The sequence below is a fragment of the Micromonospora sp. NPDC049529 genome (assembly GCF_055586685.1).
The window spans coordinates 1-57671 of record NZ_JBVJHT010000008.1 but is presented as its reverse complement, the minus strand read 5'-3'; the positions used below and the strand labels follow the sequence as shown (position 1 = coordinate 57671).

Below are 57671 nucleotides of genomic sequence, written 5' to 3'. Positions count from 1 at the left end.
CGGGGCGTGGCGGGAGGTGACCGACGCGCTGCGGCTGGCCGGTCACCCGGTCGCCGCCCACCTGGACGCGACCGAGGTGGCGGCGTACGCGGCCGAGATCGCCGGGGCCCCGGCGTCGGTGCCGGCCGCGACCGGCTCCGGGGCGTCACCGAGGAGACGACCGTCGCCGGGACCACGGACCAGCCCGCCGCCGGCACCGGAGCCGTCCGGGACCGCACCGCCGGTGGTGCCGCCGATCGACGAACTGGCGACGCTGGTCAACGTGGCGACGTTCGCGCCCGGCACGGCCAGCGACGAGCAGGCCCGACACGCGGGCAGCCTCGCGGTCGGTTACACCACGGCGCTGCGGGCGGTACGGCCCTGGTGGCGCCGGGTGCTCTGGTCGGTGCACCCCGGCCCGCTGCGCTGGCGCCGCTGACCGGCACGGTCACCCCGCCACCAGAACGAGCCGGCTCATCAGTTCGTCGGCATCCGGCCCGTCGGCTCGTGAGCTCGCAGGCTGGTCAGCATCCGTCGACGGCCGCCGTGACCTGCGCCGCGGTGTACCGCTCGGCCGGGGTCGCGGCCGTGGGCCGCTCCGGAGACGGCGCCGGGTCGACGTGGGCGGCGGACGACGCCGGACCGAGTTGGGCGATCAGGGTGGTGAGCGGGGCGATCCCGCCGGTGGAAAGCTCGGGCGTGGGCAGCAGGGCGATGACCGGTACGTCCACCCCGGCGTCGGCGTACGCGCCGACCTGCGCCCGGCACTCCTCCGGTGACCCGTGCACCACCAGCGCGTCGACGAGTTCGTCCGGCACCGCCGTACCGGCGCCCCGCCGGTCGCCGGCGTCCCACGCCCGCCAGACCGGGCCGAGAACCGAGGACCGGCCGAGCCAGCGGTGGAACTCCGCGTACGCCGGCACGGTCAGATAGCTCGTGATCATCCGCCGGCCCAGGTTGCGGGCGTATTCGGCGTCCTCGGTCGGGCAGACGAAGATCCGGGCGGCGACCTCGAAGCCGGGCCGCCGCTCGCCGAGTTCGGCCAGCACCCTCGGCACGTCCGTGGCGGCCAGCCAGTTGAGGATCACCCCGTCCGCCTCGGCGCTGGCCAGCCGCAGCATCCGGGGGCGCAGGGCGGCGAGCAGGATCGGCGGCGGTACGGCCGGCGGCCGCTCCAGTCGGAACCGGCGTACGGCGAAGGTGTCGTAGTGCTCGTCGACCGCCTCACCGCGCAGCGCCGCCCGCAGGAACCGCAGCATGTCCCGGGTACGCCGGTACGGCTCGACGTAGTCGACCGCGTTCCAGTCCCCCACCACGACCGGCGACGAGGCGCCGATGCCGAGCGCGAAGCGCCCCGGTGCCGCCTCGGCCAGTGCCGCCGCACTCATCGCCAGCAGCCCCGGGCCACGGGTGTAGACCGACGCGATCGCCGTACCGAGGCGCAAATCGGGGCGCCAGGCGGCGGCCAGGGCGAGCGGGGTGAAGGCGTCCGACCCGTTCACCTCCGCCGACCACAGGTCGGTGAAGCCGGCCTCGGCGAGCGCGGTGTAGGTCGCGGCGTGGTCGGCCAGCGGCAGCCCACTGAACGGCACCGTCATACCCCAACGTTTCGTCACCGGTCGATCGTGCACGGTAACCGGGGGTACGAGCAATATCTCCCCGGTGTCCATCCTGGTCAGGGCCGGGTGCGCGGGCTGTGGGCGGGCGGGGGCGGCCGGGCGGGGCGGGCGGGTGCCGGACGGGTTGTAGCCTCACCGGGTGACCTTCTCGATCGTGGCGCGTTCGGACGACGGCCGGTTGCACGGCGTCGCCGTGGCCAGCAAGTTCCTCGCCGCCGGTGCGGTGGTGCCGGCCGCCGAGGCCGAGGTCGGCGCGCTGGCCACCCAGGCGCACGCCAACCTCGCGTACGGGCCGCAGGGGCTGGCCCTGCTGCGTACCGGGCTCGGTGCGGCGGACGTGATCGCCGGTCTGGTGGCCGCCGACTCCGGTCGCGCCGCCCGGCAGCTCGGGGTGGTCGACGCCGACGGTGGTGCCGCCACGTACACCGGCGAGGACTGTCACGACTGGGCCGGTGGGCAGGCCGGCGACGGCTGGGCCGCGCAGGGCAACATCCTGGTCGGCCCGGAGGTGGTCGACGCGATCCGGGACGCCTGGTTGGGCGGCGATCCCGGTCGGCGGTTCGCCGAGCGGCTGGTCGACGCGTTGCGTGCCGGTGACCGGGCCGGTGGTGACCGGCGGGGTCGGCAGAGCGCCGGGCTGCTGGTGGTCGCCCGACGCGGCGGGTACGGCGGCGGCAGCGACGTCGTGGTGGACCTGCGGGTGGACGACCATCCGGATCCGGTGACGGAGTTGGCGCGGCTGTTGGACGTACACGTCATGCTCTTCGAACGGCCGGATCCGGCGACGCTGCTCGATCTCACCGGCGAGCTGGCCGCGGAGGTCGCGGCCCTGCTCACGGCCGCCGGGCACGCCCCGGCGGACGGCGGCGACGCGGCGGTCGACGCGGCGCTGGTCGACTGGGCCGGGGTGGAGAACCTGGAGGAGCGGATGGTGTCGGGCCGGATCGACCCGGTGGTCCTGGCCCACCTGCGCGGGCGTCCCTGACCGCTGCCGGACGGCGCCCGTCGCCGTCAGGCGTTCCGGTGGAGTTCGGACCGCAGCAGGCTGTAGACGACTCCGTCGTGCCACTGCCCGTCCCGGAAGCCGGCACCGCGCAGGACACCCTCGCGGGTGAAACCGGCCTTCTCCACCGACCGCTGCTCCGCCACGTTGCCGATCTCGGTGGTGACCTCGACCCGGTTCACGGTCGTGTGGGCGAAGAGGTATTCGGCGAGGAGTCGTTGCGCCCGGCGGCCGTGCCCTCTCCCCCTGGCTTCGGGGGCGAGCAGGACACCGATGTTCCAGTAGAAGACCTGCCTGCTGGTCGGCACCTTGCGCCAGGAGACCAGGCCGAGCCGGTCCGCTGCGGTGATGACGACCAGCACGCCGCCGTCGTCGCCCAGCATTCCGTTCTCGTCCCAGCGTCGGCGCCAGATGTGCGGGTCGTGCCAGCCGCGCCACTGGTACTCGCCGGCGGCCACGGGATCGTTGACCAGGTGGGCCAGAAAGGACAGGTCGTCCTCGCGTACGGGTCGCAGCGCCGTCTCGTCCTCCACCGGCCCGACGCTACCGGCGAGGCTCGGCGCGGACCAGCGGTGCACGGACCGTCACGTTTAACAAAGTTAACGAATTCCTTGACATCGGACCCGATTTATCGAAAGACTCCGATATAGAGAGCGCTCTCCCTCCCCTTCGACACCCCAGCCAGCACGACCGGGCCGCCCTGGAGTCCACACCGGAGGCGGACCGCAGGCGTGCCCGGAAGGACCCCGATGATCCGTACCGTCAAGGGGCTCGGGATCGCCGCGGTGGCACTCACCGCGACCACCCTGCTGCCTCCCGCCAGCTTCGCCGCGACCACCCCCACCGCCGGCACACCCGCCGCCACGGACCGATTCGACACGGCCCGGTTCGACATGGCCCCCGGCATGGTCGCGGCGATGCGCCGCGACCTGAAACTCACCGACGAGCAGATCGCCGCCCGGCTCGCCACCGAGGCGGCGGCCCCGTCCGTCGAGAAGCGACTGCGGGACCGGCTCGGCCCGGTGTTCGGCGGCGCCTGGATCCCCGCCGGCGCCGACCGGCTCACGGTCGCCGTCACCGACCCGGCCGCGGCCGCCGTCGTCCACGCCGCCGGCGCGACCGCGACGGTCGTCCAGCACAGCGCGACCCGGCTCGACGCCGCGCACCGGTCCCTCGACCGGAACGCGGCGCAGGCCGTGGGCGGCCCGATCCGCGGCTGGTACGTCGACGTCGAGCGCAACAGCGTCGTCGTCACGGCCGCACCCGGCGGCACACCGGCGGCCCGCGCGTTCGCGCGCGACAGCGGCGCGGGCACGGTCACCGTGGTCGAGACCGCCGAAGCCCCGAAACCGCTGTACGACATCCGCGGCGGCGACCAGTACGTCATCAACGGCAACACCCTCTGCTCGGTCGGCTTCGCCGTCGCCGGTGGCTTCGTCAGCGCCGGCCACTGCGGCGGCACGGGCAGCCCGACACTCGGCTACAACAACGTCTCGCAGGGCACCTTCGCCGGCTCGTCGTTCCCCGGCAACGACTACGCGTGGATTCGGACCAACGCGTCGTGGACCCCGCAGCCGTGGGTCAACAACTACTCCGGCGGCAACGCCGTCGTCGCCGGCTCGCAGGACGCGGCGATCGGCAGTTCGGTCTGCCGCTCCGGGCGTACGACGGGTTGGCGCTGCGGCACGATCCTGGGCCGCAACGAGACCATCGTCTACGCCCAGGGCGCCGTGTCGGGCATGTCCCGCAGCAACGCGTGCGCCGAGCCGGGCGACTCCGGCGGCGCGTGGATCTCGGGCAACCAGGCGCAGGGGGTCACCTCCGGCGGTACGGGCAACTGCTCCACCGGCGGCACGATGTGGTTCCAGCCGGTCAACGAGATCCTCGGCGCGTACGGGCTCTCGCTGACCACCTCGGGCGGCGGCGGCAGCACCAGTTCCCTGGTGAGCAACTGGAACAACCGGTGCATCGACGTACCGAACTCGAACTTCTCCGACGGGGTCCTGCTCCAGATGTGGGGCTGCAACTCCACCAACGCCCAGCGGTGGACCTTCGTCAACGGCACGTTGCAGACCTCGAACAACAAGTGCATGGACGTCGCCTGGGGCTCCGTCGCGAACGGTGCCGCGATCCAGATCGTCACCTGCAGCGGCAACCCGGCCCAGCAGTTCGTGCTCTCCGCCGCCGGGGACCTGGTCAACCCGCAGGCCAACAAGTGCGTCGACATCAAGGACTGGAACTCCGGCGACGGGGCGCAACTGGTCATCTGGGACTGTGCCGGCACGGCCAACCAGAAGTGGCGGCGCGGCTGACGACGTACCGCCCGATCCTTCGCACGGCGTCGCCCGCCGATCGGATCTCGACCGGTCTGGCCGGTGGGCGGCGCCGGCCCGGTCAGCCCTTGTGCCGGGGCACCACCCGGTGCACGCTGACCAGCAGCAACGCCATCATCAGGGTGGCCGAGCCGGCGATCGCCGCGGCACCGCCCAGGTAGGCGTCGAACAGTCGCGGTCGGTTCAGTTCGTCGACCGGGATGGAGAGCACCTCGTCGGTCGAGTACAGCGCGTACCCGGCGACGGCCAGCAGCACCAGCCCGGCCACCCCGAACAGGGCGACCGCCCGCCAGTGCGCGTCCTCCGGCTCCACCTGGGCATCCTCCCGCTGGAAGAGCAGCAGCAGGATGCCGGCGACCGCGGCCCACCCGCCGACGATCAGCAGCGAGGCGACCGCGTCGCTGGGCCGGTGCCAGCCCGCCGACAGGGTGGCGACCCCGGCCAGCGCCGTGTACGCCACCGCGAGCAGTGCCCCCCAGGCGCGGATCCGGGGCGGCAGCACCAGGACCAGCGCGACCGCGACCGCGGCGGCGATCGTGGTGTGTCCACTGGGCAGGCTGTTGCCGGCACCGGCCCGTTCCGGGTCGACGCCGAAGTCCGGCCGGTGGATGAGGTACTTCGCCACCTGGGTGGTGACGTTGGCCCCCACGACGAGCAGGGTCGCCACGACGGCGAGGACGACCCGGCCCCGGATCAGCGCGATGAAGCCGATGACCGCGGTGGCGGCGATCAGCGAGACCACCGACATCGCGTTGAGGACGGTGCCGACGAGCCCGTCGATGTGATCCTGGCCGATCTGGTTACCGGTCAACGCGATGGTGTCGAGTAGTTGACCATGTTCGGTGCGTACGGCGAACCGCCAGAGCAGGACGAACGCAGCCCCCTGGACGGCGGTCAGCAGAACCAGCCACGCCACCGTCAACGCCGTTCTCCGCCCATGCATCCGGCCACCGTAACGAACTTCCGAAACACGGCAAGTCGGTGGGCGGGCGCGACGTACCGGGTCCCGCGTACGCGTGGGAGGGGCCCCCGAGGGGCTATCAGTTAGGCTCCCCTAAGACAAGGGGAGGTGGTCGATGGCGCTCGACCGGGACCGGCCGGAATCCCTCGCCGACCTGCTCGGCGGGCGGCGGGGTGGCTGGGACGCCACCGTACCGCCGGTCGCGTTCGGCGCCGGCTGGCTGCTCGCCGACGGCTCGGTCTGGTACGGCACCCTCGCCGCCCTGGTCGTCGGAGTCGCGGTCGCCGGCTGGCGGCTGCGCCGGGGCGACAAACCCGCCTCCGTGCTGGTCGGCCTGCTCGCCGTCTGCGTCGCCGCCCTCGTCGTCCTGCGCACCGGCCGGGCCAGCGACTTCTTCCTGCTCCAACTCGTCTCGAACGCGGCCAGCGCGTTGGCCTGGCTGGTCAGCATCCTGCTGCGCTGGCCGCTGCTCGGCGTGGTGGTCGGCACCCTGCTCGGGCAACGCGGACGCTGGCGGCGCGACCCGGACCTGCTGCGCGCCTACCGGCGGGGCAGTTGGGTGTGGGTCTGCCAGTACCTGGTCCGGCTGGCGGTCTTCGTCCCGCTCTACGCCGCCGACCAGGTGGTGGCGCTGGTCGGGGCCAGGGTGGTGCTGACCTGGCCACTGGTTGCCGCGTGCGTGGCGGTGAGCTGGTGGGTGATCCGGCGTACGCTGCCGCCCGGTCATCCGGGGCTGCGGCACCCGGCGACACGGCAGCCGAGTGCACCGGAAACCGCCCTCTGACCCTCGGCTCCAGCCGCAGCGGCCGACCCGGGACGGGTGTTAAAGGGAGAGGCCGCCACGGGGGGAGCGGCCTCTCCGTAGCAAGACGGTACTCCGGACCGCGTTCCGACGCGAGCCGGGAAAGCCTGTCAGATAAGGATTCATCCGTACGGAAACTGGAACCGAGCGGGCGACACCGTGGTGCCACCCGCCCGGGGGTCGTACGTCGGCGCTTCCGCCGGGGTGGTGAGCCGGCCGGCCCGCTGCGTTGGCCAAGCCGGCCGACTCACCACTGATTGGCCTGACCGTGGGAATCAGGCCGCTCGGGGAGGGTCAGCCGTTCGGGAAGAGGTTGCCGAAGTCGGCGAACGCCATCGCGATGTCGGACTGGGCCCAGAATCGGTGGTAGTTGAACGTCGGTGCCGGACCCCCGTCGAGGTAGGCCTGGACCTTCGGCCAGTCAGGGTCGCTGCGGTAGAACGACCGGATGTCGACGAAGCTCTTGCCCGCGGCGATCGCGTCACCGTTGGGCATGTCGCCGGTCCAGTTCGGCGGCAGGTAGAGGCCCTGCCCGGTGGAGGCGTTGTATACGTCGTCGAACCGCTGGTAGTCGGCCCGGGTCTCGGTGGTCGAGATGCCCTTCGACTCGGCGTGCGCGTACATCGCGTCGAGCAGGCCCTTGGCGGTGGTCTTCGCCGCCTCGTTGCCGGACTTGGCCGCGTACCACATCAGGGTCCGGGCGTACGCCGCGCCGACGCCCACGTCGGTGCCCTTGGCGGTCACCGTGACGTGCAGGTTGGTGTTGGCCGCCGGGGTGGTGGGGTTCCAGGTTGCCGGGGCGCCGGTCCACGACATGTCGGACGGGATCTGGAAGTTCCCGCCGGTGCCGATGGTGGTGTTGGCGATCGCCCACGGCACCCACTTGTCCAGGATGGCCTTGGCCTTGGCGTTGCCGGTCACGTAGTACAGCTCGGCGACCCGGTGCAGCGACCAGACCTGCATGCCGAACCAACCGTTGCTGCCCGGGTCCTCGTAGACCGGGTGGTCGTCGTAGAACATGCCGTAGAAGGTCGGCTTGCCGGCCGGCGGCTGGGCGTAGGAGCCGTCCCAGCTGTTCGTCGCACCACCGGCGATGGCCCCCTCGGCGGACTGGAGCCACTGGTAGAACTCCAGCTGCCGGTTCATGCTGTTGGTCCAGTCCGTCACCGCGGTCGCCGAACGCGGCCGCAGCTCCGGGACGTTGGTCAACGCCCAGGCGGTGAACGGGTTCTGGTAGCCGAAGTGGTTGTGGCTGGAGCCGATCCGCCACGACCAGCCGGCGGCCGGGTCGGTCGCGCCACCCCAGGCGTAGTACCAGGACATCAGGTAGTGCGCGGAGTCCTTGCCGGTACCGGCCGGGCAGGCGGTCGCCCCGACGCAGTTGCCGATCCGCTTGAAGTACTTGTCGAACATGGCGTACCGCAGGTAGTCGCCCATCTTGGCCGCCTTGGCCACGGTGGCCGCCACGTCGGCCTGCTTGTTCTGCTCCTTCGCCCAGGTCAGCGCCCAGTACGCGGCCTGGATGGCGCGCGCGTCGGCGTCCGGGGCGTTGGTGTACTTCCACTGCTTGGCCGGAGTGCCCGGGTCGGCGATGGAGATGTCCAGGAAGCCACGGGGGCCGCCGTGGGCGAAGGTGTCGCAGGACGGCTGCGGCACGGTCTCCCACACCGACTCCTGCGGGCCCCGCTGGAAGGTGTTGATGTACGCCGGCCGGGTGGTGCCGTCACCGCAGCGGCCGAAGCCGTACGTGTTGTCGACGTCGAGCAGCCAGTGCATGCCGTAGATGTCGCCGGTGCCGTACGTCGACTGCAACTCGTTGCGCAGCGGGTCGACGCCGACCGGGACCGAGGGCTGCAACTGGGACGGGTACTGGCTGGGCAGGTTGTACTCGGCCGCGTACTGCGGGGTGCCGGCGACTCCGGCGGTCGCCTGGTCGTCGTGCGACGGGATGATGTAGCGCTCCATCACCGTCCAGGCGTTGTTGAACGGGGCCCAGTTCTGGGTGACCCGGCCGTACTGGGCCTCCAGCCAGATCCAGAAGCTGAACGCCTCGGAGGTGGTCTCGTGCCCGTGGTCGGGAGCCTCGACGATCAGCGTCTCGATGGAGTGGTACGGCACGCCCTCCGGGCTGAAGTAGCCGGAGTTCTTGATTTTGCCGTACTGCTCCAGGAAGCGCGCGGTGTAGACGTTGTCGCCGCCGCCGGGGGTGTCGTTGTCGATCTCGGTGGCGACGATCGCCAGCGGCGCGTAGCCGGTGGCCGACGCGGTGATGGTGGCGGTGCCGCCGGCGGTGTCGGCGTCCTCGGCCGCCGCGACGGTGAGGTTGACCCCGGTGTTCCAGTTCGCCGTGGTCAGCGTCGCCGTCGCGGGTGTCACGGTGACGTCGGTGTCACCGGTACGGGCGAGGCTGACCGGTACGTTGCCGGTCGGCGCGGCGCTGAGCTTCAGGTTGACCGAGGAACTGCTTCCCTCGGTGACGTTCACCGAGGTCGGGGTGGCGACCAGGACCGGTCCCGAGCCCGGGGTGACGGTGAAGGCGCGTTCGGCGGTGGCGGTCAGGTTCGCGTTGTCGTACGCGCGGGCCTGCACGGTGTAGCTGCCGGCCGGCTGGTCCTCCAGCAGGTAGCTGTACGGCGCCGTGGTGTCGGTGTTGACCAGCAGCCCGTTGCGGTAGAACTCGACCCTGGCGATGGTGCCGTCGGGGTCGCTCGCGGTGGCGGTCAGCGGCACGTCGGCCGGGGCCACGAACGGGCCGGCCGGAACGCTGAGGGTCACCGTGGGTGGTTGCGGTGTGGTGGTGCCGCCGCAGGTCACCCCGTTGACCGAGAACGAGGTGGGCTTGGCGTTGGTGCCGGAGTAGGAACCGTTGAAGCCGATCCCGGTGGAGGCGCCGGTGGCCAGGTTGCCGTTCCAGGACATGCTGGTGGCGGTGACCTGGTTGCCCGACTGGGTCCAGTTGGCCGACCAGCCCTGCGTGACCCGCTGGTTGCCGGGGAAGGTGAAGCGCAGCGTCCAGCCGTTGATCGGGTCGCCGGTGTTGCGGACGGTGACGTTGGCGCTGAACCCGTTGCTCCAGTCGTTGGTCGCGTAGACCACGTCGCAGGCCGGCGCCGCCTGGGCGACGCCGGGGACGACGACCACGCCTAGCGCCGCCAGCACACCGGTGGCGAAAATCGCCACTCGGCGTCTTCTTGCGATGAGCTTCATGTGTCTGACTTCTCCTCGCGGACCTGGCCGGGGCGTTGCCGCCTCGGCTGGGCGCCTCCGTGCGCGGGTGCGGTGGTGAGTGGCTCGCGCATGGGGTGGGAGGCGCCGGGAAAGGTGGTCGACCCGTCCCGGACCGGGGTCGGCGATCGACGGCAGAGCGCCGGACGTGACGGCTCTGGTCGGTGCTGGGCGCCGTACCGAAAAAGTGTCGGATGCCCTCGGCGGCCCGCGGTCGGCGTGGCTCCCGCTCCGCGATAATTCGACAGTCTTGCATGGGAGCGCTCCCGCAGCAAGGCGCGAGTCGCGCCACCGCACCGGAGACGACACGGTCGCGGCGAGCCGAAGGGTATCGACCTGCACTGATGGCCGATCAAGGCCAGCACATCGGCGTTACATCGACGTTGGTCGGATGTTTCGATCTTATTTTGGGTCTTTCACAAACCCGTGACGCGGGATACAGTCCAATCACGTCGATGGGAGCGCTTCCATCGATAGACATGCAAGTGCTTCGAACCTACAGCACGTACGGGAACCGTGGGGCGAACCGGAGACGGGCCGCCCCGGGGAACCAATCAAGGTGCTGTCCGGTGCCCCCGGACAGCGTCGACCGCTCAGCCGTGGGGCTGACGACGGGCCAGCCCGGACTCCGCCGTCAGCCGACTCACCACCGTCGAGAGGAGGTGGAACCAGAGCCACTCGCGTGGCCCGGCTCCCGCGCGACACGCACGACCTGGACGCCAATTCCGTTCGTGCGTGTGTGTAACTGATGGTGGGGACGGGGGTTGCCCTCCCCGTCCCCACGCTATACCCCCTTCGGCAAGGGGGAAATAGGTCGACAGGACAGGCGCACCGCGCCCACCCGGTCGACCTGTTGCGTGCCCGGCGCCGAACGAGTCAGTCCGCCCCGACCGCGAGGGGCCCCGACGGCGTGGTCACCGGTACGTGGGCGCGGGCGAGGACGAGGCCCAGCCCGAAGTCTTCGCCAGCCGAACAACCCATACGCAAACCACCTGGGCGGCCGCTACCTTGTGATGGGAGCGCTCCCGAAACGCGCGATTCGCGGATGGGCCCCACACACGAGGAGACAAGCCACATGTCCGTACTGACCCGGCGCCACCTGCTGCGCCGCGCCGCGCTCTCCGCCAGCGCCGCCACTGCGGCCCGCGTGAGCGCGGGCGCGGCGACGACGGCCGCCGTCGCCGCGAGCGCCGCCGCAACCGCCGCCTGCGACGCCGACACCGACTCCGGTCCGGACCGCAGCCCGGACCCGGAGACCCGGCTCGGCCTCCGCTTCCCGGACGGCTTCGGCTGGGGCGCGGCCAGCTCGGCGTACCAGGTCGAGGGGGCGGCCAAGGAAGACGGCCGGGGCGAATCCGTCTGGGACACGTTCAGCCACACCCCCGGCAAGGTCCGCAACGGGGACACCGGAGACGTCGCGACGGACCACTACCACCGGTACGAGACCGATCTCGACCTGATGCGGGACCTGGGCCTCAAGACGTACCGGTTCTCCATCTCCTGGTCCCGGATCCAGGCCGACGGCACCGGTGCGCCCAACCAGCGCGGACTCGACTTCTACCGGCGGCTGGTCGACGGCCTGCTGGCCCGCGACATCGCACCGATGGCCACCCTCTTCCACTGGGACCTCCCCCAGTCGCTCCAGGACGCCGGCGGCTGGGAGAACCGCGACGTCGCCTACCGCTTCGCCGACTACGCCGACCACGTGTTCCGGGCCCTCGGCGACCGGGTGCCGGTCTGGCTCACCATCAACGAGCCGAAGACGGTGGTGCAGAACGGCTACCTGACCGGCCACCACGCCCCCGGCCACCGCGACCCCGACGCCGCCTACCTGGTCGCCCACCACCTGCAACTCGCACACGGACTCGCCGTCGCCGCGCTGCGCGACACCGGCAGCAAGAGCCGGATCGGTCCAGCGCTGAACCTGCACCCCTGCTACCCCGCGGTGGAGGGGGCCGAGGCGGAGGCGGCCACCCGCCTGCACGACGGCTACGAGAACCGGCTCTACCTGGACCCGATCTTCAAGGGCAGCTACCCCACCGACGTCCTCGACGACCTCGGCCCGGACAGCCGCATGGTCAGGGCGATCCGCGACGGCGACCTGAAAATCATCTCCGCGCCGGTGGACCTGCTGGCGGTGCAGTACTACACCCCGATCTACGTCACCCCGACCCGTGGCACCGTACGGAAGTGGCCCACCTCGGAGGCCGGCTGGCAGCAGATCTACCCCGACGGGATGTACGACATCCTGACCCGGGTGCGGCGCGACTACGGCGACGTGCCGGTCACCATCACCGAGAACGGGTTGCCCACCCCGGACACGCTCGACGGCGACCGGGTCGACGACCCCGGCCGGGTCAGTTTCCTGCGCGACCACTTCGCCGCCGCCCACCGGGCGATCGCCGACGGGGTACGACTGGAGAGCTACCACGTCTGGACCCTGATGGACAACTTCGAATGGAACGAGGGGTACGAGCAGCGCTGGGGCCTGGTCTACGTCGACTACCCCACCCAGCGGCGCGTCCTCAAGCGCAGCGCCCACTGGTACCGACGGGTGATCAAGGACAACGAGGTCTGAGCGTCGCCGGTCGGAAGGGCGTGTCCCGGCGACGGGACACGCCCTTCACCGCCCGCGCCGCTTGGGATACTGACCCCTCGTTCCACGGCGTCGCGCCACGGTGACGCCCGATCCCGGGGGAGAGTTGTGGATTCGGACTTCGAGGCGGGCCGTCGCCTCACCGCCTTCGGCAACCAGTTGATCGAAGTGCACATCTGGCTCCGCGAACAACTCGAAGACCTCCGGGACAACGTCGACGCGTACTTCGCGGGCGAGGGCCTGCCGCCGCTGGACCTGCGGGCGCACTGCCTGAGCTTCTGCTCGGCGCTCACCCGCCACCACACCGGCGAGGACGGCGGCGCGTTCCCGGTGATCGCGCGGGAGTTTCCCGAGTTGGGCAAGGTGATCTCCGACCTGAGGACCGACCACGACCGGATCGACTGGATCCTGGGCCGTCTGAGCAAACTGCTGGACAACCTGCCGGTGGACCCGGATCCGGCCACCACGACCCGGGTACGGGAGGAGTTGGAGGGCCTGACGGCCATCATGGAGACCCACTTCATCTACGAGGAGAAGAAGCTGATCTCCGTACTGAACTCGATGGACGTACCGGGCTGGCGGGCGCACCGCCCGGACTTCCTGCTCACCAGGGACGACGACACGGACTGACGGCGTCACTCCTCGTCGTCGCCGTCCTCGTCACCTTCCTCGTCCTCGTCGTCGTCCTCCCCGCCCGGCCTCGGCGGCTTCCTCGGCTCGGGATGCTTCGGGTTCTCCCTGTCCTTCACCTCGGGGCCCTTCGGTTGTGGGACCGCCCGGGGCTCACCCCCGCCGCCGGCCGGCACGGCGGCGGGCGGTACGACGGCGGGTGATCCGACGGCACTGCCACCGGCCGGTGCGCTGCTACCGGCGACCCCGGACACCTGCACGTCGCAGACCGACCCGCCCAGTTGGAAGCGGACCGGAAGCGGGTTGGCACCCTCGTACGTGCCGCTGATCCGGACCGCCACCGACTCGCCCGCCGGCAGGTCGGCCGTTCCCGGTGCCGGGCTGAGCACCACCTCCCGGCCCTGCTGCTGCCACTGGGCCGGCTCCGAGGCGGTGATCGTCTGGTCGGCAGGGAAGGCGAAGGCGAGCTGCCAGCCACGGATCGGCTGGTCACCGGTGTTCTTCACGGTCAGCTCGGCGTCGAACGCCCGCCCCGAGTCCGTACGCAACGCGTAGCCGGCCTGGCAGGTGGCCGGCTTCGGCTGCGCCACGACGGCCCGTACGGTGCTGCGGCCACTGTCACCGGCCGAGGTGGACGCGCTCGCGGCCCAGGCGACCCCGGTCACGGCGAGCAGACCCACCCCGACCGCCGCCGCCCTCAGCCGGCGACGTCCGGCCGGGCCCCGGTCGGCGACCCGGCCGGGGAGGCTCCAGCGGCCGGACCGCCGGCCAGCGCCCGGCGCCCCGGACCAGAGCGCGCCGGTCGTGGTCGACCAGGGCAGGATCGTGGTGCCGGCGGCGGCGAGTTCGGCCGGGTCGTCGTCGTCCGGTCCGGCCGCCCCGAACGGCTGGGCGAGAAACGGCAGCGCCACCGCCCGCCCGGACGCGGCGGCCAGTGTACGGGCCACCTCGGCGCTGGTCGGCCGCTGCGCCGGCACCTTCGCCAGGCAGCGCGAGCAGAGCTGCGCCACCTCGTCGGGCAGGCCCTCGACCGGCGGCATCGGTGCCGGATCCATGTAGAGGTGGGCGCGCAGCATCTGCGTCGTGGTGCTCGCCTGCCAGGGCAACCGGCCGGTCAGCGTCCGGTAGAGCAGCAGACCGACCGCGTAGACGTCGGTCGCCGCGGTGACCTGTCCCCCGTCGAGGCGCTCCGGGGCCAGGTAGGCGGGCGTACCGAAGATCTGGCCGTCGGGGCCGGCCTCGCTCTCCCCGACCAGCGCCGAGATGCCGAAGTCCACCACCTTCACCCCGGCGCCGGTGAGCATGACGTTGCCCGGGGTCACGTCCCGGTGGACCACCCCGCGCGCGTGCGCGGCGGCGAGCGCCGCCGCGACCTCGGCGACCATCCCGGACGCCTCCGGCCAGGGCAGCCGCCGGTCCCGGCCCAGCCGGGCGGCGAGCGAGCCGCCGTCGAGGAGTTCCATCACCACGTACGGGACCGTCACCGCGCCCTCGACGGACTCTCCGTAGTCGTAGACGTTGGTGATGTTCGGGTGCACCAGCCGCGCGGCGGCCTGGGCCTCCATCCGAAGCCGGTGCCGGAAGGCACGGTCGCCGGCCAGCCGCGAGGCGAGCACCTTCACCGCGACCTGCCGGCCGAGCACCTCGTCGAAGCCCCGCCAGACCACCGACATGCCACCGGCGCCGAGGCGCTCGACCAGCCGGTAGCGGCCGCCGAGCAACTCCGTGCCGTCGTTCCCCACGCCGCCCATGACCCGATCTATTGCCCAGTGCGGCGACGGCTACACCTCGTGGCCGTACGCCGTTCGTCGGATCAGCCGGGGGCGCAGGGCCGGAGCATGCTCTCGGTGGCCGAGGCGAGGACCGCGTCGAGCCGGTCCCGGGTATCGACCAGGTCGTTGATCTGTCCCTCGATGCGTTTCCGCTCGGCCGCCAGCCGGTCGAGCAGTTCGGGGCTCGCGACACCGGTCACGACGCACGGCAGCAGTTCCACGATCGACCTGCTCGGCAGCCCGGCGGAGTAGAGCTGCTGGATCAGCCGGACCCGGTCGACCGCGCTCTCCGAATAGGTGCGCTGCCCGCTCGGGCTGCGCTCGGAGGCCAGCAGACCCTGTTCCTCGTAGTAGCGCAGGGCACGCGTACTGACGCCGGCCCTGGTGGCCAGCTCGCCGATCCGCATCGACCACTCCCCCATGCCTATGCCGTGGGTCACATCATTTGCCTTTGACGTCAACGTCAGGTTTTAGCGTAGTCCGCGAACCGCTGCGCAGCACAATCGTCGATGTGTCCAGCCAAGGAGACACCCATGAAGATCTCTGGTTCCACCGCGCTCGTCACCGGAGCCAACCGCGGAATCGGTCGGCAGTTCGCCCTGCAACTCCTGGAGCGGGGCGCGAAGAAGGTCTACGCGACCGCACGCCGCCCCGAACTGGTCGACCTGCCCGGCGTCGAGGTACTGCGCCTGGACATCACCGACCCGGCGTCGGTACGCGCCGCGGCCGAGGCGGCCCCGGACGTCACGCTCCTGGTCAACAACGCCGGCATCCTCACCGGAAGCAACCTGCTCACCGGTGACCTCGACGCGATCCGCCGGGAGATGGACACACACTTCTACGGCACCCTCCACATGGTCCGCGCGTTCGCTCCCGTACTGGCCGGCCACGGCGGGGCGATCCTCACCGTCCTGTCGGCGATGTCCTGGTTCGCGTACGACGGGAACAACGCGTACGGCGCGGCGAAGGCGGCGCAGTGGAACCTGACCAACGGCATCCGCCTCGAACTCGCCGACCGGGGAGTACTGGTCACCGGCCTGCACCTCGGGGCCGCCGACACCGACATGTCGGCCGACTACGAGGGCGAGAAGATCGACCCTGCGGATGTCGCGCGGGCCGGACTCGACGGCATCGAGGCGGGCCGGTTCGAGGTGCTCGTCGACGAGTGGAGTGCCCTGGTCAAGGCATCGCTCGCGGCCGACCCGAGCCTGTTCTACACCCAGGTGCCGTCAGCCGCCTGACCCTCCCCCGGGTGGCCGCTGCCGCGCCCCGCGTCGGCGGCCACCCGAACCGGGCAGGTGATCCGCCGTGGCGGGCGAGCCGCATCGCCGGTCCACCGTCGAGCCGGCCGCGATCCGTGCGGGCAGCACCGGTATCCTCCGTGCGGCGCGAACGGGAGAGCGCTCCACCTGGGTCGCACGGGTCGGGGGACGACATGGAGAGTCTGACGAAGCTGCGGGTCACCGAGGACCAACTCGGGGCGCTGGTGCGGCGCGGGTTCGGCGCGTCCGCCCGGATCGAGCGGTGGCGGGAGCTGACCGACGGGCACTACAACGTCGCCTACGCGATCGGGCTCGCCGACGGTGCCGACCTGGTCCTGAAGGTCGCCCCGCCACCCGGGTTGACGCTGCTCAGCCACGAGGTCGACCTGATGCGTACCGAGGTGGAGTTCTTCCGCCGGGCCGCGGCCGCCGGTGTCGCCGTACCCGAGGTGGTCTTCGCGGACGTCGAGCGGGACCTGGTCGGCAGCGACTTCGCCTTCCTGCGCCGGATCGACGGGGTGGCCCTGAACACCGTGCGCGACGAGCTGAGCCCGGCGGGTCTGGCCGCCGTGCGCGCGCGGATCGCCGCCGAGACGGCCCGCCTGCACACGGTCACCGGCCCGGCGTACGGATATCCGCTGCGCGGCAGCCGGAGCTGGCAACCGACCTGGCGGGCGGCGTTCGGGGCGATGGTGTGGGACATCCTGGGCGACGCCCGGCGGCTGGGTACCCGGTTGCCGGTCCCGGTGGACGAGATCGGTGCGCTGCTCGGGCGGCACGCCGACGCGCTGGACGAGGTCGACCGGCCGGCGCTGGTCCACTTCGACCTCTGGGACGGCAACGTCTTCGTGCTGCCGGACGGCACCGGCGGGGCCGCCCTGACCGGGCTGATCGACGGTGAACGGGCCTTCTACGGCGACCCGGTGGCCGAGTTCGTGGCGCTGACCCTGTTCCGGGACCCGGCCGAACTGCCGGACCTGCTGGCCGCCTACACCGCCGCCGGTCACGGGTCGATCGACCCGACCCCGGGCGTACGGCGCCGGCTGACCCTCTACACCTGCTACCTCTACCTGATCATGCTGGTCGAGGGCGCCACCCGGGGATGGCAGGGGCCGGAGCGGGAGAAGTTCGAAGGCTGGCTGGCCGAGCTGCTGGTCACCCAGCTCGGCCAGCTCCGCTGATCGGACCAGTCACCGGAACCTCGCCGGGTCAGCGGGGCAGGGCCTGCTGCAACTCGGCGCGCAGTGCCGGGGTCAGCATCTCGCCGGCCTGCTTGGCCAGCCGGGCCATCTCGTAGCCGACCACGCCGATGTCGGCGTCGGTGGCGGCGAGGGTGGCCAGGATCGAACCGTCGCGTACCTGCATGACGAGGAAGTAGCCGCGGCCCATCTCGACCACGGTCTGCTTGACGATGTCCCCGTCGAACATCTGGGCCGCACCGGCGGTGATGCTCATCAGACCGGAGGTGACCGCGGCCAGCTTGTCGGCGTGGTCGCGCGGCAGGTGGTCGGAGACCGCGACGAGCAGCCCGTCGGCCGAGACCACGATCGCGTGCGCCACTCCGGGCACACGATCGGCAAATCCACTGACCAGCCAGTTCAGATCTCGTGCCGCTTGACTGAGCGTCGTCACTGTTGCTCCTCTTCCTTGCCCGCGCCGGCCGGCGCCATGGTTATCTCGGTGGTCTCCTCGGCTTCGGCCCGCCGTACGCCGCCGTAGAACCTGGACAGCATCCCACCCACCGCGTCGGGGTCCGGCTCGTACCGCTGGGCCGGCACCACCTGCGGGGTCGGCTCGTTCGCCGAGGGCAGCTGCGCCATCGGCACCCGTACCGGCAGGCCGTTGGCGTTCACCGCCACGGTGACCTGGGTGACGGGTTCGGCCCGCGCCGGCGCGGCGGCGGGGGTCGCCGGGCCCGCCGGCTGCCCACCGGCCCGGCCCTGCCGGGACCACCAGGTGCTGTTCTCCGACGTTCCGCCGGCCGCCGGGGCCAGGACGTCCTCGGCGCGGGTCGGCACGCTACGGGCGGGTCGCCGGGACGTGTTGCGGCCCGGCGGGCGGCCGGCGACCGGCATCTCGTCGGCCGCCGGGACCACCGGGGCCGGTCCGAAGCCGTTGCGCGCCCGGTTGGTCGGCGGCCCGGCCAGGATCCGCCGGTTCGGGGTCTGGTCCAGTTCCGCCTGGCTCGGCGGCGCGGCCAGCAGCGCGGCCGGCAGCAGCACCGAGGCCGTCACCCCGTGCTCCATGCCCCGCAGCCGCACCTCGACGTGCTGCCGGGCGGCGAGGTGGCTGACCACGAACAGACCCATCCGTTCCGACGCGGCGACGTCCGCCGCCGGTGGTACGGCGAGCAGCGCGTTCGCCTCGTCGATGGCGCTCGGGCTCATGCCCAGCCCCTCGTCGACGATCTCGATCAGTGCCGCACCCGGTGACTCCGCCCGCGCGGAGATCCGCACCACGGTCTCCGGTGGGGAGAAGGTCGCCGCGTTCTCCAGCAGCTCGGCGAGGAGGTGGACCAGGTCCGCGACCGCGTGCCCGACCAGGTGGAGCTGGTCGGCGCTCTCGTGCCGGACCCGTTGGTACTGCTCCACCTCGGCGACCGCGGCGAGCAGCACGGCGGAGAGCGGCACCGGACGGTTCCACCGGCGGGTGGACTCGGTGCCGGCGAGGACCAGCAGGCTGTCGTCGTTGCGGCGCATCCTGGCGGCGAGGTGGTCCAGTTTGAACAGGTTGTCCAGCTGGTCGGGGTCGCTCTCCTCGCGTTCCAGGTCGTCGAGGAGTTCGAGCTGGCGTTCGACGAGCAGTTGGCTGCGGCGGGCCAGGTTGACGAACATGGCGTTGACGTTGCGGCGCATCACCGCCTGCTCGACGGCGACGGTGACGGCGCTGCGGTGTACCGCCACGAACGCCTCGGCCACCTCACCGATCTCGTCCATGGACCGGACGATCGCCGGTGGTACCTCGATGTGCGGAACACCCGACTCGACCGTACGCAGCCGCTCCAGCGCCTCGGGAAGATCGATCTGGGCCACCTGCAGGGCCTGACCCCGCAGCATCCGCAGCGAGCGGTTCAGCGACCGGCCGATCACGACCGAGGTGGCCAGACCGATCAGGAGTACGGCCAGCACCCCACCGGCGACGAACAGGGTCTGGCGCAACTGTTCGGCGCTGCGGTCCTCGGCGACGCGTACGGCGTCTCCGAGCACCGCCGCCTCGACCTGGCGGAGCAGTTCCTGCCGCTGCTGGCTGACCCGCCACCAGCCGTCGGCGGAGAGGACCCGCGCGCCACCGGCGCCGACCGCGATGGTCTCCTCCTCCATCTCGATCGCCGCCTTGAAGCCCGGGTCGGCCGCGGCCTGCTGGTAGAGCTGGATCTGTGGGGTGGTCGCCGCGACCCGGAAGTCACCGAGCGCGGTGAGCTGCTGGGCCCGCAGGTCGGTCAGCTCCACCGAGTCGTCGAGGTCGTACCGGCCGGCTCGGGCGGCACTGTAGAGGGTGCTCCGGATCCGGGAGCCGATCTCCTTCACCCGGGCGATCTGCACGTAGCGCAGCACCCGGTCGGTCAGGTCCTGCTCGTCGTCGCCGGGTGACGGCTCGGCGAGCAGGGTGAGCAGCGCCTCGATGGTCCGGTTGTAGGTGCCCAACACCGTGTTGATGTTGAGTACGCCGGCCGGGACCGCCGACCGTACGTCGGGCAGCTGGCGCAGCGCGTCCAGCACCCGCGAGTAGGAGACCCGCCAGGAGGCGTCGACGTCGGCCAGCGGTGCCGCCGCCTCCTGTAACCGGGTGGTCGCCTGGTTGGCCGCGTCGTAGGTCGCCCGCAGCGCGGCCTGGATCTGCGCCGGGTCGGCGCGCCCGCTGGGCGAGGCCACCACCCCGGCCAGTTCACCGGCGGTCCGGTCCCGTTCCTGCTGCAACTCGTGTACCAGGGCGGTGATCTGCCGACCGATGGCGACCTCCTGGGCGAACTCGCCCAGGACGTTGGCCTGCCCGAGCAGGGTTCCGGTCTGTACGGTCGCCAGGACCAGGAACGCCACCGACGGGATGATCAGTACGGCGCCGAGTTTGACCCGCAGCCGCCAGTCGCGCAGCCGTAGCGGGGACCGTCGTCGATGCGGCACGATGCGCACGTCGAGTCGGCGGCGCCGGTGGTTGGGCACCCCGCTGCCCGAGGGGTCAAGAGCAGCAGCCACCACGCCTCCTACTTTCCTCGATGCCGGGCACGTCGAGGAGCGGGGTTCATCTCAACCAGGTAGGAGAGCCCTGTCAACCATCCGAACAGCAGCGCGGCACAGGAAGGATACTGCGGCCCAGCCGGGGATGCCGGACTCGCCTAGTGACCCTCATCCGTCCGGCTGATGCGTTCGACGACGACCCCGTCGTGGAACCGACCGATGGCGATCAATGCGGCCCCGGTCGCGCCGATCTCCGGGTTGCGCACGTGACTGACCCGGCGCGGCGCCAGCGCCGCGACGAAGGCGTCCCGCCACCACGGCGACGCGGCCACCGCGCCACCGCCGAGGACCACCTCGACCGGGTAGTCCACCGTGGATTCGATCTCGCCGAGGTCGGTCGCCACCTGCCGGCACAGGGCCTCCATCAGGCCGGCGAAGATGTCCACCGCGCGGGTCCCGAAGCTCAGGCCGTACACCTTGCCGGAGCCGGCCGGGGCCAGACCCGGCGGCCGGTCGCCGCCCAGCCGGGGGTCGGCGACCACACCGGCACCGGGTCGGATCGCGGCCAGGGCCTGCTCCAGTTCCGCTCCCGACGGCAGCCGCAGCACCTTGTTCGCCCAGGCGAACAGGTTGCCACCGGCGGAGTAGGCGGTCCCGGTGACGATGTGCCGGTGGTCCACCCGGTACCGCCAGAGCCCGTCCGGCAACGGCGGCAGGATCGCTCCGGCGGGCGCCGCCTGGACCAGCCGGACGGCCGCCGACGTACCGACGGTGACCGCCGCCCGGTACGGGTCGACGCAGCCGGAGCCCACGTTGGACGCGGCGCCGTCGCCGGTCGGGCAGGTCCACGGTACGTCGCGCAGCGCCGGCCAGCGGCGGGCGAGGTCGGGGCGCAGCCGCCCGGTCCAGTCCACCGCCGCCAGTTCAGGCAACTCGGTCGGTCCCGCCCCGGCCAGCGCGCACGCCTCGGGGTCCCAGTCCAGGGTGCGCAGGTCGAGCAGGCCGGTGCCGGACGCCTGGGAGACCGACATCGGGGCGTGTTCGAGCAGGGCGCCGAAGGCGTACTCGACCAGTCCGACGAAGCGCGTCGGGCGTACGCCCAGCGTCTCCCGCAGCCAGGGCAGCCGTACGCTCCAGTAGAACCGGTGCCACCAGGTGCCCGTACGGTGGTGGAAGTCGTCCGGGTCCGCCGGACCGGGCATGGTCGACGGTGGCGACGAGCGACTGTCGAGCCAGGTCAGCACCGGTCCGAGCGGCTTTCCGTGCTGGTCGAGCGGGAGCACCGAGTGCCACTGGGCGGCGGTGGCGACCAGGCCGATGTCGTCGAGGTGTCCGGCCTCGCTCAGCTCGTCGAGGCAGGCTTCGAGCGCGGCCAGGTAGTCGGCCGCGTCGAGGGTCGCCGCCCCGTCCTCGCCGAGCGTGACGGTCATCTTCCGGCGGGCCAGGGCACCGGGCAGCGGCACGGCGTCGCCGTCGAGGACCAGCCCCCGTACCGACGAGGTGCCCAGGTCGAGCGCGAGAATGTTCATCGCCGGCCACCGTACCCGGCTGGCCCGGCCGGCATGCCCAGGGCGGCGTCAGCCGGCACCGGGCCGGTCCCCCGGACACCCGATCCCCATGGACATCCGTCGATCGAGGCGCGAATTTCGGTCCACCTGGTGGACGACCGGTGGGGCGGTCGTCGGCGCTGGTCGAAGCCGCTCGTAGCCTCCGGAACATGATCGCGCGATGCCAGTTCTGGTGGCCCGCCAGCCCGGCGGCCGACCTCCGCGCGTAGTTCTTCCACGCGGCCGCCCGACCCGGCGGCCGCCAGCGTTCTCCCCGCTCCCCGGCCGCCGAGGCGGACGGCCCCCGGACCGAGGAGACCCCGATGGACCTGCTCCCGCACCTGCTCGACACGATCGCCGCCGGCACCACACCCGGCCCGTTCGCGATCCTCCGCCGCGCCGACGCCCCGGAGCTGGAGGTGTTCACCGGGCAGCTGCGCACGGTCGAACGGCTCGCCGACATCCCGCTGCCGGGCGGCCCGGCGGGTGCCCGCACCCTGGCCCTGGTGCCGTACCGGCAGATCGCCGAGCGGGGCTTCGCCTGTGTCGACGACGGCGCCCCACTGGAGTGCCTGACCATCGGCGCCCAGCAGCGGGTGCCGCTGGACCGGGCCCTGGCACTCCTGCCCGACCAGCCCGTACGCACCGAGGGCGGCGCCTTCGACCTGCCCGACGAGGAGTACGCGGAGATCACCCGCCAGGTCCTGCGGGAGGAGATCGGCCGGGGCGAGGGCGCCAACTTCGTCATCCACCGCAGTTATCGGGCGAACCTGGTCGGGGCGCCGCTGACGGCCGCACTGGCGGCGCTGCGCCGGCTGCTGACCGCCGAACGCGGCGCGTACTGGACGTTCGTGGTGCACACCGGCACCCGGATCCTGGTCGGGGCGAGCCCGGAGCGGCACGTCAGCGTCGAGGACGGGTTGGCGATGATGAACCCGATCAGCGGCACCTTCCGGCACCCGGACGGGCCGGCGGACCGGGACGCCCTGCTGCGGTTCCTCGCCGACCCGAAGGAGACCGACGAGCTGTACATGGTGCTCGACGAGGAACTGAAGATGATGGCGACGGTGGCCGAGCAGGGCGGGCAGGTGGTGGGCCCGTACCTGAAGGAGATGTCGCATCTGGTGCACACGGAGTACCTGCTCGCCGGCCGGGGCTCGCTGGACGTACGCGACGTGCTGCGCGAGACGATGTTCGCCCCGACGGTGACCGGCTCCCCGATGGAGAACGCGTGTCGGGTGATCGCCCGACGGGAGCGGGGTCGGGGTCGGGGCTACTACGCCGGCGTGCTGGCGTTGCTCGGTCTCGACGACCGGGGGCGGCAGACCCTCGACGCGCCGATCCTGATCCGTACGGCGGAGATCTCGCCGGCCGGGGCGTTGCGGGTGCCGGTCGGCGCGACCCTGGTCCGCCACTCGACCCCGGAGGGGGAGGTGGCCGAGACCCACGCGAAGGCGGCCGGGGTGCTCGCCGCGCTCGGGCTGCGCCCGGCCGCCCCGGTCCGGGCGGCCGGTCTGCCGGACCGGTTGGCCGACGACCCGGCGGTCCGCGCGGCGCTGGCCGCCCGCAACGACCGGCTGGCCCGGTTCTGGCTGGAGCAGCGGGCGCCGGGCGCGACCCTGGTGCCGGCGCTCGCCGGCCGGCGGGTGCTGATCGTCGACGGGGAGGACACCTTCACCGGGATGCTGGCCCACCAGTTGCGGGCGCTGGGCCTCACCGTCGAGTTGCGCACCTGGCAGGACGCCGCCTGCGCGCTCGGTGCCGGCGGCGGACTCGACACGACGGACGCGGGTGGGGCCGACCTGGTGGTGGTGGGGCCCGGTCCGGGTGATCCGAACCAGGTCGACGACCCGAAGATGGACAGCCTGCGCCGGCTGCTCACCGGCCTGCTCGACCAGGGTCGGCCCACCCTCGCCATCTGCCTCGGTCACCAACTGCTGTCCGGGCTGCTCGGGTTGCGGCTGCACCGGCGGGACGCGCCGTACCAGGGGCTGCAACGCGAGATCGAGCTGTTCGGCAGCGTCCGGCGGGTCGGCTTCTACTCCACCTTCACCGCGCTGGCCGACGCCGACGACCTGGTCACCGCGTACGGTCCGGTCCGGGTGGCCCGGGACGCCGCGGACGGCGCGGTGCACGCCCTGCGCGGGCCGACCTTCGCCGGGGTGCAGTTCCACCCCGAGTCCGTGCTCAGCCAGGACGGCCTGGCGGTCCTGGGTGAACTGCTCGGCGAGTTGCTGCCGACCCCGGCGACGCCGTCGCGGTGACCGGTCCGGTCCGGCGGATCCCGTCGACCGGTCCGGTCCGGCGGATCTTTCCGGGGATTGGCGGGCATATCCTCGCGGAGGTTGGGTAGGGCTCTCGTACGCCGGTGGTTCGAGCGGGTCGAGAGCCCTCGCTCGGACCACCGGTTCGTGCTCGGTGGTCAGGCGCCGTTCGCCGGCCCGCGCCACGACACCCCAGCCTCCGCCACCCTCGTCGGGCCGGTACCGGGTCGACGCCGGCCGGCGCGCCGGCTCGTCGCGGCGGTGGTCCGGCTTGCCATGCGGTTCATCTTCCCCCGCCCGCTCTGCCCCAACTATCCTCGTCCGTTTTGTCCCTACTATCACCTACCCGCTTATTTCCCGAGAAAACATCGACTCCTCGCGAGGAGGGGTCGGCCCACCCGTCCGGGGGTCCGATCGCCGCGCTGGCGCGGCCGACGGCGGCGGGGACGAGGCACCTCTCACCGACCGGATCCGGCGCCGGTCGGCCCGCCGGACCGGCTCCGGCCAGGCATATCGATCTTCCGACCGATCCACAGTGGTGTTCCGGACGGGCCGACCGGTCGGATACGGTGGACGATAACTTCCGATCGCAGCAGGTCGTCGTCGATGCCGGCCGGCTCACCCGGATCCAGGCGCGACCGGGTCCACTACCCACCGGGTCCACTACCCACCGGGCCCAACCCCCGCCACCGGCACGCTCTCCGGACCAACCGTCCCCGGCTCGCGTGCCCGATCGGCGAAACGCGCCCCGTCCCGGCGGTCCATTCGGCAGGATCGTCATCAACGAGGAGGTGCCGTTGTGCAGGACACTCGGATCCGCACGCTGTCTTTCCAGGTCAGCGGGCTGCCCCCGGTCAGGAACGAGGCACTGTCGATCTTCTCGGCCGGGCACCGCCAGGCCAACCGGGTGCGGGCACTGCTGGAGGCCGCCTGCGCCGCCGCCCAGGACAGCGGCTGGACAGCACTGACCGACCCGATCGAACTGGATCTGATCCTGCACTGCCCGCCCGGCCACCACGGCACCGACGCGGCGACCCTGCTCGGTGGCGTCGGCGCCGTACTCCAGGACAAGCGGCACGCGGTCAACATCGGTCTGGCCCACCTGGGCGCGCTGGTCGACGTCACGCTGTACGTCGACAACCGGCAGATCCGCCGGATGTCGTACCGGGAGGAGCCGGCGGAGACGACGTCGTACGAGGTTCGAGTCGCCGCGATACCAGCGGCAGGTTGAGCGGCGCCCACGACCGGGTACCGCGGACCCGACGAAGGGAGCACCTATGTCGGAGCCACACGTCACGCTGGACCCGAGCGGGCTGGACCCGACCCTGGAGAGCCTGCGCGAGCCGCTGGAGCAGCAACTGAGTTCGGCCCTGCGGGTGGCGAGCGAACGCGTCCGCGCCGGGTACGACGGAGAGCCGGTCGAGGAGGTCTGCCGGCGGCTGCTCGACGAGACCCGGGCCGGTCTGCACCCGGACATCGCGGCCGGCTTCACCCCCGACATGGACGAGTTCTGCCGGGTGGCGATCGCGATCGTGCGACGCGAGGTGCATCACTGACCCGCGCCGGCACGACAGGGCAGTCGGTCGGCGCGGAGCGGCACGACCGCCCGCGTTCGCGGGGTTGACCGGACGGCGCCCCGGTCAGCTCCGGCGTACGTCGACGGCGACGACCCGGGTGCCGTCGGGGCGGGTGAGTTCCAGGGCCCGGATCGGCAGTGCCTGGTCGCTGCCGGGCGCCACCTGGAGGCCCAGGCCGTGGGTGACGTGCCCCTCGAAGTCGCTGGCGAGGGCGTAGCCGCGCAGCGTGGGGTAGCCCAGCCGGGGCTCGGGCGTGCTGGTCAGCGAACTGCGCCCGTGCTCGTCGTGGGCCTGGGCCGGGTCGAACTGGATGCGCAGGAAGGCGTTGCCCGGCAGTGGCACCGCGTCGCCGACACCGTCGGCCAGCACCCGGGGCACGTAGGCCAGGGTGTAGGAGGGCAGGCCGCCGCGGAACGCGAAGGTGATCCGGGTGTGTCCCTCCTCCGGATGGTCACCCACCCGCACCTCGACCAGCAGCGGTAGCGGCGGGCCGGGCGGCGGCACGACCGGCGGTCGGACGTCGTGGCTGATCCGTACCTCCCGGCTCGGCACCGCCCAGCCGTAGGTGACCCGGTCGTCGGTGGCCGCCGGGGCGGAGGTGCTCGGACCGGGCGGTGTGGTGGCGGGGCCGGCGACCGGGGTGGACGGTCCGCCCGGCGCGGTGGCGGCCGTCGGCTGCGGGGTGGCCGGGCCGCCCCGGTCGGCCGTCGTGCAGCCGGCGGCGAGCACGACGATCATGAATGCGAAAAGTGGTACGCGGTGGCGTGTCATACACCTCTGACGCACGGCCCCGGCCCGGGGTTTACCGGTGGCAGCGGATCACCATAGATCAACAAAGACGCGCACTCATACCAGATCATCGGACATAACGGGATATTGAAATAGATGAAAATAAATGTTTAAGATCCTGGCACCCCCCTCGGCAGCATTGGAGAGTGAGCGATGACCTCACGAAGAGTCAGCCGACTCCTGGTCGCACTCGTGACGACGGCAGGTGCCATGCTCGGCACCACGATCGCCAGCCCGCCGGCCTCCGCCGACGTCTCGATCAACGCCACGGTCTGCTACAACACCAGCCAGGCCGGCAGTTACGCCGGCATCGCCAACCAGGCCGCCACGATCTGGAACAACGCGACCGTCAACCTCACCCTCTCCGCCGGCTGCGGGTCCAACCTGCGGATCTACCAGATCACCGGCGGCGGCTCCTACGCCGTCCGGACCAGCCTGGGCAACGGCCGGGTCTACATCGACACCCAGCAGGCCGCGCAGTACAGCCCGCTGCGGATCATGACGCACGAGATCGGCCACATCCTCGGCCTGCCGGACAACTACAACGGCAACTGCGCCCTGCTGATGTCCGGCGGCAGCGCCGGTACGAGCTGCACCAACCCGTACCCGAGCACCGCCGAGGCCAACCGGGTGAGCAGCCTCTTCGCCGGCACCCGGATCGGCGCCGACACCGGCGGCCAGGTGTTCCAGGACAGCTGGCCGGCGTCGCCGGTCAAGGTCGGCTGACCCTCCGAATCCACATCTGGTCCCCCGCCCTCCCTCCCCGCGGCGGGAACCACGACCGGGGGCCGGCGGATGCCGCCGGCCCCCGGTCGCCCGTGGGTCACCCCGGTCAGGGATCGATCTGCACCGGGATCTCGTACCGCAGGCCGTCGCCGTCACCGAACCGGACCACACCGGAGTAGTGCCGACCCGGCACCAGCCCGCTCCAGCGCAGCACCGGGTACACCTCGACCCCGGCCCGGACCGTACGTTGGACCGGAGTCACGATGGCCGTGCCGTCGACCGGGGCGTTCGGCCCGACCGAGTGCACGTTGAGGATCGCGGTCAGCGGCCGCTGCTCGGCACCGGGCGCGGCGACCCGTCGGACCACGTAGACGTAGTTCCGGCCGGAGTCGTGCAGCCAGGCGTCACCGCCGCCGTAGATGCCGCGCAGCGCCCCCTCACCGTTGAAGACCAGCAGGTCGATCTTTTCCGCCGGGTCGAGACCGCCCGGTGGCACGGTGAGCCTGGTCGACTCGGTCTCCGCCGGAATGTCGACGCTGATCTCGGTGATCCCGACCAGGTCCTCCGGGTCGGTCAGCGGATTGAAGGCGAACGGGTCGTACTCGGCGAGGGTGCCGGAGACCTCGAACGGCACGTCCGTACCGGAACCGAAGCCGAGGATCTCGGTGGTGAGGATGCCCTGGTACCCCGGTGTCACCGGCAGCACCTGGGAGCCCTTGGCCGTGGTCGCGTAGACCTCCTCGGGCGTCTTCAGCGCCAGCGCCCGCGCCATCAGCGGCGTACGCACCTGGTGGCCGTACTGGTCCTTCCAGGTCAACGCCCCGAACGCCGGCTCACCGTAGGCGGCCGTGGTGCGGATGAACTCGACCTGGTACGTGGCCGACCGGCCAGGGGCGATCTCGAAGGACTTCGGCGTCACCCTGACCCGCCAACCGTCCGGCGCCTTCACCGTGGCGATGTACGTGCTGCTCCTGTCACCGACGTTGGTGACCGTCCGGCTGACCGTACGGTTGCCGTAGACGTCGGCGACCGAGATCGACGGGTAGTTCAGGTCGCTGGCGTGCATCGGCCGGACGTAGTCGCAGTCGTCGTACTCCTCCCCCGACGGCGGCGCCAGCGGGTCGTACGGCACCGACATGCCCAGCCCGCAGGCGAACCGCCGCCAGTCGGCGACGCCCGCGTCGAAGACCAGGCCGGGGTCGGTCGCCCTGACCGCGTTGACGTGACCGGACCCGTAGTAGAACGGGTTCGCGTCGCCGGTCGAGATCGACGCGTTGCCGTCGGGCACCTGGTCGCCGACGATCGCGCCCTGTAGCGGCCGGTCCAGGTTGTCCCGCTGCTGCCCGGTGGTCATCAGCGCCGACTTGACCGCCATCGGCGACCAGTCCGGGTGCTTGTCGATGACCAGCGCGGCGAGCCCGGCGACGTGCGGCGCGGCCATCGAGGTGCCGGAGTAGTAGGCGTAGTCCTCGTCGTGCTGGGTGACCGGGGAGACCCCGGCGAGGATCTCCTGCCCGGGAGCGGCGAGGTCCGGCTTGAGCAGGTTCCCGCCGCCGGTCGTCCAGGGGCCGGTGGAGGAGAAGTGCGCCACCTCAGGTGCCGGCTGCCCGCGATCGAAGCCGGGGCTGATCGTCGCGGTCGGGTCCGCCGCCCCGGCGACGTACGCCTTGACCGCCGTACCGGCCGCCTGGTCGAGGTAGACCGTCGGGATCGGGTAGCTCGCCGGGTTGGTGGTGTAGAGGAACGTGTTGTAGATGATCATCCCGGTGCCGCCGGCCTCCTGCACCGCCCGGCCCCGGTCGTACTGACTCGCGCCGCCGCCGAAGGCGCAGAGCACGATCCGGCCGGTCACCTTCGCCGGATCGAGGGTGCCCGGTTCGCACCCGCCACCGCCGGAGTCCGGAAGACCGGCGTCGGCCGCGTCGACCAGCGGGGTCGAGGGGGTGCCGGCGGTGCCGAGACCAGCTCCGGTGAGGCTCTGGCCGTTGCCGAGCAGCAGCTGGCGGGAGACGGTGTTCTGCTGGGTGCTGGCGGCGACCGTGGTCACCCACGGCCAGGCGTTGTCGACCGTGCCCGCGTACGGCCCGGAGTTCCCGGCCGACGCGGCGACGAAGACCCCTGCCGCGGCGGCGTGGTAGAAGGCGATGTCGGTGGCGCCGAGCTCGTCCCACGGGTAACCCGCCGAGAAGTTGATCACGTCCACACCGTCGGTCACCGCGTCCTCGATCGCGTGCACGATGTCGACGGTCGATCCGCTCCCGCCACCCGAGGTGGTCTGCCAGAGTGCCTTGTAGACCGCCAACCGGGCGGCCGGGGCGATCCCGGAGACCGGGCCGAGGTCCTGCCCGTCGAGGCGTACCGGCACCCCGCTGGCGCCGGCCGCGGTGCTCGCGGTGTGCGTACCGTGGCCGACCACGTCACGTGGGGAGCGGAACTCGGCCGGGTTCGCCTCGGCGAAGCCGGTCTCGTCGTACCAGCGGGCGCCGATCACCCTGTTGTTGCAGGCGACCTGGCCGGTCTGGCCGGTGTCGCAGGTGCCGTGCCACTTGGCGTCGATCACCGCCTGGTCGGCGCGGGGTTCGGGCAGCGCCGCGAACGAGGGGTTCTCCGGCCAGTAACCGGTGTCGATCACCCCGATGATCACACCCTCGCCGGCCCGCGAGTCACCGCCGAACTGCTGCTGCCAGACCCCCTTCGGGCCGGTGAGCTTCAGGAAGTCGGCGGAGTTGGCGGACTGGGTGTGTACCCGCCGGTCCGGGAGGACCTGCCGGACGCCGGGAGTGGCGCGCAGCTTCGCGACCTCGGCCGAGGTGAGCCGGGCGGCGAACCCGTTGAAGACGGTGTCGAAGGTGGTCCGGGCCCGGCCGGCGGCGATGCCGGCGCCGTCGAGCACTTTGGTCCGCTGGTCGCGCAGATGGTCGCGGTAACCACGGGCGCCGGGCGCGGCCCGGTCGAGCCGGTCGCCGGGCGCCGGCCTGGTCGCCGGGATGCCGGCGACACCCCCGGCGTACGAGGCGACCGGGTCGCCGCTCAACTCGACGAGATAGCTGCTGGTGCCCGCGTCGGTGGGGGTCGCCGCGTCGGGTCGTGCCTGTGCGGGTAGGGGTGTCGCGAGGACGAGTGCGGTGAGCACCGTCGCGGCGAGCAGGGACCGGACCGATCGTGGGTTCCGGGCCGGAAGCGTGTCCGACAAGTGGCCTTCCTTCGTTCATGTCGCACGTGTGCGACGGTGACACGAGGTCGGGCTCCATAATGGAAGCGCTCCCACGGACGACGGAAGCGTTGTTACGCGAAAAACATCCGGGGAAATGAATATTTAACCGCGTCTCGGTCGATCCGCGACCCGGTCGTAGGCCAGCCGTGGGCATGCCGTGGAACCAGCCGTGGGCCGGTTCAGTGCACCAGCGGCACCAGGTTCCGGGTGATCTTCCCGTCCGGGTTGTAGACCACGCACATGATGTCGCGGTCGCCGTCCGCCCAGGTCTCGGCGGTCGGCAGGACCGGATAGAAGTCCAGACCGGACTTATCCTGGCTGCCCCAGCGGCGGGCGAAGTCCCGGCCGCACTCCTGCCACCCGTACGCGGCCACCGCCGGCCGGTCCCACTCCCCGTCGGCGGCGTGCACGAACCCGTACGACTCGTTGTCCGCCCGCTCCTCGCACGGCTTGTAGAGCACCACCACGTCGTTCGCCCGCTCCAGATAGGCCGGATCCGAAAAGCACTCGCCGCCCTCGATGTCGAGGATGCCGGTCGTCTCCGCCGTGATGAAGGTGTCGTCCTTGACCGCGATCGGCTGCGGAGGTTCGGCTCTCGGGAACACCCCGATCAGCGCCACGGCCGCCACCGCCGCCCAGCGGCGACGGCTCCTGAGCACGGGATTCGGCGGGGAATTCGGCGGGGCGAAGGTCATCGATGCGGCCTGTTCTGCACGGCGGTACGGGCTACCGGTCGGGCCCCGCCGCATGGTAGGCGGGCACCGGTGAACCACCGGCCGACGTCACCTGTCCGGACGACGACCGGAAGGTGACGCCCGCCCTCGGCTTCGCCGTGGTGATCATTAGTTCACCTGGTAGCAAGGCCCGCGTCGGGTGGTGGTCGGCCTATTCCGACTCAATGCTGAGGTCCGCCGCGCTCCCGCTGGCGGACAATCCACTTCTCTTGAGGGGTGACCCCTACCTTGAACGACAACAAGCGACCGTGGATCACGGGCTCGCGGCGGGCGAAGCTCGCCGCCGTGGGCACCGCCGCGCTCATCATCGGCGGCTTCGCGTTCGGCCCGTCGGCGTTCGGTGAGGCCGCGCCGACCAAGTACCCGGCGGCCGAGATCTACAAGCCCTCCCCGATGCCCGACCGCGTGATCCTCACGCCGACCACCACCCCGGCCACCTCGCAGAAGGTGACCTGGCGGGCCGAGGCTTCGGCCGAATGGGCCCAGGCCCAGATCCTCGAGGCGCCCAAGGCGCTCGGCGACGTCGCGCCGGCCGCCGGCGCGGTGACCACCGTCAAGGCGAGCGTCAACTCGTCGGTGAACACCTCGCTCGGTTACGCCTCGACCTACCACACCGTCGAGTTCAGCGGTCTGAAGCCGAACACCCGGTACACCTACCGGGTCGGCGACGGCACGAACTGGAACGAGTGGTCCGACTTCACCACCGCGGCCGAGGGCTTCTCCCCCTTCTCGTTCATCTACTACGGCGACGCGCAGAACTACATCGACTCCGCGGTGCCGCGGGTGTTCCGGCAGGCGTTCGCCGACCGGCCCGAGGCCAAGATGATCGTCAACGCCGGCGACCTCATCGACAGCGCCAACAGCGACGAGCAGTGGGGCCAGTGGTTCAACGCCGACGGCTTCATCAACCAGCAGGTCAACAACATCTCGATCCCGGGTAACCACGAGTACAGCGGTGGCCTGTCCGGGTTCTGGCGGCCGCAGTTCCCGTACCCGGACAACGGTCCGGGCAACGCGGAGCTGAAGCAGACCACCTACTACGTGGACTACCAGGGCGTCCGTTTCATCGGCCTGGACTCCAACGTGCAGAGCGTCCCGGCCCTGATGGCCTCGCAGACCGCGTGGCTCGACGGCGTGCTCAAGGACAACCCGAACAAGTGGACCGTGGTCACCTTCCACCACCCGGTCTACTCGAACACCGGCACCCGCAACAACCCGAACGTCCGGGCGCAGTGGGGTCCGCTGCTGGAGAAGTACGGCGTGGACCTGGTTCTGCAGGGCCACGACCACTCGTACGCCCGGGGCAACGTCGACACCGCCCGCAAGTCGAGCACCGTGCACAACGGCGTCGTGTACGTGGTCTCCGTCTCCGGCGGCAAGATGTACGACCTCAACGCTGGCGAGAACTGGACCGGTAACGGTGCGGAGATCTCCAAGCGGGACGAGAACGTCCAGCTCTACCAGATGATCGACGTCGAGCAGGACTCGATCCGGTTCGAGGCGCGTACCGCCAACGGCCTGCACGAGGACGGCTTCCTCATCCGCAAGAACGACGCGGGCGTGCGTACCGTCAACGAGTTCCGCACCCCGGAGAACACCACCGGCGAGCGGGCCCTGACCGCCCAGAAGACCGTCGCCGTGGGCGAGAAGATCGGGGTCAAGGCCTACAACTACGACCCGAACGAGACGGTGAGCGTGTACCTGCGCAGCACCACCGCCGCCGCGAGCAACAACGGTGTCCTGATCGCGTCCAAGAAGGCCGACGAGCTGGGCCAGTTCAACTACACCTTCACCGTGCCGGAGGGCACCAAGAAGGGCAGCACCCAGGTTGTCTACCTGGTCAGCGAGAACCAGAAGATCACCACCCCGGTGATCACCGTCAGCAAGTAATCCGCCCCGGGTGCGGATCGGCCACGTCGGTCGGTCCGCACCCGGTCCGGCCCCGGACAGGAGCATTCGTGACCATCCGTACGCGCGCGCTGGCGGGTCCGCTGCTGGGCGCTCTGGCCGCGCTGGTCGCGGTCACCGGCCCGGCCACCCCGGCCGCCGCCCACCCGTTCGGCCCCCCGGCCACGGCCCGGATCAGCGCCGACGGTACGCGGGTGAGCATCGCCTGGCTCGCCGCCGAGGACGACTGGGTGGCGCTCGGCCAGTCCCTCGGCGCGTTCGAGGACCCGGCGTCGGGCAGCGTGAACGGCGCCCTCACCGGGGAACAGAAGCTGCAACGCTCCCCCGCCGTCCGCGACTACCTGCTGAAACACATCACCGTCAGCCAGTCCGGCCAGCCGTGCACCGGCCGCCTCGACACCCTCGAACAGTTGGTGAAAAAGGGTGCCCGGCTCGACTTCGAGTGCCCGCGGCAGGTCAGCGATCTGGACGTCACGGTCAGCGCGCTGACCGACCTGAACACCGCGTACCGCACCGCCCTCACCTCGGACGTGGCGATGACCCCGCCGGAGGCGCTCTTCACCCACAACGAGGGCAGCCAGCGGATCCGGTTGAGCGCTGGCGAGGGCGGCTCCGGTCGCCCGGCCGCCGTCGGCACCGTCGCCGCCGGTACGGGCATCGCCGCGGTGGCCATCCTCGCCGGGGTGCTGGTCAACCGGCGACGTCGGACGAGGAGGAAGCCGGCATGACCTGGATCAACGGGTTGGACAACCGCCTGATCGCGCTCTTCGACAGCGGGGCGGTGTTCTGGCTGGCCCTGCTGGTGGCGCTCGGCGTCGGCGCCGCGCACGCGGTCGCCCCCGGACACGGCAAGAGCGTGACGGCCGCGTACCTGGTCGGCACGAGGGGACGTTACCGGGACGCGGTACGGCTCGGCGCCATCGTCGCGCTGATGCACACCTTCTCCGTACTCGTCCTGGCCCTGGTCTGGGTGGGTCTGACCGGGGCGGCCGGTCTCGGCACCAAGTCGATCACCGCCTGGCTCCAGGCGCTCGCCGGGCTGGTGGTGATCGGCGTCGGCGTCCACCTGACCTACCGCCAGCTGCGCGGCGGCCACTCGCACTCGCACGGCCACTCGCACTCGCACGGCCATGGTCACTCGCATGCTCCGGCGGCGGCCGTCGGAGGCGCGCATGAGCACGCGGCCGATCACCACCACGACCACCCGGTCGGACACTCCCATGACCACGGCCAGCCGGCCGGCGAGGTACGGGGCGCCACGGCGACCGCGACGATCACCGCCAACCCGCTCGTCGCGACCGAGCCGGAACATCACCACCACCATGACCCGGCCGAGCTGACCGACCCGTGGTCGCGGCGGGGGCTGCTCGCCCTCGGCCTCTCCGGCGGGCTGCTCCCGTCGCCGTCGGCGTTCCTGGTGCTGGTCAGCGGCCTGCTCACCGGGCGGGCACTGGACGCGGTGATCCTGGTGACCGTGTTCGGCATCGGCATGGCCGTCACCCTGACCGGCGTCGGCGTACTGACCATCCGGGGATACGCGCTGCTCGCCGGCCGCGCCCGCTCCTGGTCACCGCTGGCGAAGGTGATCGACTGGGTTCCGGCCGCCGCCGGAGTCGTGGTCGCCATCGGCGGCTGCCTCTACCTGACCGCCGCCCTCACCGTGCTCACCTGAAACCCGCGTGATCCCGGAGAGTTCGGCCGGCTGTGGCGAGCCGAACTCTCCACGGTCATGAAAACCGTGGTGCGGTAAGGACGGCGCGTCGGGGAGCATGTCGTCCGTGAACGTTCCCACCCGCCAGATCCGGGCCAGCTACTCCACCGACACCATCACCGTGTATCAGGCGTACCCGCCGGAGATCGCCGAGGCGGCACTGGACGCCGGACGCTTCGTCGGCCCGTTCAAGCGGGAGCGGATGACCTGGATCAAGCCGTCCTTCCTGTGGATGATGTACCGCTGCGGGTGGGCGGAGAAGCCCGGCCAGGAGCGGGTGCTGGCCATCGAGATCAGCCGCGCCGGCTTCGAATGGGCGCTCGCACACGCCTGCCTGAGCCACTTCGACCGGTCGCGGCACGACGAGCGGTCGCAGTGGTCCCGACAGCTGAAGACCAGCCCGGTACGGGTGCAGTGGGATCCCGAACGGTCGTTGCGGCTGGGCGCGTTGCCGTACCGGTCGTTGCAGGTCGGGCTCTCCGGGGAGGCCGTCCACCGCTACGTCGACGAGTGGACGGTCGCGATCACGGACCTGACCCCGGCCGTACGTGAGATCCGCTCGCTGCTGCGCGAGGGTGCCGAACGGGCCGCCGCCGATCTGCTGCCCGCCGAGCACCCGTACCCGCTGCCGGAGCAGGTTGGCGCGGTGATCGGCGCCGACGCGTGGTGAACGGTCAGCCGCCCGTACGGATCTCGTCTGCGAGGCTGACCAGCAGATCCTCGGTGATGATCTCTGAATTGCTTGGCGTCGCAGCCATGGCGGCTGTCCTGCGGTGTGTCGCCCGGTAGAGGCGAAGGATTGGCTCCATTGAGCAGCGGCGTGTCGCTGGGGCTGAGAGCATCGAGGCATGGCGCCGAGGGAGTGCGGATGAGCGACGGAAAGGTCATCGTGGTCGTCGGGGCTTCCAGTGGCTTCGATAGTGATGCTGTGCGTGCCGCCGGCCGGGCTGGGTGTACCGCCCACGCGAGGATGTGCGGTAGCTCGGGTCGCCATGTTGTCGGCATCGCCGAGACGCCTCTCGCCACCCTTGGCCCGTGACCGCGTCGACGCCCCACAACGCGAGGCGGCGAGTCCTCGACGCCGTACGTGACGCCACTCCCCTGCCAGATCGGCCGCTGATCTCCACCCCGTCCCATTTACATGATGCGGTGGTGCGCGAAGCCGAACGCCGGCGCGCCGCCCGGCAGCCCATGCTGGGCCTGCTCGGCTTGCTGCTGGTCGTCCCGATCGCCGCTGTGTTCGCGATCGGGGCCGGCGGCGCGGAACCGTCCGTGCTGGTGTTCGGACCGTTGGTCACGTTCGCCGTGTCCATCGCCGCGATCATCGCCTTCTGGTGGGAGGACTGGCCTGGCACCAGCCGACGCCCGGCCTGGTCGGGATGGCTCGACCTGCTGCTCGTCGCCGTCGGTGCGGTCCTGCTCAGCTTCCTCGGCCAGGTCATCGTGGACCGACTGGACCCGCGCGGGATCCTCCTGCCCAGCCACGTCACCGCACCGCACCCCACCATGTTCCTCGCTGGCGCCGTGCTCGTCGCCGTGCTCCAACTCACCCTGGTCTGCGAGCGTTGGCCGCTGCGCCGACTTGGTCGGCTGACCGGCGGGTGGACGGCACTGGCAGTCGCCTGGGGAACGGCGGTGCTACTGCACTTCGCCTACCCGTACCTCGGTCTCCTGGCGATCGGGGTCTGGCAGGTGTGGCTGTTCGTTGTCTGGCACGGCTGGCCCTTCACCCGCATACGCCGGCAAGGGCCGCGAGTGGTGCTGGCCAACACGGTGGTTATCGGCGGTGGCGCTCTTACCTACACCGTGCTGCACGACCTCGGTGGTCTGCCCCCGCCGACGATCAACGCTGCGGCGGGATCTTTCATCGCCGCTGGACTGAGCATGTCCATGCTCTTCGAAGGGACACTACCCAACCGCGTACCCCGGCTCGCTGCCGTCCTCCTGCTGGCCGCCGCCCTCTACCTCGGCCTCACCGCCTACGCGAACAGCATCCACTGGACCCATTCCTCGGCGACGGAGTGGGTCGCCCACGTCACCCTCAACGGGATCGCCGCAGGCATCATTTTGCACGTCGCGATCGGACGCCGCTGGCCCTTCGGGAACAGCAACTGAACCAGCAGCAGGCGGCGCAAGTGGCCTGTGAACCTCGCGTCTCAGGGGCCGAACGGCAGGACGTCGAGAACACCGCGCCCCCTCCGATGAGAAACTGTTACTCGCAGATCATGCTTGGAGCCGGAGGTCGTTGCAGTGCGCGAAGGAATAGCAGCTTCCGTGACCGGGGCGCTTCTTTCTCACGTGTGACGCGGAAGTTGTGGTGGTGGGCTTGGTCGTTCAGGCGTTACGTCTACTTACCGAGTGCCTTGACGACGGCCTCGGCCGCCGGCTTGGCCGAGACCGGGTTCTGGCCGGTCACGAGATTGCCGTCGACGTGGACGCACGGGCCGAAGGCCGGTCCGCCGGCGAAGTCGGCACCGGCGCCGCGGAGCCTGCTCTCCAGCAGCCATGCAGCCCTGTCTGCGAGGCCGAAGTCGTTCTCCTCCTCGTCGGTGAAGCCGGTTATCCTGCGCCCGGTGAACTTCCAGCTGCCGTCGGCGTTCCTGGCCGGCAGCAGAGCGCCGACCCCGTGGCAAACGGCGGCGGCGACCTTGTTCTTGTTCGCGTACACGGCGGCGAAGATCGTGCCGATGGAGGGATTGTCGGCGAGGTCCTCCATCGGGCCATGGCCGCCCGAGACGTAGACCGCGTCGTAGTCGTCAGGGTTCGCGTCCTCCAGCCGGGCCGGTGAGTCGAGCCGGTCCGCGACCTGCGCCAGATAGTCGCGCTGCGCTTGGATCAAGGACTCGTCATTGTTGTTGAACTTGGGCGACAGGCTGACTTGGTCGACTGTCGGAGCGACGCCACCGGGGGTCGCGATGGTGATGTCATAGCCAGCCTTGGTGAAGACCTGGTGAGGATTGATGAACTCCACGCCCCAGAATCCTGTCGGGTGAAAGCTGCCGTCCCTCAGTCGCCACTGCTTGGCGGCCGTGACGACCAGCAGTACTGACGTCATAATGTTCTCCTTGCTCTCAGCCGAGCAGAATTATCCAGGCGGCCGTACCCGCCAGCCGAATCCCTAAACGTGGGTCGGGTCGACAGAAACGACTCGTTTCGTCCAGAGGCCAGGCGATACCGGTCACCGTACCGGGCTGCACCCGGAGTTGGAGTTGCTTTCGGACCCTCTGGAGACAACATCCCTCGCCGACGTTTCTGCGACGAGCCCGGGGCTGGCCGTCGTACGCACGGTAAGAAAAGGAGCAATGCTCGCTTAGCCCAACGGTCGAGGACGTGAGGGCTCGGACAAGTGCTCGGCCCATGGCCCGTTGATCCTTGCGGGACGAGGGCACCACCGGGTCACCGTCGGTCACCGACGGCCACGTGGTCGAGCGATCGGAGAGACCCTGATGGTATTGATCTACCCTCTTCCGTGGGTTCTGATAGATTTCTGCGGTCTGTCGGTATTTGGTGGTTACTCTCGCTAGCCTGAGTCTTGTTCACGGCAATCACGGGCTTTTGCGAGGAGTCGCGCATGGACGTCGACATCAGTATTCGGGTGGACGGCGATACGCATCGATTGTCGGTGGATACCCGTACGACTGTGCTTGACGCGCTGCGGGAGCGGCTGGGGATCACCAGCGCGAAGAAGGGCTGCGATCACGGCCAGTGCGGTGCGTGCACGGTGCTGCTGAACGGGCGGCGGGTGAACAGTTGCTTGCTTCTGGCGGTGGCGCATGACGGTGGCGAGATCGTGACGGCGGCCGGACTCGCGGTCGACGGTCAGATGCACCCGATGCAGAGGTCGTTCATCGAACACGATGCGTTCCAGTGCGGGTACTGCACCCCGGGGCAGATCGTTTCCGCCGTGGCCATGCTGAGCGAGGTCGCGGCTGGTTGGCCGAGCTTCGCCACCCCGGCCGCTGAGCAATCGGTTGGCGTTGATTCCGTTGCGGTCCTCGATGACGACGAGATTCGGGAGCGGATGAGCGGGAACCTGTGCCGCTGCGCCGCGTACGCGAACATCGTTCCCGCGATCCAGGAGGTGGCCAAGGCATGAGGCCATTTCGATACGCCCGTGCCGATGACGTGTCCAGCGCCGTGGCCCTCCTGGCGCGCTCACCCGAGGGTGCTTTCCTCGGCGCGGGAACCAATCTGGTCGACCTGATGAAGTTGGAGGTGCTGAAGCCGGACCTGTTGGTCGACGTGCGTCAGGTCACCTCGGACACGGTCGAGGAGTTGCCCGATGGTGGGATACGCGTCGGCGCGGCCGTGCCCAACAGTGACCTCGCCGCGCATCCGCTGATCCGCCGCCGCTACCCGTTGTTGTCCGAGGCGATCCTGGCCGGAGCGTCCGGCCAGCTGAGGAACATGGCGACGACCGGTGGGAATCTGCTGCAACACACGCGCTGTGTGTACTGGCAGAACGTCACCACCGCGTGCAACAAACGCGAGCCGGGCTCCGGCTGTTCCGCGATCGACGGCTCCAACCGGGACATGGCGATCCTGGGAAGCTCGCCGCAGTGTGTGGCGACCCACCCGTCGGACATGGCCGTGGCGCTCACGGCCCTGGACGCGGTCGTGCGAACCGAGAGTCCCTCCGGTCAGCGGACGATCCCCCTGGCGCAGCTCCACCGACTGCCGGGGGACGAGCCGCAGCGTGACACCATCCTCGAACACGGCGAGCTGATCACCGCCGTGGACATCCCGCCGCTGCCGTTCGCGGTCCAGTCGCGGTACCGCAAGGTACGAGACCGCGCCTCGTACGCCTTCGCGCTGGTGTCGGTGGCCGCCGCGATCGACGTTCAGGACGGTGTGGTGCGCGATGTGCGTATCGCGCTGGGCGGCGTGGCGCACAAGCCGTGGCGGGCGACGATCGCGGAGCAGACGCTGCGCGGCGGTCCGGCTGGCCCGGACCGATTCTGGGAGGCGGCGAGCGCCGAGGTCGCCGAGGCCCGGCCGCTGACCCAGAACGCGTTCAAGGTCACCCTCGCCCGCAACACCATGGTCGAGACACTGCTCACCCTGACCGGACAGTCGGCATGACCACCATCACGCCGCGCGCCATGGGTCAGGCGCGCAGCCGCGTCGACGGTCCGGACAAGGTACGGGGCCATGCTCCGTACGCGTTCGAGCAGCCGGTCGACCAGCCGCTCTACCTGTACCCGGTGGAGGCGACCGTCGCCGTCGGCCGGATCACCGGCATCGACTGCAGCCACGCCAGTGCGCAGCCGGGAGTGGTGAACGTGCTGACCCACCTCAACGCCGAGCGAACCTCGGCCGGCGCCAGTGGCGAACTGGGCATCCTGCAGAGCGATCAGGTGGCCTTCCGTAACCAGTTCGTCGGCGCGGTGATCGCGGAGACGTCGGAGATCGCCCGGTACGCGGCCGGCCTGGTCCGGGTCGATTACGAAGCGCGCCCACACGATGTGGTGTTGAACGAGGGGCGTAACGACCTGTACGAGCCGGAGCAGTTGGCACCGGTGTTCCCGATGCACACCGACAAGGGTGACGTGGACGCCGCGCTGGCCGCAGCACCGCTCGTCCTCGACCAGGGCTACACCACGCCCCGATACCACCACAACCCGCTGGAGGCGCAGAGCACGATCGCCGTCTGGGCGGATGGTCGGTTCACCCTCTACATGTCCACTCAGGGAGTGCACGTCGCGCGTGCCTGCCTGGCGCAGGTCTTCAACATCGACCCCGAGCGCATCCGGATCATCGCACCGTACATCGGCGGCGCGTTCGGCTCGAAGGTCCAGCCCCGTGCGGATGCCGTACTCGCCATGCTGGCCGCCCGTATGGTGCCCGGCCGCCCGGTGAAGTTCCAGCTGACGCGCCAGCAGACGTTCTCCCAGACGGGGTATCGCCCGCCAACCATTCAGCGGGTCCAGCTCGGCGCCGACCGCGACGGGCGGCTGCTGGCGGTCGCCCACAGCTGCATCGCGCCCACGGCGAAGATCCAGGAGTTCGCCGAACACGGCACGCGCTCGACACCCTCCGTCTACGCCACACCCAACCTCCGTACCCGTCAACTGCTGGCCAAGCTGGACATCTCCACCCCGTCGATCATGCGGGCACCGGGCGAGGCTTCCGGCATGTTCGCCGTGGAATCGGCGATGGACGAACTGGCCATCGCCTGCGGCGTCGACCCCGTCGAGTTCCGCATCCGCAACGATGCTGACACCCACCCGCTGACCGGACTGCCGTTCAGCAGCCGCAACCTCGTCGGATGTCTGCGCGAGGGCGCCCATCGCTTCGGCTGGGACCAGCGCGATCCCACCCCACGCGCCCGCCGTCAGCAGGGGTGGCTGGTCGGCACCGGAGTGGCGACCGCCATCTACTCGGTGTTCCGGCTACCGGGCTCGGCCAGCATCCAGGCACACCCGGACGGGCGCTACACGGTGGCCATCGGCGCCGCGGATATCGGTACCGGCACCTGGACGGCGCTGGCGCAGGTCGCCGCCGACGCCCTCGGCGTCGAGGTGAACCAGGTGGAACTTCAGATCGGCGACACGAACTACCCGCGCGCCTCGGAGGCCGCGGCCTCGTCCGGAATCACCAGCTGGGGCGCCGCGATCTGCGAGGCGGCCGACCAGCTGCGCGACGCGCTGGCCAACCAACACGGCGGCCGGATTCCCCCGGAGGGCCTGAAAATCATCGCCGACATGCCCGACAACCCGTACCTCAAGCAGTACTCGATGCACAGCTTCGGCGCACAGTTCGCCGAGGTCCGGGTCAACGAGTTCACCGGGGAAATCCGGGTTCCCCGGCAACTGGGCGTCTTCGCCGTCGGCCGCATCGTCAACCCCAAGACCGCCCGTTCACAACTGCTCGGCGGGATGACCTGGGGCCTGTCCATGGCGATCCACGAACACGGCGTCCTCGATCCCCGCTTCGGCACCACCATCACCCAGGACCTGGCCACCTACCACGTCGCCAGCAACGCCGACGTCGGCAACATCGAGGTGCACTGGCTCGATGAGTACGACCCGTACGTCAACCCCATGGGCACAAAGGGAATCGGCGAAATCGGGATGGTCTCCGCCGCCGCCGCCATCGCCAACGCCGTCCACCACGCCACCGGAGTACGCGTCCGCGACCTACCAATCACGCTGGACAAACTACTGCCCGAAACCAGACCTGCGACCGAAACCCCCTAGAAATCCCCCGCTGCCACACGCTCAAGGCGAAAGACACATTTCGCAGGTCTCCTGCCGAGGTGTAGTAAGCGGCCGGCGCCCCGCACACCTGCCGCTTCGCGGGGCGCACTTAGCAGCAACGCGTGTCCGACGAGATCCTGTGTCGAAGTCACAGGCGGTCGCGCCGCGCCGGGACGGCGGGCCGGCCGGAGTTGGCGAGGGCGATGCGCCAGTCGTTGCTGCGCATCAGGGAGCCGCTGCCCGGCGGGTACTCGAAATTGCAGGGGCCGAGGAGAGTGAAGCCAAGGCGGTGGCAGAGTGCGTTGGAGGCGACGTTCTCGACTGAGGGAAACGCGTGCAGGCTGTGGGGTGCGTCAGAGTGGCGGGCGACCTCGCCGACGATGGTGATCAGCGCGGCGCCGGCTGTGCTGGCGATGCCTCGGCCCTGATAGGGCGGTAGGACGTTCCAGCCGGTCTCGTAGATCTGCTCGCCCTGCCAGTCACGCTGGTGGTAGGCGATGCTGCCGACCATCTCGTCGCCAAGCAGTACGGCGAACATGCAGCCACGGCCAGTTGTCGGCAGGGCAAGGTATCGGCGGTGCCGGGCAAGTAGTTGTTCCTCCGGCTCGGGACCGCCGACGTGTCGACGCATCGGCGGGGTGTTGATTCGGCGTAGGAGGTCAAGCGCGGATTCCGACCAGGGCTCAAGACGAACGTCCATGCCGCGCAGCCTGGCAGGCGTCGGGATCGTCAAGCATCCCATTTCGAACGGGTGCGGCGCCCGCCTGCCTCTCCAACTCGGGGGTTGCTACCTGGTCAGCCTCGCTCGGGCGTCCTCGGCGTCGGGGTGGTCGAGCGCGTCGAGGATGGCCAGTGCTTCCTGCCAGGCGAGCCGCGCCTCGGTCTCCCGCCCGCCGGCCTCGTGACAGTCGCCGATGTGGAGGAGGATTATCGCCTCCGGGTACCGGTGGCCGAGTTCACGCAGCATGGCCAACGAGCGTTGGTGGCAGGCGCTGGCCTCGTCTTCGTGCCCGAGCTTGTGGTGGGCCTGGCCCAGGCTGTCCCAGGTGTACGCCTGACCGGACCGGTTGCCGACCGCCTCGAACAGTGCCAACGCCTGCGTGCAGCTGACCAGCGCCTGGTCGTAATCGCCGGCGAGGTAGCGGTTCCAGCCGATGTCGTTGAGCGCCGCCGCCTCACGGTCACGGTCGTTCCCGGCCCGGAACAGCGCCAGCGCGCGGTTGACCTCGACCAACACCGCGGCATAGCGGCCGAGGTTGGTAAACACGGCGGCAAGACCGAGGTGGATCCCTCCCTGGCGGACGGGGTCGGGGTCGGGACCCAGGTCGATGGCTCGCTGATAGAGCTGGATCGCCCCGTCATGGTCACCCATCTGGTTCAGGGCGCCGCCGAGGCACGAGAAGGCGGCGCGCAGGGCAGTCGGGTCGCCGAGACGCCCAGCGGCCCGAACGGCCGTCTCCTGCAGGCTCACCCAGAGCCGTACGAGGCCCCGCCGCCGCAGGTAGTTCTCGAGGATCGCCGCGAACGCGATGGTGTGACGGTCGAGTTCGGCGGCCTCGACAAGTCTCGCGACGGCGACAAGGTTGGCCACCTCCGCGTCGAACCAGGCCAGCGCCTGCTGCTCGTCGGCCGGCTCGACGACGGACACGCCCGGCCCGGCCGGCGGTGGCTCGACCGGCGAGTGTTTGGCCTTGCCGAACTGCCGGTTCGCCGTATCGGCGCTGTGCACATGGTGGTCGATAAGGCGTCGGGTGACGCAGCGACGGTCGTCGGCGGTGTCGAGGCGCTCGGCGAGGTCGGCGGCGTAGGCACGGAGCAGGTCGTGGAACGCGAACCGGCCCGGCCGATGCTCGCTGATGAGGTTCGCCCCGGCAAGCTCGGCCAGCAGTGGCCGGACCTGGGCGACCGGTAGCCCACAGGCACTGGCGGCGGCCGACACGGTCAGATCCGGTCCCGGGTGCAGGCCGAGCCGCCGGAACACGGTCGCCGTGGGTTCGCGCAACGCGGCGTACGAGCAGCCGAACACCGACCGGACGTCGCTGGCCGCGTCGGTCCCGCCGAGGGCGTCGAGCGGTGTCTGGGCCTCGCGCATCTCCTCGACCAGCCCGGCCAGTGGGAGTTCGGGCCGTACCGCCGCCCGAGCCGCGGTGACCGCGAGCGCGAGCGGGAGGCGTGCGCACCGGGTGATGATCTCCGTAACGGCGTCCGGCTCCGCCGCGAGCCGTGCGGGTCCGAGCCGGCGCGTCAGGAGGTCGTGAGCCTCGTCCGGGTCGAGGACACCGATGGCAATCGGCTCGGCGCCGTCCAGGGCGACCAGGCCGGTGAGCTGGTCGCGGCTGGTCACCAGGACGAAGCTGCCCGAGGTGTTCGGCAACAACGGCCGGACCTGGCTGGCGTCCCGAGCGTTGTCGAGGACGACCAGCACCCGCCGGCCGGCCAGCTCGCTGCGATACTGACCGACGAGGCTTTCCTCTGTCGTGGACAGACTCTGCGCGGGCGCGCCCAGGGCTGCCAGGAACCCACGCAGGACCTCGTCGGGCCGCGCCACCGCTCCGGTGGGATCGAAGCCCCGAAGATTGGCGTAGAGCTGGCCGTCCGGGAATCTCGCCGCCACCGAATGAGCCCAGTGCACCGCCAGAGAGGTCTTGCCCACGCCCGCCGTTCCCACAATGGTCGCCACCGCCGCGGAGGCGCCCGTCACGTCGGAGAGCAGCCCGTCCAACTGCTTGAGTGGAAGGGCCCGGCCCACGAACCGGCTCACATCGGTCGGCAGCTGACGTGGTACCCCGCCGGGCCGGACCCGGGCTGCCACGACGCTCGGCGCCACGGGCTCCATGATGTCGGGGCCGGGGACGTGCAGCAGGACGTCGGGTTCCTCGCGCGTTTCCTCGCCTGGCCCGACCGGGCCTGCCTGCCGCGCCAGTATGGGGTCGCCCGCACGCTCCGTGCCGGCAGCGCTCGGCGTCGTCGGGGTCTGGGTCAGTACTCGTCGGTGCGCAGCCTGCAGCGGCGCGCTAGGGTCTATGCCGAGCTCCTCGGCGAGACGGTCACGGACCGCGTCGAACGCCGACAGTGCCTCCGCCTGCCGTCCAGCGGCGCCCAGGGCGGTGATGAGGCTGGCCTGTACGGGCTCGTGGAACAGTGCCATCGACGCGGCCAACTGAAGCGGCAGGATCACCCGCTCCGGTTGGCGCAACGACACGGCAAGTTCGGCAGCCGCCGTGCACACGGTGTGAAACTCGTCGTCGAGGGCGGCCAGTACCGGAGCCGCCGACCCATCGGCAAACCCGGCCCCTGCATGGCCCTTCCAAAGACCGAGCGCCTCGACATAACAGTCGAGCGCCAGGTCACGAGCCTGCCGGGCGAGAGCGGCGCGGGCGGCATCGACGAGCTCCCGGAACGACACCAGGTCCAGCACGTCGGGACCGGCGGTGAACACGTACGCGTTACCGTGGCGGTGCAGGTACCTACCGGATGACCGGACGGGCACCGCGGGTTCAAGCAACCGCCGCAGCGCCCCGATGTACTTCTGGATCACGTTGAGCGCACTCGCGGGGGCGTCGTCTGCCCAGATCAGGTCGATCAGGTCCCCCGTGCTGACCGGCTGGCCCACGCGAGCCGCAAGCAGGGCCAACACCTGCGCCTGTTGTCTGGGACCGGCGTTCAGCTCGACGCCGCCGCGCCAGAGCCGCAACGAACCAAGGATCTGTACGCGCAGTGGACCGACTCCCGCCCGCGGGTCATCGTCGTCACGCCGAACGAGATGCGCTGACTCAGCCACGTCTGCCGCCTCCCGGAAGGCCTATCCACATCGTCCACTTGCGACCTCGTCCGGCCGGAGCACCGAGTCTACTGATTCAGATATGGTGGCAGGAGCGGGTGGACGGCACGAGCATCAGCATCCCGCTCGACAGGAATACCCATCCGTTGGCGCGGCGTGACCGACGAGCACACATGGTCACGCGCTCCAGCATCTACCGACCACGGGTGACATCGGCCAGCTTAGGGGCCCGGTGGGCTGGAGCGGGGTTTAGAGGTCGACGGGCGTTCAATCCTTGGCGTCACTCACGACGACCCCGGTGAGTCCACTCGCGAGTGCCTGAACGAGGCCGTCGAGCCGTGGGCCGAAGTCGAGTGCGGCATGGGCCCAGCGCGGCTCATGCTCGTACAGTTGCGCCAGCGTCGCCGTCGGATGGGCCAACTGCCAGAAGCCGGCCGCCAGCACCACGGCCGCTGCCAGCAGGCTCGTGATCTGCTCGGCCGTCATGGTGCTCGCGTGATCCAGCGCGGCCACGATCTCCTCGTTCGCGAGGCTCGGCGCATCGATACCCGTTCATCTTGACGAACTTCCACCGGCAACCGCACATGCCCCGTTACACCTGGGCAACCCGGCAGGTCACAACACCGAAGGCGGCAGCATGACAACACGAGTTGCATTGATTACGGGAGCGTCGGCAGGAATCGGCGCGGAGACCGCACGCAAGTTCAGCGCACGCGGATACCTGGTCTACGGCGTGGCCCGCCGGGTGGACCGACTTGCCGAGCTAGCTCGCGACGGAGTGAGGACGTTCGAGATGGATGTGACCGACGACGCCTCCATCACGGCAGGCGTTCAACGAGTCATCGACGAGGCAGGACGTATCGACGTACTGGTGAACAACGCCGGCTACGGCACTCTCGGCTCTCTGGAAGAGACCGCACTCGCCGAGGGCCGGCGCCAGTTCGAGGTGAATGTCTTCGGCGCGATGCGCCTCACCCAGCTCACCATCCCGCACATGCGCGCCCAGCACTCAGGCCGGATCATCAACGTCAGCTCGGTCGGCGGGAAGATCTACAGCCCGCTGGCCGCCTGGTACAACGGCACCAAACACGCTTTCGAGGTGATGAGCGATTGCCTGAGACTCGAGCTGAGCCAGTTCGGCATCGACGTGGTCGTGGTGGAACCCGCCGGCACCAAAACCGAGTGGGGACCCATCGCCGCGGACAACGTCAACAACAACTCAGGCTGCGGACCCTACGCACGCCAAGCCAACGCCGTGGCCGAAAGCCTGGTGGGCGAATCGCAAACCGGGCGGTACACCCCAGCCGGTGTCGTGGCCGACACGATCGTCAGGGCCGCGATCGTCAACAAGCCCAAAACCCGTTACGCCGTCGGCTTCGGCGCGAAGTCGAGCATCGCAGCGCGGCGCGTACTCTCCGATCGCGTCTTCGATTCCCTCGTATTTCGAGTCTCCGGCGTGCCACGAAACTAAGGTGGGTGCCTGAGCGGGGCTCTCCCTCAGGTGCAACAAAGTGAGCGTCCGGAATCTGGGTTCGGGTGGCTCCGGTCGGTTGCCCTGCACGACGGTGCCGTGCGTGTCATCGCCGGGGAGCGTACGGCCTGACACCGTGCCCGCCCAGCAGAGGCGGCGCGGTCCGTGCGGTCTTCGGGCGGGGAACCGCCGCGCTCAGGCCCAGGCTGTCGTCGCGCCGTCGAACTCCTCGAAGACCAGCCAGGTACGGGTGGAGAGCACACCGGCGATGCCCTGCACCCGGTTGAGCACCACGTCCCGCAGGGCGGCGTTGTCCGGCGCCCGGACCAGCGCCAACACGTCGTGGTCGCCGCCGAGCAGGGCCGCGTGTTCGATGTAACGCACCCGGCCCAGTTCCACCGACACCTCCCGCCAGCTGTTCTGCTCGATCTGCAACGCGATGTACGCCGAGGTGCCGAGCCCGGCCCGCTCCGGCACCACCTGTGCCCGGAACCCGGTGATCACGCCGTCCTGGATCAGCCGCTCCACCCGCGCGTACGCGTTGGTCCGGGAGATGTGGATGCGCTCGGCGAGGGTACGGATCGAGGTGCGGCCGTCCCGGACGAGTTCGTCGAGGATCCGCCGGTCGACCTCGTCGAGAGGTCGGGCCGATCGTCCCGCTCCGACCGCGTACGGGCCCTGCTCCCGGTCCTCCTGGTCCATCCGAGTCCACCTCCGTTGCCAATCGTCCCGCGTTTCCCGAGGATCTTGAGTCAATCATCCGAGGGCGTGAGCATAGGCGCACCACACGTCCAGGAGGTCCCCGCCGTGACAACCACACCCCAGGCGGTCCGCAGGACATCCCCGCGTACCCGTCGGGCGGTCACCCCGCCCGACCCGGCCCGCGCCCTGCTGCCCAGTCCCGAGCCGGTCCGGATGATCGACGACCAGGGCAACCGGCTGCCCGAACGGGCCGACTACCCGGAGCCCTCCGCCGACGCGCTGCGCGAACTGTACCGGCGCATGGTCATCGGTCGGCGGTTCGACGTCCAGGCCACCACGCTGACCAAGCAGGGCCGGTTGGCCGTGTACCCGTCGGCCCGTGGCCAGGAGGCGTGCCAGGTCGGCGCGATGCTCGCCGTCCGCCCGACCGACTGGGTCTTCCCCACCTACCGCGAGTCGATGGCCCTGGTCTCCCGGGACATCGACCCGGTCGAGGTGCTGACCCTGCTGCGCGGCGACTGGCACTGCGGGTACGACCCGGCCGCCCGGCGTACCGCCCCGCAGTGCACCCCGCTGGCCACCCAGACCGTGCACGCCGCCGGACTCGCCTACGGCGAGGCGTACCAGGGGCGGGACACGGTGGCGCTGGCGTTCATCGGGGACGGCGCGACCAGCGAGGGGGACTTCCACGAGGGGGTCAACTTCGCCGCCGTGTTCAAGGCCCCGGTGGTCTTCTTCGTGCAGAACAACCGGTACGCGATCAGTGTGCCGCTGTCCCGGCAGACCGCCGCGCCGTCGCTGGCGTACAAGGGCATCGGCTACGGGGTGCCGAGCGAGCAGGTCGACGGCAACGACCCGGTCGCCGTACTGGCGGTGCTGAACCGGGCGGTCGCGCACGCGCGGGCGGGCAACGGGCCGTTCCTGGTCGAGGCGCACACGTACCGGATGGAGGCGCACACCAACGCCGACGACGCCAGCCGCTACCGCGACGGTGCCGAGGTCGACGCCTGGCGCGACCGCGACCCGATCGCCCGGCTGACGGCCTACCTGCGGCACATCGGGGCGTTGGACGACGCGGCCGAGGCGGCGGTGGCGGCCGAGGCGGAGGCGTACGCGGCCGACCTGCGGACCCGGATGAACGTGCAGCCGACCGTCGACCCGCTCAGCCTCTTCGACCATGTCTTCGCCGAGCCCACCCCACAGCTGGTGGAGCAGCGCGAGCAGGTCCGCGCCGAACTGGCCGCCGACGCCGAACAGGCCGCCGCCGAGCGGGCCGACGACGAGCGGGTAAACGACGACGAGCGGGGAGCGCGCTGATGGCGGGCATGACGATGGCGAAGGCGCTGAACGCGGCGCTGGCCGACGCGATGGCCGCCGACGAGCGGGTGGTGGTCTTCGGTGAGGACGTCGGCCAGCTCGGCGGCGTCTTCCGGATCACCGACGGGCTGCTGGCCCGCTTCGGTGACCAGCGCTGCTTCGACACCCCGCTGGCCGAGGCCGGCATCGTCGGCTTCGCGGTCGGGATGGCGATGTCCGGACTGCGGCCGGTGGTCGAGATGCAGTTCGACGCGTTCGCCTACCCGGCGTTCGAGCAGATCGCCTCGCACGTGGCGAAGCTGCGCAACCGGACCCGGGGCGCGCTGAGCGTGCCGATCGTGATCCGGGTGCCGTACGCCGGGGGCATCGGCGGGGTCGAGCACCACTGCGACTCCAGCGAGGCGTACTACGCGCACACCCCGGGGCTGAAGGTGGTCACCCCGGCCACCGTCGCGGACGCGTACTCGCTGCTGCGGGAGGCGATCGCCGATCCGGACCCGGTGGTCTTCATGGAGCCGAAGAAGCTCTACTTCGCCAGCGACGAGGCCACCCTGCCGGTGACCGCCGAGCCGTTCGGCCGGGCCGTGGTCCGCCGCCCCGGTCGGGACGCCACCCTGATCGCGTACGGGCCGTCGGTGCCGGTGGCGCTGGAGGCCGCCGAGGCCGCTCGCGAGGAGGGCTGGGACCTGGAGGTGATCGACTGCCGCACGATCGTGCCGTTCGACGACGAGACGATCAGCGCCTCGGTCCGCCGTACCGGCCGGTGTGTGGTGATCCAGGAGGCGCAGGGCTTCGCGGGGGTGGGCGCCGAGATCGCCGCCCGGGTCCAGGAACGCTGCTTCCACTCGCTGCACGCACCGGTGCTGCGGGTCAGCGGGCTGGACATCCCGTACCCGGCGCCGATGCTGGAACACACCCACCTGCCGAGCGTCGACCGGGTGCTCGACGCGGTCGCCCGGCTCCAGTGGGACGACCAGCCCGACCGGCGCTGGCTGCCGGCACTCGCGGGCAGCACCGCATGAGTGCCGTGGCTGCCCCGCAGGTCTTCCTGCTGCCCGATCTGGGCGAGGGGCTGACCGAGGCGGAGATCGTCGTCTGGCGGGTCGCGGTCGGTGATGTGGTGACCGTGGACCAGAGCGTGGTGGAGGTGGAGACCGCCAAGGCGGTGGTCGACGTGCCCTGCCCGTACGCGGGTCGGGTGGTCGCCCTGCACGGCGCGGTCGGTGAGGTGCGCCCGGTGGGCCAGCCCCTGATCACCGTGGCGGCACTGGACGCCGGCCCGGACACCCCGGCCGAGCCCGCCGCGCACGCCACCTACCGGGAGGAGGAGCGGGCCGGCTCCGGCAACGTCCTCATCGGGTACGGCACCGGCCACGGCGCCTCCGGCCGACGACGCCGCCGTCCCCGCCCAGCCCCGGAGCAGTCCGTTGCGGCATCCGAGCGGCAGGGCCGAGCTGACGCCGGGCAGGAGCCCGTGATCGCCGTCGCGGCTGCCACGCCCGCCCCGGTCACCACGGTCGCCGAGCCGGTGCGGCCGGCGGGCGGCGCGCCGCTGGTTCTCTCGCCGATCGTGCGGCGGCTGGCCAGGGAACACGGGCTGGAGTTGGCCGAGGTGCGCGGCACCGGACCCGGTGGCGTGATCCGCCGGGCCGACGTCGAGGCCGCCGCGGCACAACCCGCACCGGCGGCGCCGCAGCCCGAGGCAACGGCGCTGCCGGGTACGCACCGAACCGTCGACAACCCGGCCGGCGCGGACGTGATCATCCCGCTGACCGGGGTCCGGAAGGTGATCGCGGACAAGCTCTCCCGCAGCCGGCGGGAGATCCCCGAGGTCACCATCTGGGTCGACGTGGACGCCACCGCGCTGCTGGAGACCCGGGCGGCGATCAACGCCGCCCGCCCCGAGCAGCCGGTGAGCATCCTCGCGCTGCTGGCCCGGATCTGTCTGAGCGGGCTGCGCCGCTACCCGCAGCTCAACTCGCGGGTCGACACCGAGGGCCAGCGGATCATCCAGTCCGCCGCCGTGCACCTCGGCATCGCCGCGCAGACCGACCGGGGCCTGCTCGTACCGGTGGTGCGGGACGCGTCCGCGCTCACCACCAGCGAACTCGCCACCGCGCTCGGGGAGACGACGGCGGCGGCCCGTGCCGGTACGCTGCCGCCGGCCCGGCTGACCGGGGGCACCTTCACGCTGAACAACTACGGCGTGTTCGGTGTCGACGGGTCCACCCCGATCATCAACCACCCGGAGGCGGCGCTGCTCGGCATCGGACGCATCGTCGACAAGCCGTGGGTGGTCGACGGCCAACTCGCGGTGCGCAAGGTGACCCAGCTCAGCCTCACCTTCGACCACCGGGTCTGTGACGGTGGCGTCGCGGGAGGCTTCCTGCGGCACGTGGCCGACTGCGTCGAACAGCCGGCGATGCTGATCGCCCACTCCTGATCGGAGAACGGACCACGCCGGCCCCTGCTCCGGGGGCCGGCGCGGCGATCAGCGGGGCGTACGGATCGGGTAGCTGCTCTGGTAGGCGAGGCGTTTGTCGGCGTCGGCCGCCAACCGGTCGAGGATGTCGTCCAGGTCCAGGAACGCCTGCCACCGCTGGATTCCGGCGGTGTCGGCGATCCGGTCGAGGACGAGGGTTTCCAGGTCGGTGACCCGCTTCGCCTTCCAGATCTTGTCGGCGAGGCTGACGAGCAGGTCCTCGATCGTGATCCCGGTCCGGGTCCAGCTGCCGTGGCTGCCGGCGAAGCGGGCCAGTCGCGCGGGCACACCCTGGGCCAACAGCAGGGCCTCACCGGCGGGTTCGTGTGCCGTACCCGGGCCGGAGAGTTCGTCGACGTGGACGATTTTGCCGATGTCATGGGTCGCCGCCCCGTACAGCACGGCCGGACGGTCGACCGCAAGCTCCGGGAAACGGCCCGTGACCAGGTCGGTGAGCTGGTCCGCGACGTCGTGTACGGCACGCAGGTGCGCGGCCAGTCGCGGTGGGGCGTCGAGCCGCCGGAGCAGGTCGACCGCCTCGTCCGGCAGCGGACGCAGCGACATGCCGGTGTCGGTGAGCGCGTTGTCGAGCGCCGTGTTCGTCACCGGGGCGAGGGTACCTACTGCCAGGTGTCAGTGCAGTCCACGTTTGCGCGGACGACGCACGCCCTGCCGGAAACGTACCGTGCCGGGGCGCGCCGGCCGGCCGAACGGGTGATCGGACCGGACCACCCGCCCCAACGGGTGAAGATCAGCCGGCCGGTGGGCGGCGGGTGGTGAGGATGAGGTCGGCGACCAGGGCGGTCCACCCGGTCTGGTGCCAGGCGCCCAGGCCGGCGCCGTTGTCGCCGTGGAAGTACTCCGGGAACGCGATCAGATCCCGCCAGTCCGGGTGGCGCTGGAACAGGTCGCAGGCCCCGTAGATCGGTCGCCGACCCCAGTCGTCCGGTACGAACAGCGAGATCAGCCGGTTGGAGAGATCGTCGGCGATCTCACTCAGGGTGCGCTTGGTGCCGGACCGGGTCGGGTACTCGATCAACAGGTCGTCGCCGAAGAACGCCGCGTAGTCGCGCAGGGCGTGGATCAGCAGGTAGTTGGTCGGCATCCAGATCGGGCCGCGCCAGTTGGAGTTGCCGCCGAACAGTCCGCTGGTCGACTCGGCCGGTTCGTAACCGACGGTGAAGTCCTGGCCGCCCAGTGACACCGTGAACGGCTTGTCCAGGTGCTGCCGGGAGAGCGTGCGCAGCCCGTACGGGGAGAGGAACTCCTCCTCGTCGAGCATCCGGGCGAGCAGCCGCACGATCTGTTCCGGGCCGACCATCGACAGCAGCCGCTGCTGGCGGCCGTCCGAGGCCAGCCGGCGGGCACCGAGTACGGCGGCGTACTCGGGTTTGTGGGTGAGGAACCAGCGCAGCCGGGCGGCCAGTTCGGGGAGCCGGTGCAGGGTCTTCGCGGTCAGCCGGGTGGTGGCGGCCAACGGCAGCAGGCCGACCACCGAACGCACCTTCAGCGGGACCTTGCTGCCGTCGGGGAGCCGGAGCTGGTCGTAGAAGAAGGCGTCCTCGTCGTCCCAGAGCCCCTGCTTGTACGCCGCCCCCGCGATGTACGCGAAGTGCTCGAAGAACTTGGTCGCGATGTCGGCGTACGTGGGGTCGTGCTGGGCCAGGGCGAGCGCCATGTCGAGCAGGTTCAGCGCGTACATGGCCATCCAGCCGGTGCCGTCCGACTGCTCCAGCACCCCGGCCACCGGCAGCGCCGCCGAACGGTCGAACGGGCCGACGTTGTCCAGCCCGAGGAAGCCGCCCTCGAACACGTTGTTGCCGTTGACGTCCTTGCGGTTGACCCACCAGGTGAAGTTCAGCAGCAGCTTGTGCATCACCCGGGCGAGGAAGTCGTGGTCACGCCCGCCGTCGATCTCGAACACCCGCAGCGCGGCCCAGGCGTGCACCGGCGGGTTGACGTCGGCGAACGCCCACTCGTACGCCGGGATCTGGCCGTTGGGGTGCAGGTACCACTCGCGCAGCAGGAGCACGAGCTGGGCCTTGGCGAAGCCCGGGTCGATCCGGGCGATGGTGACGCAGTGGAACGCCAGGTCCCAGGCCGCGTACCAGGGGTATTCCCAGGGGTCGGGCATGGAGATGACGTCGAAGCTGTTCATGTGCCACCAGGCGCTGTTGCGCCCGTGCCGGCGACCGGGCGGTGGCGGCGGCGAGGCCGGGTCGCCGTCGAGCCACTGCTGCACGTCGAAGTGGTAGAACTGCTTGCCCCACATCAGCCCGGCGATGGCCTGCCGGGCCACGTCGGCCTCGTGCGGCGGTACGTCGGCCGGGATGATCCGGGCGAAGAAGTCGTCGGCCTCGGCCCGGCGGGCGGCCAGGGTGGTGTCGAAGTCGGCACCGAGGTCGAGTTCCGGGGCCGGGGCGGTGCCCGGCGGCGGGGCGGTCAGGCTGAGCCGGATCCGGATCTCCGCCTGCCCTCCGGCGGGTACGTCGAGCACGTAGTGCAGCGCGCCCTTGGTGCCCTCGCCGGCCGGGTTGACCGTGGCGGCGCCTGCGACCACGTGGTCGTTGATCCCGTCCTTCGGGTAGCGGCTGCGGCCGGGCAGGTCCCAGAGCCGTTCGGCGTTGGTCTCGTTGTCGCAGAGCAGCGCGGTCGGTGCGCCGTCGCCCTGGAGCACGAGTTGGCCGAGGATGCCGTGCTGGCCGACCAGTCGGGCGTCGGCGCCGGTGATCGTGGGCACCGCGTCGCGGCCGGGCAGCCCCCAGGACCAGGTGTTGCGGAACCAGAGGGTGGGTAACACGTGCAACTGGGCCGCCCGGTCACCACGGTTCGCCACGGTGATCAGGACGCACATGTCGGTCGGCGACGCCTTGGCGTAGTCGACCGTCACCGCCCAGTAGCGGTCGTCGTCGAAAATACCGGTGTCGACCAGTTCGTACTCTGTTTCGTCCCGGCCCCGCAGGCCGTTGACCGAAACCAGGTCGTCGTACGGGTAGCGCGCCTGCGGGTAGTGGTAGCGCCAGCGCATGAAGGAGTGGGTCGGCGTGGAGTCCTGGTACCACCAATACTCTTTGACGTCCTCGCCGTGATTTCCACCGTCGCTGCCGAGCCCGAACATCCGCTCCTTGAGGATAGGATCGGCGCCGTTCCACAGTGCGAGGGCGAAGCAGAACGTCTGCCGGTCGTCGCAGACGCCGGCCATGCCGTCCTCGTTCCACCGGTAGGCACGGGAGCGCGCATGATCGTGCGGGAAGTAGTCCCAGGCCGTACCGTGCTCGCTGTAGTCCTCGCGGACCGTTCCCCAGGCCCGCTCCGACAGATAGGGACCCCATTGTCGCCAGGCCTGCTCCCCCGAGTCGGCCTGGGCCAACCGGGTTCGCTCCGCGTCGTTCCCCGGTGCTGCGGCGGCCGGCACGTCGCTGATCACCTCCACCTTCTCGATCTTCCGCTGGAAGATCCCTCGCACGAACTTGACCACACTCGTCATTGTTCCTGGGGCGTGTTACAGACACCCTCGTGGGGCGTCTCTCGGGAGGAAGATTGATCGAGATCGGCTTCGGTCCGCAGGTCTGCGGCACGCTTCGCGCAGGTGCCAGCCGGGAATGGCTGGTGCCGGACGGCCGAGGCGGCTACGCCATGGGCACGGTCAGCGGACTGCGTACCCGGCGGTACCACGGGCTGCTGGTGGTCGCCGGGGACACCCCGGCCGTCCGCCGGCTCGGCCTGGCCAGCCTGGACGCGGCGATCACCTTCCCGACCGGCGCCCAGGTCCGGCTGGCCACCCACGAGTGGCAGTCCGGGGTGGTCGACCCGCGCGGCTTCGAACTGCTGGAACGCTTCGACCTGGTCGACGGGCTGCCGCGCTGGCGGTGGCGGGTCGGCGACCTGGTGATCGAACGCGAGCTGGCGATGACCTACGGGCGGTCCTGCGTCGCGGTGGTGCACCGGCTGATCTCCGGCGGGCCGGTACGGCTGAACCTGGCCGCCGCCTGCACCTGGCGCGACGCGCACGGTGAGCGGCGGGCGGACGGGCCGGCGCCCCGGACCGAGCAGGTCGCCGGTGGGGCGATCGTCGAGGGGGCGTACCGGCTGTCCGGGCCGGGTTGGGATCCGGCCGGGCAGTGGTGGCACGGGGTGCACCACCGCGAGGAGGCCGTCCGGGGGCTGCACCCGGAGGAGGACCTCTGGCACGCGGGCACCTTCTCCGCCGAGCTGTTCGGCCCCGGCGACACGGTCTCCGTGCTGGCCTGGGCGGACGACCTGGCCGAGCAGCCGCCGCCCGCGACGGAGATCATCGCCGAGGCGCGGCGGCGCAACCGCGCGGTGGTGGCGGCGGCCAAGCCGGCCGACCCGGTCGACGCGACCCTGGCCCTGGCCGCCGACGCGTTCGTGGTCGGGACCGCCAACGGGCCGGACGTGGTGGCCGGGTACCCGTGGTTCGGCGCCTGGTCGCGGGACACGATGACCGCGTACGAGGGGCTGTTCCTGCACACCGGGCGGGCCGACGAGGGGCGTGAGCTGCTGCGCGCGTACGCGGCGACGCTGTCGGAGGGGATGCTGGCGAACACCGCCGACACCGGTCGGGTGGAGTACAACACCGCCGACGCCACCCTCTGGTTCCTGCACGCGGTGGCCCGGCACGTGGAGCTGTCCTCCGACACCGACCTCGCCGACGAGCTGCTGCCGGCGCTGCGCTCGGTGGTCGACGGCCACCTCGCCGGCACCCGGTACGGCATCGGTGTCGACCCGGTCGACGGGCTGCTCACCCAGGGTGCCGCGGGTGAGGCGCTGACCTGGATGGACGCCCGGGTGTACGGCATCCCGGTGACGCCGAGGGCGGGCAAGCCGGTCGAGGTGAACGCGCTCTGGATCAACGCCCTGGCGGCGGTCGGCGAGTTGGCCGCCCTCGTCGGTCGGGATCCGGGTGCGGCACCCCGGGCCCACGCCCGGGCGCTGGCCTCGTTCCGGGACCGGTTCCCGACCCCGGCCGGCTGGCTCTACGACGTGGTCGACGCACCCGCGCCGACGTACCCGCTGGGTGGCGCCACCCAGCACGACGACGACCTGGTCCGACCCAACCAGCTGCTCGCCTGGTCGCTGCCGTACGCGCCGCTGGACCCGGATCCGGTGACGTTGCGGCTGCTCGGGGCGGCGCTGCTGACCCCGCTCGGCCCGCGCAGCCTGGCCCCGGACAGCCCCGGCTTCGTCGGTCGGCACCGGGGCGGCCCGGCCGAGCGGGACGGGGCGTACCACCAGGGCACGGTCTGGCCCTGGCTGCTCGGCCCGTACGTGGACGCCGCCCGTCGGGCGAATGTGCCAACCGACGACATGTTGATCGGCATAGATTCACATTTGCCCGAATTTGGCCTAGGCTCGGTCAGTGAGACGGCGGACGGCCTGGCGCCGCACACCGCCACCGGTTGTCCCTTCCAGGCCTGGTCGGTGGCGGAGGCGTTGCGGATCCGCCGACGCTGACCGTACCGCGCGGTTTCACACCCGCGTCACCCGACGGCAACGCCCGCGTGTTCCGGTTAACGCGCATCTTCCACGTCGCTACACATACATTTCGTACCGTCGAGCAAAACCTCATTCGCCCGCTGGACAAAATCGACCGATCGCCGTTACATGACCGCAACGGCCGCGTCTTCGCTGGTTATCTCCGTACCGGCAGGATTGGGCCAACCCAAAGGACGCGCCACGGCACCCGCTCAGGTGCCTACTGCGCATGCCCGAAACAGACTTGGAGGGCCGGTCCATGTCACCGAACGCCGAGGTAATAGACATCCGGTCGGCTCGTCGGCAGCGGATTCTGATGCTCTCCTGGGAATACCCGCCCGTCCTCGTCGGCGGACTCGGCCGACACGTCCACGCCCTCTCCGTCGCCCTCGCCGC

The 57671-nt window shown here is 70.9% G+C and carries 44 protein-coding genes and 1 pseudogene (1 of these 45 running past the window's edge); 26 read left to right on the top strand and 19 right to left on the bottom strand.

Features of this window, described 5'->3' with window-relative positions; genetic code table 11:
- A protein-coding gene (locus ACZ6QQ_RS15505) for a transglutaminase TgpA family protein (protein WP_465876875.1) crosses the window boundary here: on the top strand, nucleotides 1-418 show its end. It extends 2105 nt beyond the left edge of the window; the window shows 418 of its 2523 coding nt (coding positions 2106-2523); the start codon falls outside the window, past its left edge; it ends in the stop codon at nucleotides 416-418.
- A 202-nt stretch (nucleotides 419-620) separates the two neighbouring features.
- Here the strand turns inward: ACZ6QQ_RS15505 and ACZ6QQ_RS15500 are convergent.
- Nucleotides 621-1577: pseudogene (locus tag ACZ6QQ_RS15500) on the bottom strand (LLM class F420-dependent oxidoreductase); the annotation flags it as partial.
- A gap of 160 nt (nucleotides 1578-1737) precedes the next feature.
- On the opposite strand from ACZ6QQ_RS15500, the gene ACZ6QQ_RS15495 reads away from it, so the two are divergent.
- Entirely contained in the window at nucleotides 1738-2583 is an 846-nt protein-coding gene (locus tag ACZ6QQ_RS15495; protein WP_465876874.1) for a DUF1028 domain-containing protein, read from the top strand.
- Between the two features lie 26 nt (nucleotides 2584-2609).
- Here the strand turns inward: ACZ6QQ_RS15495 and ACZ6QQ_RS15490 are convergent, their stop codons facing one another.
- Entirely contained in the window at nucleotides 2610-3134 is a 525-nt protein-coding gene (locus ACZ6QQ_RS15490) for a GNAT family N-acetyltransferase (RefSeq protein WP_465876872.1), read from the bottom strand.
- A 216-nt stretch (nucleotides 3135-3350) separates the two neighbouring features.
- Here ACZ6QQ_RS15490 and ACZ6QQ_RS15485 point away from each other — a divergent pair, with 216 nt between their 5' ends.
- Nucleotides 3351-4913, top strand: a complete 1563-nt coding sequence (locus ACZ6QQ_RS15485) for a ricin-type beta-trefoil lectin domain protein (protein WP_465876870.1) — start codon at nucleotides 3351-3353, stop codon at nucleotides 4911-4913.
- Nucleotides 4914-4995: 82 nt separating this feature from the next.
- Here the strand turns inward: ACZ6QQ_RS15485 and ACZ6QQ_RS15480 are convergent, their stop codons facing one another.
- A complete protein-coding gene (locus ACZ6QQ_RS15480) occupies nucleotides 4996-5877 on the bottom strand; it encodes a phosphatase PAP2 family protein (protein ID WP_465876868.1) in 882 nt (293 codons plus the stop codon).
- A gap of 133 nt (nucleotides 5878-6010) precedes the next feature.
- Here ACZ6QQ_RS15480 and ACZ6QQ_RS15475 point away from each other — a divergent pair, with 133 nt between their 5' ends.
- Nucleotides 6011-6679 carry a DUF3159 domain-containing protein gene (locus ACZ6QQ_RS15475; RefSeq protein WP_465876866.1) on the top strand — a complete coding sequence of 223 codons (669 nt, stop codon included), beginning with the start codon at nucleotides 6011-6013 and terminating at the stop codon, nucleotides 6677-6679.
- A gap of 312 nt (nucleotides 6680-6991) precedes the next feature.
- On the opposite strand, the gene ACZ6QQ_RS15470 is transcribed toward ACZ6QQ_RS15475, so the two are convergent.
- Complete coding sequence (locus ACZ6QQ_RS15470; protein ID WP_465877145.1) at nucleotides 6992-9895, bottom strand: glycoside hydrolase family 48 protein; 2904 nt, start codon at nucleotides 9893-9895, stop codon at nucleotides 6992-6994.
- A 1102-nt stretch (nucleotides 9896-10997) separates the two neighbouring features.
- Between ACZ6QQ_RS15470 and ACZ6QQ_RS15465 the strand changes: the two genes are divergently transcribed.
- Nucleotides 10998-12500 carry a GH1 family beta-glucosidase gene (locus ACZ6QQ_RS15465; protein ID WP_465876864.1) on the top strand — a complete coding sequence of 501 codons (1503 nt, stop codon included), beginning with the start codon at nucleotides 10998-11000 and terminating at the stop codon, nucleotides 12498-12500.
- 126 nt (nucleotides 12501-12626) lie between these two features.
- Nucleotides 12627-13148 carry a hemerythrin domain-containing protein gene (locus ACZ6QQ_RS15460; RefSeq protein WP_465876862.1) on the top strand — a complete coding sequence of 174 codons (522 nt, stop codon included), beginning with the start codon at nucleotides 12627-12629 and terminating at the stop codon, nucleotides 13146-13148.
- Between the two features lie 5 nt (nucleotides 13149-13153).
- Here ACZ6QQ_RS15460 and ACZ6QQ_RS15455 read toward each other — a convergent pair whose 3' ends face one another.
- The gene (locus tag ACZ6QQ_RS15455; RefSeq protein ID WP_465876860.1) at nucleotides 13154-14899 is read right to left on the bottom strand and encodes a protein kinase domain-containing protein; all 1746 of its coding nucleotides are present in this window, start codon (nucleotides 14897-14899) and stop codon (nucleotides 13154-13156) included.
- Nucleotides 14900-14961: 62 nt separating this feature from the next.
- Nucleotides 14962-15327: a MerR family transcriptional regulator gene (locus ACZ6QQ_RS15450; RefSeq protein WP_465876858.1), complete on the bottom strand. Its 366-nt coding sequence runs from the start codon at nucleotides 15325-15327 to the stop codon at nucleotides 14962-14964.
- A 126-nt stretch (nucleotides 15328-15453) separates the two neighbouring features.
- Here ACZ6QQ_RS15450 and ACZ6QQ_RS15445 point away from each other — a divergent pair, with 126 nt between their 5' ends.
- Entirely contained in the window at nucleotides 15454-16161 is a 708-nt protein-coding gene (locus ACZ6QQ_RS15445; RefSeq protein ID WP_465876857.1) for an SDR family oxidoreductase, read from the top strand.
- 194 nt (nucleotides 16162-16355) lie between these two features.
- Nucleotides 16356-17363, top strand: coding sequence for a phosphotransferase family protein (locus tag ACZ6QQ_RS15440; protein WP_465876856.1), 1008 nt, complete (start codon nucleotides 16356-16358; stop codon nucleotides 17361-17363).
- Between the two features lie 28 nt (nucleotides 17364-17391).
- Here ACZ6QQ_RS15440 and ACZ6QQ_RS15435 read toward each other — a convergent pair whose 3' ends face one another.
- The 3 genes from ACZ6QQ_RS15435 to ACZ6QQ_RS15425 all read right to left on the bottom strand — a co-directional run bounded on the left by ACZ6QQ_RS15435 (nucleotide 17392) and on the right by ACZ6QQ_RS15425 (nucleotide 21886).
- Entirely contained in the window at nucleotides 17392-17814 is a 423-nt protein-coding gene (locus ACZ6QQ_RS15435; RefSeq protein ID WP_465876855.1) for a roadblock/LC7 domain-containing protein, read from the bottom strand.
- On the bottom strand, nucleotides 17811-20375 hold the full coding sequence (locus tag ACZ6QQ_RS15430; protein ID WP_465876854.1) for a sensor histidine kinase: 2565 nt from the start codon (nucleotides 20373-20375) through the stop codon (nucleotides 17811-17813). The genes ACZ6QQ_RS15435 and ACZ6QQ_RS15430 overlap by 4 nt, the downstream gene beginning before the upstream one ends.
- A gap of 140 nt (nucleotides 20376-20515) precedes the next feature.
- Nucleotides 20516-21886: an FGGY family carbohydrate kinase gene (locus ACZ6QQ_RS15425; protein WP_465876852.1), complete on the bottom strand. Its 1371-nt coding sequence runs from the start codon at nucleotides 21884-21886 to the stop codon at nucleotides 20516-20518.
- Between the two features lie 341 nt (nucleotides 21887-22227).
- Here ACZ6QQ_RS15425 and ACZ6QQ_RS15420 point away from each other — a divergent pair, with 341 nt between their 5' ends.
- From ACZ6QQ_RS15420 to ACZ6QQ_RS15410, 3 genes are all read left to right on the top strand, one after another.
- A complete protein-coding gene (locus ACZ6QQ_RS15420) occupies nucleotides 22228-24168 on the top strand; it encodes an anthranilate synthase family protein (protein WP_465876850.1) in 1941 nt (646 codons plus the stop codon).
- A 799-nt stretch (nucleotides 24169-24967) separates the two neighbouring features.
- The gene (locus ACZ6QQ_RS15415; protein WP_465876849.1) at nucleotides 24968-25399 is read left to right on the top strand and encodes a hypothetical protein; all 432 of its coding nucleotides are present in this window, start codon (nucleotides 24968-24970) and stop codon (nucleotides 25397-25399) included.
- A gap of 46 nt (nucleotides 25400-25445) precedes the next feature.
- Complete coding sequence (locus ACZ6QQ_RS15410) at nucleotides 25446-25724, top strand: hypothetical protein (RefSeq protein WP_465876848.1); 279 nt, start codon at nucleotides 25446-25448, stop codon at nucleotides 25722-25724.
- Between the two features lie 84 nt (nucleotides 25725-25808).
- Here ACZ6QQ_RS15410 and ACZ6QQ_RS15405 read toward each other — a convergent pair whose 3' ends face one another.
- Nucleotides 25809-26483 carry an AMIN-like domain-containing (lipo)protein gene (locus ACZ6QQ_RS15405; RefSeq protein WP_465876846.1) on the bottom strand — a complete coding sequence of 225 codons (675 nt, stop codon included), beginning with the start codon at nucleotides 26481-26483 and terminating at the stop codon, nucleotides 25809-25811.
- 204 nt (nucleotides 26484-26687) lie between these two features.
- Between ACZ6QQ_RS15405 and ACZ6QQ_RS15400 the strand changes: the two genes are divergently transcribed.
- Nucleotides 26688-27260, top strand: a complete 573-nt coding sequence (locus ACZ6QQ_RS15400; protein WP_465876845.1) for a snapalysin family zinc-dependent metalloprotease — start codon at nucleotides 26688-26690, stop codon at nucleotides 27258-27260.
- Between the two features lie 106 nt (nucleotides 27261-27366).
- Here the strand turns inward: ACZ6QQ_RS15400 and ACZ6QQ_RS15395 are convergent, their stop codons facing one another.
- A complete protein-coding gene (locus tag ACZ6QQ_RS15395; protein ID WP_465876844.1) occupies nucleotides 27367-30453 on the bottom strand; it encodes a S8 family serine peptidase in 3087 nt (1028 codons plus the stop codon).
- A 200-nt stretch (nucleotides 30454-30653) separates the two neighbouring features.
- On the bottom strand, nucleotides 30654-31133 hold the full coding sequence (locus ACZ6QQ_RS15390) for a hypothetical protein (protein ID WP_465876843.1): 480 nt from the start codon (nucleotides 31131-31133) through the stop codon (nucleotides 30654-30656).
- Nucleotides 31134-31424: 291 nt separating this feature from the next.
- On the opposite strand from ACZ6QQ_RS15390, the gene ACZ6QQ_RS15385 reads away from it, so the two are divergent.
- From ACZ6QQ_RS15385 to ACZ6QQ_RS15365, 5 genes are all read left to right on the top strand, one after another.
- The gene (locus tag ACZ6QQ_RS15385; RefSeq protein WP_465876842.1) at nucleotides 31425-33098 is read left to right on the top strand and encodes a purple acid phosphatase family protein; all 1674 of its coding nucleotides are present in this window, start codon (nucleotides 31425-31427) and stop codon (nucleotides 33096-33098) included.
- A 68-nt stretch (nucleotides 33099-33166) separates the two neighbouring features.
- A complete protein-coding gene (locus ACZ6QQ_RS15380) occupies nucleotides 33167-33844 on the top strand; it encodes a hypothetical protein (RefSeq protein ID WP_465876841.1) in 678 nt (225 codons plus the stop codon).
- Complete coding sequence (locus tag ACZ6QQ_RS15375) at nucleotides 33841-34788, top strand: hypothetical protein (protein WP_465876839.1); 948 nt, start codon at nucleotides 33841-33843, stop codon at nucleotides 34786-34788. Before ACZ6QQ_RS15380 ends, ACZ6QQ_RS15375 begins: the two co-directional genes overlap by 4 nt.
- Nucleotides 34789-34894: 106 nt before the next feature.
- Entirely contained in the window at nucleotides 34895-35497 is a 603-nt protein-coding gene (locus tag ACZ6QQ_RS15370; RefSeq protein ID WP_465876838.1) for a DUF4291 domain-containing protein, read from the top strand.
- A 482-nt stretch (nucleotides 35498-35979) separates the two neighbouring features.
- The gene (locus ACZ6QQ_RS15365) at nucleotides 35980-36942 is read left to right on the top strand and encodes a hypothetical protein (RefSeq protein ID WP_465876836.1); all 963 of its coding nucleotides are present in this window, start codon (nucleotides 35980-35982) and stop codon (nucleotides 36940-36942) included.
- A gap of 232 nt (nucleotides 36943-37174) precedes the next feature.
- Here ACZ6QQ_RS15365 and ACZ6QQ_RS15360 read toward each other — a convergent pair whose 3' ends face one another.
- Entirely contained in the window at nucleotides 37175-37882 is a 708-nt protein-coding gene (locus ACZ6QQ_RS15360) for a type 1 glutamine amidotransferase domain-containing protein (RefSeq protein WP_465876834.1), read from the bottom strand.
- Between the two features lie 516 nt (nucleotides 37883-38398).
- Between ACZ6QQ_RS15360 and ACZ6QQ_RS15355 the strand changes: the two genes are divergently transcribed.
- The 3 genes from ACZ6QQ_RS15355 to ACZ6QQ_RS15345 are packed head-to-tail and all read left to right on the top strand — an operon-like array spanning nucleotide 38399 to nucleotide 42026.
- On the top strand, nucleotides 38399-38923 hold the full coding sequence (locus ACZ6QQ_RS15355; RefSeq protein WP_465876832.1) for a 2Fe-2S iron-sulfur cluster-binding protein: 525 nt from the start codon (nucleotides 38399-38401) through the stop codon (nucleotides 38921-38923).
- Nucleotides 38920-39909 (top strand): FAD binding domain-containing protein, encoded by a 990-nt coding sequence (locus tag ACZ6QQ_RS15350; RefSeq protein ID WP_465876830.1) that lies wholly within the window; start codon nucleotides 38920-38922, stop codon nucleotides 39907-39909. The genes ACZ6QQ_RS15355 and ACZ6QQ_RS15350 overlap by 4 nt, the downstream gene beginning before the upstream one ends.
- A complete protein-coding gene (locus tag ACZ6QQ_RS15345) occupies nucleotides 39906-42026 on the top strand; it encodes a xanthine dehydrogenase family protein molybdopterin-binding subunit (protein WP_465876829.1) in 2121 nt (706 codons plus the stop codon). Before ACZ6QQ_RS15350 ends, ACZ6QQ_RS15345 begins: the two co-directional genes overlap by 4 nt.
- A 148-nt stretch (nucleotides 42027-42174) precedes the next feature.
- Here the strand turns inward: ACZ6QQ_RS15345 and ACZ6QQ_RS15340 are convergent, their stop codons facing one another.
- From ACZ6QQ_RS15340 to ACZ6QQ_RS15330, 3 genes are all read right to left on the bottom strand, one after another.
- Nucleotides 42175-42726 (bottom strand): GNAT family N-acetyltransferase, encoded by a 552-nt coding sequence (locus ACZ6QQ_RS15340; RefSeq protein WP_465876827.1) that lies wholly within the window; start codon nucleotides 42724-42726, stop codon nucleotides 42175-42177.
- An 87-nt stretch (nucleotides 42727-42813) separates the two neighbouring features.
- The gene (locus tag ACZ6QQ_RS15335) at nucleotides 42814-45720 is read right to left on the bottom strand and encodes an AfsR/SARP family transcriptional regulator (protein ID WP_465876826.1); all 2907 of its coding nucleotides are present in this window, start codon (nucleotides 45718-45720) and stop codon (nucleotides 42814-42816) included.
- A 354-nt stretch (nucleotides 45721-46074) separates the two neighbouring features.
- A complete protein-coding gene (locus ACZ6QQ_RS15330) occupies nucleotides 46075-46320 on the bottom strand; it encodes a hypothetical protein (protein ID WP_465876825.1) in 246 nt (81 codons plus the stop codon).
- 124 nt (nucleotides 46321-46444) lie between these two features.
- Between ACZ6QQ_RS15330 and ACZ6QQ_RS15325 the strand changes: the two genes are divergently transcribed.
- A complete protein-coding gene (locus tag ACZ6QQ_RS15325; protein ID WP_465876823.1) occupies nucleotides 46445-47278 on the top strand; it encodes an oxidoreductase in 834 nt (277 codons plus the stop codon).
- 195 nt (nucleotides 47279-47473) lie between these two features.
- On the opposite strand, the gene ACZ6QQ_RS15320 is transcribed toward ACZ6QQ_RS15325, so the two are convergent.
- Nucleotides 47474-47980 (bottom strand): Lrp/AsnC family transcriptional regulator, encoded by a 507-nt coding sequence (locus ACZ6QQ_RS15320; protein ID WP_465876821.1) that lies wholly within the window; start codon nucleotides 47978-47980, stop codon nucleotides 47474-47476.
- A gap of 72 nt (nucleotides 47981-48052) precedes the next feature.
- On the opposite strand from ACZ6QQ_RS15320, the gene pdhA reads away from it, so the two are divergent.
- From pdhA to ACZ6QQ_RS15305, 3 genes are read left to right on the top strand one after another with little or no spacing between them, the layout of a single operon-like run.
- The gene (gene pdhA, locus ACZ6QQ_RS15315; RefSeq protein ID WP_465877143.1) at nucleotides 48053-49297 is read left to right on the top strand and encodes a pyruvate dehydrogenase (acetyl-transferring) E1 component subunit alpha; all 1245 of its coding nucleotides are present in this window, start codon (nucleotides 48053-48055) and stop codon (nucleotides 49295-49297) included.
- Nucleotides 49297-50319, top strand: coding sequence for an alpha-ketoacid dehydrogenase subunit beta (locus tag ACZ6QQ_RS15310; RefSeq protein ID WP_465876820.1), 1023 nt, complete (start codon nucleotides 49297-49299; stop codon nucleotides 50317-50319). The genes pdhA and ACZ6QQ_RS15310 overlap by 1 nt, the downstream gene beginning before the upstream one ends.
- A complete protein-coding gene (locus tag ACZ6QQ_RS15305) occupies nucleotides 50316-51740 on the top strand; it encodes a dihydrolipoamide acetyltransferase family protein (RefSeq protein ID WP_465876818.1) in 1425 nt (474 codons plus the stop codon). The genes ACZ6QQ_RS15310 and ACZ6QQ_RS15305 overlap by 4 nt, the downstream gene beginning before the upstream one ends.
- A 48-nt stretch (nucleotides 51741-51788) precedes the next feature.
- Here the strand turns inward: ACZ6QQ_RS15305 and ACZ6QQ_RS15300 are convergent, their stop codons facing one another.
- Complete coding sequence (locus ACZ6QQ_RS15300) at nucleotides 51789-52385, bottom strand: HD domain-containing protein (protein ID WP_465876817.1); 597 nt, start codon at nucleotides 52383-52385, stop codon at nucleotides 51789-51791.
- Nucleotides 52386-52530: 145 nt separating this feature from the next.
- The gene (locus ACZ6QQ_RS15295; RefSeq protein ID WP_465876816.1) at nucleotides 52531-55266 is read right to left on the bottom strand and encodes an MGH1-like glycoside hydrolase domain-containing protein; all 2736 of its coding nucleotides are present in this window, start codon (nucleotides 55264-55266) and stop codon (nucleotides 52531-52533) included.
- A 53-nt stretch (nucleotides 55267-55319) separates the two neighbouring features.
- Between ACZ6QQ_RS15295 and ACZ6QQ_RS15290 the strand changes: the two genes are divergently transcribed.
- Both ACZ6QQ_RS15290 and ACZ6QQ_RS15285 read left to right on the top strand, forming a co-directional pair.
- Nucleotides 55320-57254 (top strand): amylo-alpha-1,6-glucosidase, encoded by a 1935-nt coding sequence (locus ACZ6QQ_RS15290; protein ID WP_465876814.1) that lies wholly within the window; start codon nucleotides 55320-55322, stop codon nucleotides 57252-57254.
- 280 nt (nucleotides 57255-57534) lie between these two features.
- Nucleotides 57535-57671 (top strand): glycogen/starch synthase (locus ACZ6QQ_RS15285; RefSeq protein ID WP_465877141.1); only part of this gene is annotated, 137 nt, incomplete at its 3' end.

Coding starts and splice junctions, on each gene's coding strand:
- ACZ6QQ_RS15485 (WP_465876870.1), top strand. CDS start 3,351: ATGATCCGTACCGTCAAGGGGCTCGGGATCGCCGCGGTGGCACTCACC.
- ACZ6QQ_RS15480 (WP_465876868.1), bottom strand. CDS start 5,877: ATGCATGGGCGGAGAACGGCGTTGACGGTGGCGTGGCTGGTTCTGCTG.
- ACZ6QQ_RS15475 (WP_465876866.1), top strand. CDS start 6,011: ATGGCGCTCGACCGGGACCGGCCGGAATCCCTCGCCGACCTGCTCGGC.
- ACZ6QQ_RS15465 (WP_465876864.1), top strand. CDS start 10,998: ATGTCCGTACTGACCCGGCGCCACCTGCTGCGCCGCGCCGCGCTCTCC.
- ACZ6QQ_RS15455 (WP_465876860.1), bottom strand. CDS start 14,899: ATGGGCGGCGTGGGGAACGACGGCACGGAGTTGCTCGGCGGCCGCTAC.
- ACZ6QQ_RS15450 (WP_465876858.1), bottom strand. CDS start 15,327: ATGCGGATCGGCGAGCTGGCCACCAGGGCCGGCGTCAGTACGCGTGCC.
- ACZ6QQ_RS15445 (WP_465876857.1), top strand. CDS start 15,454: ATGAAGATCTCTGGTTCCACCGCGCTCGTCACCGGAGCCAACCGCGGA.
- ACZ6QQ_RS15440 (WP_465876856.1), top strand. CDS start 16,356: ATGGAGAGTCTGACGAAGCTGCGGGTCACCGAGGACCAACTCGGGGCG.
- ACZ6QQ_RS15425 (WP_465876852.1), bottom strand. CDS start 21,886: ATGAACATTCTCGCGCTCGACCTGGGCACCTCGTCGGTACGGGGGCTG.
- ACZ6QQ_RS15420 (WP_465876850.1), top strand. CDS start 22,228: ATGGACCTGCTCCCGCACCTGCTCGACACGATCGCCGCCGGCACCACA.
- ACZ6QQ_RS15410 (WP_465876848.1), top strand. CDS start 25,446: ATGTCGGAGCCACACGTCACGCTGGACCCGAGCGGGCTGGACCCGACC.
- ACZ6QQ_RS15405 (WP_465876846.1), bottom strand. CDS start 26,483: ATGATCGTCGTGCTCGCCGCCGGCTGCACGACGGCCGACCGGGGCGGC.
- ACZ6QQ_RS15400 (WP_465876845.1), top strand. CDS start 26,688: ATGACCTCACGAAGAGTCAGCCGACTCCTGGTCGCACTCGTGACGACG.
- ACZ6QQ_RS15375 (WP_465876839.1), top strand. CDS start 33,841: ATGACCTGGATCAACGGGTTGGACAACCGCCTGATCGCGCTCTTCGAC.
- ACZ6QQ_RS15360 (WP_465876834.1), bottom strand. CDS start 37,882: ATGACGTCAGTACTGCTGGTCGTCACGGCCGCCAAGCAGTGGCGACTG.
- ACZ6QQ_RS15355 (WP_465876832.1), top strand. CDS start 38,399: ATGGACGTCGACATCAGTATTCGGGTGGACGGCGATACGCATCGATTG.
- ACZ6QQ_RS15350 (WP_465876830.1), top strand. CDS start 38,920: ATGAGGCCATTTCGATACGCCCGTGCCGATGACGTGTCCAGCGCCGTG.
- ACZ6QQ_RS15345 (WP_465876829.1), top strand. CDS start 39,906: ATGACCACCATCACGCCGCGCGCCATGGGTCAGGCGCGCAGCCGCGTC.
- ACZ6QQ_RS15340 (WP_465876827.1), bottom strand. CDS start 42,726: ATGGACGTTCGTCTTGAGCCCTGGTCGGAATCCGCGCTTGACCTCCTA.
- ACZ6QQ_RS15325 (WP_465876823.1), top strand. CDS start 46,445: ATGACAACACGAGTTGCATTGATTACGGGAGCGTCGGCAGGAATCGGC.
- ACZ6QQ_RS15320 (WP_465876821.1), bottom strand. CDS start 47,980: ATGGACCAGGAGGACCGGGAGCAGGGCCCGTACGCGGTCGGAGCGGGA.
- ACZ6QQ_RS15310 (WP_465876820.1), top strand. CDS start 49,297: ATGGCGGGCATGACGATGGCGAAGGCGCTGAACGCGGCGCTGGCCGAC.
- ACZ6QQ_RS15305 (WP_465876818.1), top strand. CDS start 50,316: ATGAGTGCCGTGGCTGCCCCGCAGGTCTTCCTGCTGCCCGATCTGGGC.
- ACZ6QQ_RS15295 (WP_465876816.1), bottom strand. CDS start 55,266: ATGACGAGTGTGGTCAAGTTCGTGCGAGGGATCTTCCAGCGGAAGATC.